The 56,669-nt window shown below is 70.2% G+C and carries 54 protein-coding genes and 1 tRNA gene (2 of these 55 running past the window's edge); 19 read left to right on the top strand and 36 right to left on the bottom strand.

The genetic code is table 11. From position 1 onward, the window contains the following. From VA596_RS06600 to VA596_RS06590, 3 genes are all read right to left on the bottom strand, one after another. Positions 1–146: the start of an SIR2 family NAD-dependent protein deacylase gene (locus VA596_RS06600; RefSeq protein ID WP_323324425.1), read on the bottom strand. It extends 649 nt beyond the left edge of the window; the window shows 146 of its 795 coding nt (coding positions 1–146); it begins with the start codon at positions 144–146; its stop codon lies off the left edge, out of view. Further along, entirely contained in the window at positions 139–450 is a 312-nt protein-coding gene (locus tag VA596_RS06595; protein ID WP_323324424.1) for an antibiotic biosynthesis monooxygenase family protein, read from the bottom strand. The genes VA596_RS06600 and VA596_RS06595 overlap by 8 nt, the downstream gene beginning before the upstream one ends. 62 nt (positions 451–512) lie before the next feature. Next, positions 513–1,943 (bottom strand): M1 family metallopeptidase, encoded by a 1,431-nt coding sequence (locus VA596_RS06590; protein ID WP_323324423.1) that lies wholly within the window; start codon positions 1,941–1,943, stop codon positions 513–515. Positions 1,944–2,018: 75 nt separating this feature from the next. Between VA596_RS06590 and VA596_RS06585 the strand changes: the two genes are divergently transcribed. After that, entirely contained in the window at positions 2,019–2,765 is a 747-nt protein-coding gene (locus tag VA596_RS06585) for an alpha/beta fold hydrolase (RefSeq protein ID WP_323324422.1), read from the top strand. On the opposite strand, the gene VA596_RS06580 is transcribed toward VA596_RS06585, so the two are convergent. The 5 genes from VA596_RS06580 to VA596_RS06560 all read right to left on the bottom strand — a co-directional run bounded on the left by VA596_RS06580 (position 2,762) and on the right by VA596_RS06560 (position 7,400). Continuing rightward, positions 2,762–3,718, bottom strand: coding sequence for a peptidoglycan recognition protein family protein (locus VA596_RS06580; protein WP_323324421.1), 957 nt, complete (start codon positions 3,716–3,718; stop codon positions 2,762–2,764). The two genes, VA596_RS06585 and VA596_RS06580, sit on opposite strands and share 4 nt — an antisense overlap. A 90-nt stretch (positions 3,719–3,808) precedes the next feature. Then, entirely contained in the window at positions 3,809–4,684 is an 876-nt protein-coding gene (locus tag VA596_RS06575) for an A/G-specific adenine glycosylase (RefSeq protein ID WP_323324420.1), read from the bottom strand. A gap of 9 nt (positions 4,685–4,693) precedes the next feature. Next, on the bottom strand, positions 4,694–5,653 hold the full coding sequence (locus VA596_RS06570; RefSeq protein ID WP_323324419.1) for a glycosyltransferase: 960 nt from the start codon (positions 5,651–5,653) through the stop codon (positions 4,694–4,696). A gap of 42 nt (positions 5,654–5,695) precedes the next feature. Continuing rightward, positions 5,696–6,187 carry a beta-class carbonic anhydrase gene (locus VA596_RS06565; RefSeq protein WP_323324418.1) on the bottom strand — a complete coding sequence of 164 codons (492 nt, stop codon included), beginning with the start codon at positions 6,185–6,187 and terminating at the stop codon, positions 5,696–5,698. Between the two features lie 112 nt (positions 6,188–6,299). Further along, positions 6,300–7,400: a LacI family DNA-binding transcriptional regulator gene (locus VA596_RS06560; protein WP_323324417.1), complete on the bottom strand. Its 1,101-nt coding sequence runs from the start codon at positions 7,398–7,400 to the stop codon at positions 6,300–6,302. Between the two features lie 188 nt (positions 7,401–7,588). Here VA596_RS06560 and VA596_RS06555 point away from each other — a divergent pair, with 188 nt between their 5' ends. Genes VA596_RS06555 through VA596_RS06545 form a run of 3 tightly spaced genes read left to right on the top strand, consistent with a single transcriptional unit; the run spans position 7,589 to position 10,227 of the window. Beyond that, positions 7,589–8,494: a metal ABC transporter solute-binding protein, Zn/Mn family gene (locus VA596_RS06555; RefSeq protein ID WP_323324416.1), complete on the top strand. Its 906-nt coding sequence runs from the start codon at positions 7,589–7,591 to the stop codon at positions 8,492–8,494. 2 nt (positions 8,495–8,496) lie between these two features. Further along, the gene (locus tag VA596_RS06550; protein ID WP_323324415.1) at positions 8,497–9,342 is read left to right on the top strand and encodes a metal ABC transporter ATP-binding protein; all 846 of its coding nucleotides are present in this window, start codon (positions 8,497–8,499) and stop codon (positions 9,340–9,342) included. A 3-nt stretch (positions 9,343–9,345) separates the two neighbouring features. Then, positions 9,346–10,227 (top strand): metal ABC transporter permease, encoded by an 882-nt coding sequence (locus VA596_RS06545; RefSeq protein ID WP_323324414.1) that lies wholly within the window; start codon positions 9,346–9,348, stop codon positions 10,225–10,227. 519 nt (positions 10,228–10,746) lie between these two features. Here the strand turns inward: VA596_RS06545 and VA596_RS06540 are convergent. From VA596_RS06540 to VA596_RS06530, 3 genes are read right to left on the bottom strand one after another with little or no spacing between them, the layout of a single operon-like run. Next, a complete protein-coding gene (locus tag VA596_RS06540) occupies positions 10,747–11,952 on the bottom strand; it encodes a DUF445 domain-containing protein (RefSeq protein ID WP_323324413.1) in 1,206 nt (401 codons plus the stop codon). A 36-nt stretch (positions 11,953–11,988) separates the two neighbouring features. Next, positions 11,989–13,164 carry a DUF445 family protein gene (locus VA596_RS06535; protein ID WP_323325679.1) on the bottom strand — a complete coding sequence of 392 codons (1,176 nt, stop codon included), beginning with the start codon at positions 13,162–13,164 and terminating at the stop codon, positions 11,989–11,991. A gap of 59 nt (positions 13,165–13,223) precedes the next feature. Then, positions 13,224–14,453, bottom strand: coding sequence for a DUF445 family protein (locus tag VA596_RS06530; RefSeq protein ID WP_323324412.1), 1,230 nt, complete (start codon positions 14,451–14,453; stop codon positions 13,224–13,226). 129 nt (positions 14,454–14,582) lie between these two features. On the opposite strand from VA596_RS06530, the gene VA596_RS06525 reads away from it, so the two are divergent. Both VA596_RS06525 and VA596_RS06520 read left to right on the top strand, forming a co-directional pair. Continuing rightward, positions 14,583–15,605: a coiled-coil domain-containing protein gene (locus VA596_RS06525; protein WP_323324411.1), complete on the top strand. Its 1,023-nt coding sequence runs from the start codon at positions 14,583–14,585 to the stop codon at positions 15,603–15,605. 279 nt (positions 15,606–15,884) lie between these two features. Continuing rightward, the gene (locus VA596_RS06520; protein ID WP_323324410.1) at positions 15,885–16,535 is read left to right on the top strand and encodes a class II aldolase/adducin family protein; all 651 of its coding nucleotides are present in this window, start codon (positions 15,885–15,887) and stop codon (positions 16,533–16,535) included. Here the strand turns inward: VA596_RS06520 and VA596_RS06515 are convergent. The 15 genes from VA596_RS06515 to VA596_RS06445 all read right to left on the bottom strand — a co-directional run bounded on the left by VA596_RS06515 (position 16,532) and on the right by VA596_RS06445 (position 28,107). After that, positions 16,532–17,194: an HD domain-containing protein gene (locus tag VA596_RS06515; RefSeq protein WP_323324409.1), complete on the bottom strand. Its 663-nt coding sequence runs from the start codon at positions 17,192–17,194 to the stop codon at positions 16,532–16,534. The two genes, VA596_RS06520 and VA596_RS06515, sit on opposite strands and share 4 nt — an antisense overlap. Before the next feature lie 73 nt (positions 17,195–17,267). Beyond that, the gene (locus VA596_RS06510; protein WP_323324408.1) at positions 17,268–17,906 is read right to left on the bottom strand and encodes a hypothetical protein; all 639 of its coding nucleotides are present in this window, start codon (positions 17,904–17,906) and stop codon (positions 17,268–17,270) included. Positions 17,907–17,908: 2 nt separating this feature from the next. Continuing rightward, positions 17,909–18,922, bottom strand: coding sequence for a hypothetical protein (locus VA596_RS06505; protein ID WP_323324407.1), 1,014 nt, complete (start codon positions 18,920–18,922; stop codon positions 17,909–17,911). A gap of 183 nt (positions 18,923–19,105) precedes the next feature. Beyond that, positions 19,106–19,687: a transglutaminase family protein gene (locus tag VA596_RS06500; protein WP_323325677.1), complete on the bottom strand. Its 582-nt coding sequence runs from the start codon at positions 19,685–19,687 to the stop codon at positions 19,106–19,108. Between the two features lie 73 nt (positions 19,688–19,760). Continuing rightward, positions 19,761–20,369 (bottom strand): histidine phosphatase family protein, encoded by a 609-nt coding sequence (locus tag VA596_RS06495; RefSeq protein WP_323324406.1) that lies wholly within the window; start codon positions 20,367–20,369, stop codon positions 19,761–19,763. A 4-nt stretch (positions 20,370–20,373) separates the two neighbouring features. Further along, positions 20,374–20,727 (bottom strand): hypothetical protein, encoded by a 354-nt coding sequence (locus VA596_RS06490; protein ID WP_323324405.1) that lies wholly within the window; start codon positions 20,725–20,727, stop codon positions 20,374–20,376. 113 nt (positions 20,728–20,840) lie between these two features. Beyond that, on the bottom strand, positions 20,841–22,274 hold the full coding sequence (locus tag VA596_RS06485) for an MBOAT family O-acyltransferase (protein WP_323324404.1): 1,434 nt from the start codon (positions 22,272–22,274) through the stop codon (positions 20,841–20,843). Positions 22,275–22,363: 89 nt separating this feature from the next. Then, positions 22,364–23,320 carry a 23S rRNA (guanosine(2251)-2'-O)-methyltransferase RlmB gene (gene rlmB / locus VA596_RS06480; RefSeq protein WP_323324403.1) on the bottom strand — a complete coding sequence of 319 codons (957 nt, stop codon included), beginning with the start codon at positions 23,318–23,320 and terminating at the stop codon, positions 22,364–22,366. A gap of 32 nt (positions 23,321–23,352) precedes the next feature. Then, positions 23,353–24,741, bottom strand: coding sequence for a cysteine--tRNA ligase (gene cysS, locus VA596_RS06475; RefSeq protein WP_323324402.1), 1,389 nt, complete (start codon positions 24,739–24,741; stop codon positions 23,353–23,355). A gap of 42 nt (positions 24,742–24,783) precedes the next feature. Next, positions 24,784–25,470, bottom strand: a complete 687-nt coding sequence (locus VA596_RS06470) for an HAD family hydrolase (protein ID WP_323324401.1) — start codon at positions 25,468–25,470, stop codon at positions 24,784–24,786. Between the two features lie 22 nt (positions 25,471–25,492). Further along, positions 25,493–25,888, bottom strand: a complete 396-nt coding sequence (locus VA596_RS06465) for a PPOX class F420-dependent oxidoreductase (protein ID WP_323324400.1) — start codon at positions 25,886–25,888, stop codon at positions 25,493–25,495. Positions 25,889–25,898: 10 nt separating this feature from the next. Then, entirely contained in the window at positions 25,899–26,294 is a 396-nt protein-coding gene (locus VA596_RS06460; RefSeq protein ID WP_323324399.1) for a PPOX class F420-dependent oxidoreductase, read from the bottom strand. An 86-nt stretch (positions 26,295–26,380) separates the two neighbouring features. Further along, positions 26,381–26,848 carry a 2-C-methyl-D-erythritol 2,4-cyclodiphosphate synthase gene (gene ispF / locus VA596_RS06455; RefSeq protein ID WP_323324398.1) on the bottom strand — a complete coding sequence of 156 codons (468 nt, stop codon included), beginning with the start codon at positions 26,846–26,848 and terminating at the stop codon, positions 26,381–26,383. Next, the gene (locus VA596_RS06450) at positions 26,845–27,471 is read right to left on the bottom strand and encodes an IspD/TarI family cytidylyltransferase (protein ID WP_323324397.1); all 627 of its coding nucleotides are present in this window, start codon (positions 27,469–27,471) and stop codon (positions 26,845–26,847) included. The genes ispF and VA596_RS06450 overlap by 4 nt, the downstream gene beginning before the upstream one ends. A 144-nt stretch (positions 27,472–27,615) precedes the next feature. Further along, a complete protein-coding gene (locus VA596_RS06445) occupies positions 27,616–28,107 on the bottom strand; it encodes a CarD family transcriptional regulator (protein WP_005165253.1) in 492 nt (163 codons plus the stop codon). 275 nt (positions 28,108–28,382) lie between these two features. Here VA596_RS06445 and VA596_RS06440 point away from each other — a divergent pair, with 275 nt between their 5' ends. Both VA596_RS06440 and radA read left to right on the top strand, forming a co-directional pair. Then, entirely contained in the window at positions 28,383–29,063 is a 681-nt protein-coding gene (locus tag VA596_RS06440) for a hypothetical protein (RefSeq protein ID WP_323324396.1), read from the top strand. A 39-nt stretch (positions 29,064–29,102) separates the two neighbouring features. After that, positions 29,103–30,458, top strand: coding sequence for a DNA repair protein RadA (gene radA, locus VA596_RS06435; RefSeq protein WP_323324395.1), 1,356 nt, complete (start codon positions 29,103–29,105; stop codon positions 30,456–30,458). 28 nt (positions 30,459–30,486) lie between these two features. On the opposite strand, the gene VA596_RS06430 is transcribed toward radA, so the two are convergent. The 8 genes from VA596_RS06430 to VA596_RS06395 all read right to left on the bottom strand — a co-directional run bounded on the left by VA596_RS06430 (position 30,487) and on the right by VA596_RS06395 (position 43,819). Continuing rightward, complete coding sequence (locus tag VA596_RS06430; RefSeq protein WP_323324394.1) at positions 30,487–31,572, bottom strand: hypothetical protein; 1,086 nt, start codon at positions 31,570–31,572, stop codon at positions 30,487–30,489. Then, on the bottom strand, positions 31,565–32,158 hold the full coding sequence (locus tag VA596_RS06425) for an RNA polymerase sigma factor (protein WP_323324393.1): 594 nt from the start codon (positions 32,156–32,158) through the stop codon (positions 31,565–31,567). Before VA596_RS06425 ends, VA596_RS06430 begins: the two co-directional genes overlap by 8 nt. 137 nt (positions 32,159–32,295) lie before the next feature. After that, on the bottom strand, positions 32,296–32,823 hold the full coding sequence (locus tag VA596_RS06420; protein ID WP_323324392.1) for a hypothetical protein: 528 nt from the start codon (positions 32,821–32,823) through the stop codon (positions 32,296–32,298). Positions 32,824–32,909: 86 nt separating this feature from the next. Beyond that, positions 32,910–35,441, bottom strand: a complete 2,532-nt coding sequence (otsB, locus tag VA596_RS06415) for a trehalose-phosphatase (protein ID WP_458364002.1) — start codon at positions 35,439–35,441, stop codon at positions 32,910–32,912. 35 nt (positions 35,442–35,476) lie between these two features. Further along, the gene (locus VA596_RS06410; protein ID WP_323324390.1) at positions 35,477–36,925 is read right to left on the bottom strand and encodes an alpha,alpha-trehalose-phosphate synthase (UDP-forming); all 1,449 of its coding nucleotides are present in this window, start codon (positions 36,923–36,925) and stop codon (positions 35,477–35,479) included. A gap of 82 nt (positions 36,926–37,007) precedes the next feature. Continuing rightward, positions 37,008–38,507, bottom strand: coding sequence for a threonine/serine exporter family protein (locus VA596_RS06405; RefSeq protein WP_323324389.1), 1,500 nt, complete (start codon positions 38,505–38,507; stop codon positions 37,008–37,010). 136 nt (positions 38,508–38,643) lie between these two features. Continuing rightward, positions 38,644–43,278, bottom strand: coding sequence for an NACHT and WD40 repeat domain-containing protein (locus VA596_RS06400; RefSeq protein ID WP_410171842.1), 4,635 nt, complete (start codon positions 43,276–43,278; stop codon positions 38,644–38,646). A 7-nt stretch (positions 43,279–43,285) separates the two neighbouring features. Further along, a complete protein-coding gene (locus tag VA596_RS06395; RefSeq protein ID WP_323324387.1) occupies positions 43,286–43,819 on the bottom strand; it encodes a TIR domain-containing protein in 534 nt (177 codons plus the stop codon). A 212-nt stretch (positions 43,820–44,031) separates the two neighbouring features. Between VA596_RS06395 and VA596_RS06390 the strand changes: the two genes are divergently transcribed. The 8 genes from VA596_RS06390 (at position 44,032) to VA596_RS06355 (ending at position 49,629) form a co-directional block, all read left to right on the top strand. Further along, positions 44,032–44,104: transfer RNA gene (locus VA596_RS06390), tRNA-Thr, on the top strand. Between the two features lie 167 nt (positions 44,105–44,271). Further along, positions 44,272–44,823 (top strand): YbaB/EbfC family nucleoid-associated protein, encoded by a 552-nt coding sequence (locus tag VA596_RS06385; protein ID WP_323324386.1) that lies wholly within the window; start codon positions 44,272–44,274, stop codon positions 44,821–44,823. A gap of 15 nt (positions 44,824–44,838) precedes the next feature. After that, positions 44,839–45,174 carry a hypothetical protein gene (locus VA596_RS06380; RefSeq protein WP_323324385.1) on the top strand — a complete coding sequence of 112 codons (336 nt, stop codon included), beginning with the start codon at positions 44,839–44,841 and terminating at the stop codon, positions 45,172–45,174. Further along, positions 45,171–46,571, top strand: a complete 1,401-nt coding sequence (locus tag VA596_RS06375; RefSeq protein ID WP_323324384.1) for a hypothetical protein — start codon at positions 45,171–45,173, stop codon at positions 46,569–46,571. The genes VA596_RS06380 and VA596_RS06375 overlap by 4 nt, the downstream gene beginning before the upstream one ends. 89 nt (positions 46,572–46,660) lie before the next feature. Then, positions 46,661–47,524 (top strand): alpha/beta fold hydrolase, encoded by an 864-nt coding sequence (locus VA596_RS06370; RefSeq protein WP_323324383.1) that lies wholly within the window; start codon positions 46,661–46,663, stop codon positions 47,522–47,524. Positions 47,525–47,587: 63 nt separating this feature from the next. Beyond that, a complete protein-coding gene (locus VA596_RS06365; RefSeq protein ID WP_323324382.1) occupies positions 47,588–48,079 on the top strand; it encodes a hypothetical protein in 492 nt (163 codons plus the stop codon). A 71-nt stretch (positions 48,080–48,150) separates the two neighbouring features. Further along, positions 48,151–48,744: a hypothetical protein gene (locus VA596_RS06360; protein WP_323324381.1), complete on the top strand. Its 594-nt coding sequence runs from the start codon at positions 48,151–48,153 to the stop codon at positions 48,742–48,744. Between the two features lie 36 nt (positions 48,745–48,780). Continuing rightward, positions 48,781–49,629: an ion transporter gene (locus tag VA596_RS06355; RefSeq protein ID WP_323324380.1), complete on the top strand. Its 849-nt coding sequence runs from the start codon at positions 48,781–48,783 to the stop codon at positions 49,627–49,629. A 57-nt stretch (positions 49,630–49,686) separates the two neighbouring features. On the opposite strand, the gene VA596_RS06350 is transcribed toward VA596_RS06355, so the two are convergent. Continuing rightward, positions 49,687–52,017, bottom strand: a complete 2,331-nt coding sequence (locus VA596_RS06350; RefSeq protein WP_323324379.1) for a chitobiase/beta-hexosaminidase C-terminal domain-containing protein — start codon at positions 52,015–52,017, stop codon at positions 49,687–49,689. 268 nt (positions 52,018–52,285) lie between these two features. Between VA596_RS06350 and VA596_RS06345 the strand changes: the two genes are divergently transcribed. The 3 genes from VA596_RS06345 to VA596_RS06335 all read left to right on the top strand — a co-directional run bounded on the left by VA596_RS06345 (position 52,286) and on the right by VA596_RS06335 (position 55,360). Further along, complete coding sequence (locus VA596_RS06345) at positions 52,286–53,521, top strand: S53 family peptidase (protein ID WP_323324378.1); 1,236 nt, start codon at positions 52,286–52,288, stop codon at positions 53,519–53,521. A gap of 263 nt (positions 53,522–53,784) precedes the next feature. After that, entirely contained in the window at positions 53,785–54,423 is a 639-nt protein-coding gene (locus VA596_RS06340; RefSeq protein WP_323324377.1) for a hypothetical protein, read from the top strand. A 64-nt stretch (positions 54,424–54,487) separates the two neighbouring features. Continuing rightward, a complete protein-coding gene (locus VA596_RS06335) occupies positions 54,488–55,360 on the top strand; it encodes a sigma-70 family RNA polymerase sigma factor (RefSeq protein ID WP_323324376.1) in 873 nt (290 codons plus the stop codon). 165 nt (positions 55,361–55,525) lie between these two features. Here VA596_RS06335 and VA596_RS06330 read toward each other — a convergent pair whose 3' ends face one another. Further along, positions 55,526–56,669, bottom strand: the 3' end of a protein-coding gene (locus tag VA596_RS06330; RefSeq protein ID WP_323324375.1) for a SpvB/TcaC N-terminal domain-containing protein. 2,036 nt of this gene lie beyond the right edge of the window; the window shows 1,144 of its 3,180 coding nt (coding positions 2,037–3,180); the start codon falls outside the window, past its right edge; the stop codon is at positions 55,526–55,528.

Here is a 56,669-nt window from a genome sequence, read left to right as displayed (position 1 = left end):
CGGGCGTACGGCGGGTACGCGCGCCAGAACCCCTCGCCGCCCCGGAAGTCCGGCAGCCCGGAGTCGACGCCCATCCCGGCGCCGGCGCAGATCAGCAGCGCGCCGGCGCCGTCCAGCAGTTCCGCGGCGCGGGCGAGGTCACTCACCCGGGTTCGAGCCGAGGACGACCTCGAACTCCAGCAGGCTCGCCCCGCTCGACACGGGCTTCGCGCGCTCGCCGGAGTGCGCGGCCGCGGCGGCGCCACCCTTCGCCCAGGCCTGGTAGGCCTCCTCCGTCTCCCACTTCGTGTAGACGAAGTAGCGCGTCTCGCCGGAAACCGGCCGCAGCAGCTCGAAGCCGAGGAAACCGGGCTGCTGGTCGACGGCGTGCAGCCGCGCACCGAACCGCTTCTCCAGCTCGGGGCCGGCGCCTTCGGGGACCTCGATCGCGTTGATCTTCACGACACTCATGACTCCACCCTACTGACGCCCACGCCGCCGTCCCGATGATCCGCGCCACGGCGGACAGCGGGTCAGCTGCGCAGTGAGCCGGGGTAGAGGTCGGCGTCCGCGGGGAGTGACGTCCCGTGGAACCAGTCCGCGAAGAACGCCTGGAGGTCCTGGCCGGAGATGCTGCGGGCCAGGCTCTCGAACGCCGTCCAGGTCGCGTTCGCGTGGCGATAGCGAGCCGGCCACTCGTGCAGAAGTCGGTCGAACGCCGGGTCGCCGATCTTCCGGCGCAGCGCGTGCAGCGCGAGGATGCCCTTGTCGTAGACGCCTTCGAACTCGTGGCCGGAACCCATGCCGACCAGCTTGCGGCTCCAGAAGTCGGTGCTGCCGCGGGTCAGCTCGATCGCCGCGCGGTAGCGGTCGTCGAGGTTCTGCCCCTCGCGCTCGCCCCACAGCCACTGCGCGTACGACGCGAAGCACTCGTTCAGGCAGGTGTCCGACCAGTCGGCGACCGAGACCGAGTCGCCGAACCACTGGTGGGCGTTCTCGTGCACCAGCGTCAGCAGCTCGGCCCACTTCGCGTACGTCGGCCGGGTCTGCGTCTCCAGGGAGAAGTGGATGTCCTCGTTCAGGTAGATCCCGCCGGCCGCCGACTGCGGGTACGGCCCGAACTTGCTGCTCAGGAAGGCCAGGACCTCGGGCAGCCGGTCGCCGGTCGCGCGGTGGTCCTCGGCGCCGGGCGCGTACGCGGAGACGACCGGGGTGCCGTCCGGCAGGGTCGAGCGGTCGACGCTGAACCGGTCGATCGCGACGGTCGTCAGGTAGCTCGCCACCGGGTTCGTCTCGGTCCACGTCGTCGTGGTCCTGCCGCCGGCGTGCACCGGCGGCAGCTCGCGGCCGTTCGAGATCACCGTCCAGCCGTCCGGGACGTGCGTGGTGAGCGTGAACGTGGCCTTGTCGCGCGGGGTCTCGTTCACCGGGTACCAGTACGCGGCCGAGTGCGGCTCGCCCACCATGTAGGCGCCGCCGTCGGCGGAGTGCTGCCAGCCGTTGTCGCTGCCGCCGTTGTGCGGGGTCTTCGCCGGATCGCCGCCGTAGCGGACGCGCGTGTGGAACGTCGTCCCGCCGCGGATCGGCGCCGACGGCGTCACGACCAGTTCGAACGTCTTCTCCCGGCTGAACTTCACCGGCTGCCCGTCGATCTCGACGGAGGCGACGTCGAGTCCGCGCAGGTCGAGGTCGAACCGGCTGAGGTCCTGGGTGGCCTTCGCGGTGACGGTCGTGTCGCCGTCGAGCCGGCCGCTCGCCGGGTCGTAGCTCGCGTCGACGTGGTAGTCGAGGGCGTCGTAACCGCCGTTGCCGTCCTCCGGGTAATACGGATCACCGGCGCCCGGCGCCCCCGGAACCGGGTGCATCGGCGGTGGTGGGGGCGGCGCCGGGACGGCGTCACCGCTGCAGGCCGCGGCGGAGATCACCACACTGCAGAGGGCGAGGGCGGTGAGTCGGCGGCGCATGCAGCCCAGCCTAGGTCATCGTGCGCGACGGCTCGGTCACGTTCCGCACCTGCGGATTTGTGGTTAGGTGGCCGCGTGCTCTGTTTCGGCGGCAGCGGCGTGCCGATCGTCCTGCTCCACGGCCTGATGGGCCGCGCGCGGACGTGGCGGCGCGTCGCGGAGTGGCTCCGGCCCTACGGCGCGGTGTACGGCCTCGACGCGCGCGGCCACGGCAGCGCGCCGCGCGTCGGCCCCTGGACGACCGAGCGGTTCGCCGAAGACGTCGCCGGCACGCTGCGCACCCTCGACGCCGGCCCGGCCGTGCTCATCGGCCACTCGATGGGCGGCCTGCACGCGTGGGCGACGGCCGCGCGGTACCCGGAGCTGGTGCGCGCGGTGGTGTCCGAGGACTTCGCGCCGGACCAGCGCGGCCGGACGGTGGAGACGTGGCGCGGGTACTTCGAGAGCTGGCCGGTGCCGTTCAAGTCGCTGGACCACGTCCGCGAGTTCTTCGGCGACGCGGGCGAGTACTTCGCCGACTGCGTCGAGGAGCGTTCCGACGGATTTCACCTGGTCGCCGACCTGGAGGACCTGTACGTCATCGCCGCCGAGTGGGGCCGCGTCGACTACTGGTCCACTGTGGACGCGATCCGCTGCCCGCTGCTGCTGGTCGAGGGTGAGCACACGGCCATGCCGCCGGGCCAGCAGGCGGCGGTCGCGGCCCGGGTGCCGGGCGCGAAACACCTGGTCGTCCCCGGCTCGGCCCACCTGCCCCACGACGAGGCCCCGGAGACCTACCGGGGCGCCGTCGAGGCCTTCCTGTCCCAGGTCCTGAACCGCTAGGCCCGGGAGAGGTCCGCTCGCCAGGCCGCCGTCGAGCGGTCCGCCGGGACGATCAGCGGCCAGACGTCCGAGCCGAGGAAGCCCGTCTCGTCGGCCGCCTTCGAGGCCGTGCACGTGTCGCGCGGCAGGCCGGCCCGCGCCGCCAAGGCCGCCACCGCGTCCTTTGTGGACTTACCGAAGACGCCGTCGGCCGGGACGTCGGCGCCGGACGTGCGCAGGAACCGCTGCGCCAGCTGCACCTGCTTGCCCGTGTCGCCCGGCTTGAGCAGCGGCCACTCGGCCTCTGCCCGCGCCACCGGGACGCCGAGGACCCGCCCGACGGCGGTGCGCAGCTCCGGCAGCCGGTTGTAGAGCACCTGGCCGGGGCATTCGGTCGTGTTGAAGTCGCGGTGGCCCTTGATGAACTCCGGCGCGATGCCGTACTGGTGCGCGATGTAGGCGACCAGGTTCACCAGCGAGTCCCACAGCGCCTGCGGCACGTCGACCGTGCTGTACAGGCCCTCGTTCTCGATGCCGATGACCTCGCTGTTGTGGTTGCCGACGTTGGCGCCCTGCACGTGCTGGGTGCCGCCACGCAGGATCTCCAGGCTGCGGTGCCGGCCTTCGGTGACGAACCCGCCGCGGCTGTTCGTGAACTGCTGGCCGCTGTCGATCCAGCCGTTCTTGTCCATGTGCAGGTCCTGGATGTACTTCGCGACGTAGAACGCGCGAGCCAGGGAGAAGTCGTCGTTCATCGGCGGGTCGACCGCGTGGTGCACGACGATGTAGGTCGGTTTGTGGTTCTCCACCACGATCGGGCCGGTGGCGGCCCGAGCGCCCCACTCGGACGTGCTGTGAATGGTCGGCGTGGGTACGGCCGCCGCTGCTGTTCTGACCCCGGTCAGCCCCAGTGTTCCGACCGCGGTCGCCGTGAATCCCGCCTTGAGCAGGGCACGGCGGTCAAAGTCCGCCATTGCGTGACACCTTCCGCCGGAATGCAACCAGGCGAAGGTAACCCCGCATCGCGCCTAAGACAACTATTGACCAACTTTTGCAGTAGCGCGTTAGTGTTCGCCCGGAAGTGCGAAGAGGCCGTCGCGGGTCTGCTCCAGCAGGCCGTCGACGAGCAGGGAGTCCAGGCAACGATCACGCTGGCCGCCGTCGTGCCAGACCAGGTCCAGCTTCGCCTTTTCGACCGGGCCCTCGGTGCCGCGCAGGACGTCGAGCAGCAGCCCGCGCACCTGCCGGTCGGTGCCGGCGAACTTCTGCACCGGCTTGGCCGGGCCGGCGTACTCCGGACGTCCGGCGTGCTGCCACGCGCACTCGTCGTACACCGGGCAGTCCGCGCAGCGCGGGGCGCGCGCGGTGCAGATCAGCGCGCCGAGTTCCATGATCGCGGCCGAAAAGCGCGCGGCCGGCGCGTCGTCGGCCGGCAGCAGCGCCTCGACGTCGGCCATGTCGCGGGTGTTCGACGCGGGCCCGGCGTCACCGGCGCCGTGCACCGCCCGCGCGACGACCCGCCGCACGTTCGTGTCGACGACCGGCGCGCGCCGCCCGTAGGCGAACGCCGCGACGGCCCGCGCGGTGTAGGCGCCGATCCCCGGCAGCGCGAGCAGGGTGTCCACATCGGACGGGACGACGTCGCCGTGCTCGGCCGCGATCACGCCCGCCGCCTGGTGCAGCCGCAGCGCGCGGCGCGGGTAGCCGAGCTTGCCCCAGGCCCGCACGACCTCACCCTGCGACGACGCGGCCAGCGCCGAGGGCACCGGCCAGCGCGCCATCCACTCGTGCCAGATCGGCTCGACCCGGGCGACCGGCGTCTGCTGCAGCATGATTTCGCTGACCAGCACGCCCCAGGCCGAGCACCCGGGCTCGCGCCAGGGCAGGTCCCGGCCGTGCGCGGAGAACCAGTCGAGCAGTACGTCAGCGTCCACAGCCACGCCGGGAGGCTACTTCGCGTGCTTCGGCAGCTCGCGGGCGACCTCGTCCGGCGACGGCATCGCGGCGATCTCCGCGGCGAGCGCGCCGGCCGCGTCGCGGCAGGACGGCAGCTTCCGCGCCTGTTCGGTGACGGCGTCCGCGCTCAGCTCGCCGGGCAGCAGGTGCAGTCCGGCACCCGCGGCGACGAGCGCTTCCGCGTTGGCGAACTGGTCGGCGCCCTGGGGCAGGACCAGCTGCGGGACGCCCTCGGCGAGCGCGCCGAGCGTGGTGCCGCTGCCGCCGTGGTGGACGACCGCGTCGGCGTGCGCCACCACGTCGGCCTGCGGCACCCAGGCCCGGACCGTGACGTTGTCCGGAACGGCGCCGAGGTCCTCGGGACGCACGCTCCCGGTGGCCACCATGATGTCCGCGTCGAGAGCTGCCAACCCGCGGATCGCCGTGGTGAGCACCTCGGCGGTGCCGAACGCGGTGCCGAGCGTCAGGTAGATCAGCGGCCGCGTCGGCCGCTCGAAGCGGCCAGGTTCGGAATAGGGCACCGGACGCAGGGCGATCCGCTCGGCCGTTGCGAGGAAGTCCTTGTCCTGCAACGACGGCGGGCAGATGTCCAGGTGCACCCCGCCGCCGGGGCGGTCGAAGCCGATCCCCTCGGGGAGCATCCGGCCGAACCCGTGCCACAGGGCGGGGATCCCGGCCCGCCGTGCGGCGGCGGCCGCCTCGGGCACACCCCAGCCGTGCACCACGAGGTCCGGCCGCAGCCGCGCCAGCTCCGGCTCGAGGTCTTCGGCGTAGATCTCGTAGAACGAATCCGCCGGCCGGAAGGGCCGGAGCCCGCTGCGGAGCAGGGCCGCGTGGACGTGCTCACCGGCCGCGAAGTGCACTTCGTGCCCGGCCTCCCGTGCCGCGATCGCGAGCGGGATCAGCGGGTAGGTGTGGCCGGGCGACGCGAGGCCGGCGAAGAGGACGCGCACGCTGCTCCCCGTTCAGATGGTGACGGCATCTGAACGTGAAGGCTACTCGACCTCGGTGAGCTTCCCGGTCTTGACGTCGTAGACGAAGCCGCGGACGTTGTCGGTGTGCGGCAGGAAGTCGCTGCGGCGCACGCGCTCCACCGACGTCCGGACGCTGTTCTCGACGTTGCGGAACGCCTCGACCGCCCAGGTCGGGCGCAGTCCGGTGTCGCTCTCGAGCTCGTCCTTGAAGTCGTCCTCGGTGACCATCGAGAGGCCGCACTCGGTGTGCTGGACGATCAGGACCTCGCGGGTGCCGAGCTTGCGCTGCGACAGGGCCAGCGAGCGGATCATGTCGTCGGTGACCACGCCACCGGCGTTGCGCAGGACGTGCGACTCGCCCTGGAGCAGCCCGAACAGCTCGAACACCCGGATGCGGGCGTCCATGCAGGTCAGGATGGCCACCTGGAGCGACGGCTTCGGCGACGAACGGTCGCCGGGCGTGACTTCGCCGAGTTCCTGGTTGCGCTTGAGCAGTACGTCGATCGAGGTCATCGGTCACCTTCCGGCCAGTGGCCCCGCGCTGCGGGCGTACTCCACCATTGGACCTGGACCCGACCACTTCGGGCAATGCAAAAAGAGCTAGATCACCGCACGTAAGGGGTGGTCAGCCGCCGAACCAGGGTTCCTCGACCGTGCGCGGGGGTGCCGACGTCCGGCCGATGCGCAGCTCGGTCGGCAGCGTGATCACCTTCGGCGCGCTCCGCTCGCCCGAGCTGAGCAGCAGCCGCCCGGCCGTCTTGCCCTTCTCGAGCACCGGCTGGTGGACGGTGGTGAGGCCGATCCGCTCGGCTTCGGCGATGCCGTCGAAGCCGGTGACGGTGAGGTCCTGCGGCACGCGCAGCCCGCGCCGTTCGGCCTCCGCCATGGCGCCGAGGGCGAGGATGTCCGAGGTGCAGATCACGGCCGTGATCTGCGGATACGCGTCCAGGAGCTGCCGGGCGGCCGACGCGCCGTCGTCCACCGTGTGGTCGAAGCGCTCGACCACCGGGACGCCCGCCCAGTCGACGCCGGCCGCGGAGAACGCCACGGCGAGCGCCTCGAGCCGGGTGCGCTGGACGTGGAAGTGCGCGCCGCTCTGGCGCGCCGGGGAGACGAAGTCGTCGTTGCGCTCGCGGGCCAGCCGCATGCAGATCACGCCGACCTGCCGGTGGCCGAGGCCGACCAGGTGCTCGGCGATCTTGCCGACGGCCGCCGCGTCGTCCGGGCCGACGCGGTCGATGCCTTCGAGGCTCGGCTGGTCGATGATCACCGTGGGCACCGGCCGCTCCAGCACGGCGGCCAGGTGCGGGTCGTCGTCCGGCACGGAGTAGACGACGAAGCCGTCGACGCCCGCGCGGTGCACCGCGGCGACGTCCTCCCGGCCCGGGCTGGCCGGCACCAGGTGGAGGCCGACGCTGGCGTCTTCGCAGGCCAGGGCCAGTCCTTCGAGGACACCGACGGCCGCGGGGTCGCGGAAGGCGTAGGAGAGGTTCTCGGTGAGCAGCAGCCCGACCGCGCCGGCCCGGCGGGTGCGCAGCGAGCGGGCGACGGGGTCGGGTCCGGGGTAGCCGAGGCGCCGCGCGGTCTCGAGGACCCGGCGGCGCAGTTCCGGGGACAGCTGGTCCGGCCGGTTGTAGGCGTTGGACACCGTGGTCCTGGACACACCGAGCTCCGCCGCGAGCGACGCCAGTGTCGCCTGCCTCCGGGTGCGAATAGGACGTCCCATCAGCAAACCGTAACGGTTCAGATCGTTTTCCTGAAGAGACACCCCGCGTGGTCGATGTCTCGATCCGCATGCATGAACTCGCATACACCAAACCGGGATCGGATGGCCAGGAAGTCATCCGGATGGGGTAAGGTGAATCTGACAACGGTTTCCATTAGCGTCTCAGTGTCGTTCAGGAGAGTTCTTCGATGAGATCCCGCCGCGTGCTCGCCGCCGCTTCGGCCCTGTCCCTCCTCGCGCTGGCCGCGTGCTCCGGTGGCGGGTCGTCCGCGTCCGACGGCGGCGCGCAGTCCGGCGGCGACGGCAAGATCAAGGTCGTCGCCTCGACGGACGTCTGGGGCAGCGTCGTGACCGCCGTCGGCGGGGACAAAGTCCAGGTCAAGTCGGTCATCCACGACCCGTCGGCCGACCCGCACTCCTACGAGACCACCGCCGACGACGCGCTCGCGGCGAAGGACGCGCAGCTCCTGCTGTCCAACGGCGGCGGCTACGACGAGTTCTTCGGCAAGCTCACCGACCAGGCGGGCGACGCGAAGAAGATCGTCGCCTACGACGTCGCCGCGACCGGCGACGAGAACGAGCACGTCTGGTACGACCTGCCGGGTGTCGACAAGGTGGCCGACCAGGTCGCGGCGCAGCTCGGCGAGTTGCAGCCGGCGTCGAAGCAGGCCTTCACCGACAACGCGACCGCGTTCAAGGCGAAGGTCGACGCGCTGGAGAAGCGGCTCGGCGAGCTGGGCGCGGCGCACCCGGGCACGAAGGTCGTCGTCACCGAGCCGGTCGCGCACTACCTGCTCCAGAGCGCGAAGCTGACGGACGCGACCCCCAAGGCGTTCTCGGACGCGGTGGAGAACGACACCGACGTCCCGGCGGGCGCGGTGAACGAGTACAAGCAGCTCATCGCCACCAAGCAGGTCAAGGCGCTGATCAACAACGCCCAGACGGTGACGCCGCTGACCCAGGACGTCGTCGGCCAGGCGAAGGCCGCCGGAATCGGGGTCGTGGACGTGACCGAAACGCTGCCCCAGGGTGTGACGGACTACATTGGTTGGATGACCGGGGAAGTCGATGCGCTCGCGAAAGCGTTGAGCTGAGCATGTCTTCCGTCTCCGACGACGTACGCCCCGCGGTCCGGGTCCGCGGTGCGGGCCTCGCGTTCGGTCCCCGGACCCTCTGGTCGGGCCTCGACCTCGTCGTCGAGCCGGGCGAGTTCCTCGCCGTGCTCGGCCCGAACGGCTCCGGCAAGAGCAGCCTGCTCAAGGCGCTGCTCGGCATGCAGGGCCTGTCCGCGGGCACGGTCGAGATCGCCGGCGGCCGTCCGGGCGGCGCGAACCGCAAGGTCGGGTACATCCCGCAGCAGCGCGCGATCGACGAGTCGCTGACGCTGCGCGGCGTCGACCTGGTCGGCCTGGGCCTCGACGGCCACCGCTGGGGCACGGGCCTGTTCGGCATGGCCGCGCGCCGCCGCCGGGTGTCGGAAGCGATCGAGGCGGTCGGGGCGACGCGGTACGCGAAGCAGCCCGTCGGCCGGCTGTCCGGCGGCGAGCAGCAGCGGCTGCGGGTGGCGCAGGCCCTGGTCGGCGACCCCGAGGTGCTGCTGTGTGACGAGCCGCTGCTGTCGCTGGACCTCGCGCACCAGCGCGCGATCAGCGAGCTGATCGACGAGCGGCGGAGTACGGCGGGCACCGCGGTGCTGTTCGTGACGCACGAGATCAACCCGGTGCTGCCGTTCGTCGACCGGGTGTTGTACCTGGTCAACGGCTCCTTCCGGATCGGCAAGCCGGACGAGGTGATGAACACCGGGACGCTGTCGGAGCTGTACGGCACGCGGGTCGAGGTGCTCAAGGTCGGCGGGCAGATCCACATCGCGGGCGCGCAGAGCTCGCTGTGCGAGGAGGAGCCGCACCACCACGAACACGACGTCGAAGAGCAAGTGGGCTGAGTCTTGGATCTGTTCGACTTCGGCAAGACCTGGGAGCTGATCACCGAGCTGCCCGGCGTCCAGACGGCCCTGCTGGCCGCTTTGATTCTCGGCCTGGTGGCCGGCGTGCTGGGCCCGCTGATCGTGATGCGCCGCATGTCGTTCGCCGTGCACGGCACGTCGGAGCTGGCCTTCACCGGCGGCGCGGCAGCGTTGCTGCTCGGGATCGGCGTCGAGTACGGCGCGCTGATCGGCGCCGTGGTGGCGGCGCTGCTGCTGGGCATCCTGGGAGCCCGCGACGCCGACCGCGACTCGGTGATCGGCGTGATCCTCTCGTTCGGCCTCGGCATGGGCGTGCTGTTCCTGTCCTTCTACAAAGGACGGTCCGGCAACAAGTTCGGCATTCTGACGGGGCAGATCATCACCATCGACTCGACGAACCTGACGTTGTTCGTAGTGTCGTCGGTGGTGGTGCTGGCGGTGCTGGCGCTCGTGTACCGGCCGCTGCTGTTCGCGTCGGTAGACCGCAACGTGGCGGTGGCCCGCGGCGTCCCGGTGAAGACGCTGACGGTGGTGTTCGCCCTGCTGGTGGGCATTTCGACGGCGCTGAGCGTCAAGGTGGTCGGCTCACTGCTGGTGGTGGCCCTGATGGTGACCCCGGCCGCCGCGGCGGCTCGCGTGACGGCGTCCCCCTGGAAGGCAACGGTGCTGTCGATCGTCTTCGCCGAGGTGTCGGCCCTGGGCGGGATCGTACTGTCGCTGGCTCCGGGTCTGCCGGTGAGCGCGTTCGTGACGGCGATTTCGTTCTTGATCTACGTGGTGTGCCGGGTGATCGCTTGGCAGCGGGACCGCCGGACCCGGGTCCGGGCGGTGGCCTCGGCCGCCGAACTGACCCCGGTGGCTTGAACAACTGGCTCGGTTGCCATCGCTGACGACGGAGGATCCGGGACGTTCAACGTCCCAATCCTCCATCGACCCGAGGCGGCTTGGCCGATCTGACTGGGCCCGCCGATCTGATTGCGCGCACCGACCGGGCTGGGCCCGCCGGCCTGACTGGGCCCGGCGACCTGACTGGGCCCGCCGATCTGGCTGGGCTGCCGACTTGGCTGGGCCCGCCATCTGATTGCGCGCACCGACCTGGGTGAGCCCGCCGACCTGGCTGAGCCCGCCGAACTGACCGCGCGCGCCGATCTGTTCGCCCCCCACCTGACTGGCTGTCCACAGGGTCGCGTGAATGTGGACAACTCGGCCCCTCCCGCGCCGATCCGGGGGCTTTGTCGCACCCCGCCGATAGACTGGACAAGGGGACGCCCCCCAAGGGAAGGGCGGGGGGCCTTCGCGGCGGTGAGCGCGACGGGCGCAGCAGGCTCGGACGCCCGGCGAGGTGGCGGGTTCGGAACCCGTCGCTCACCTCTCCGCCGTGGCCTAACCCAGCATCAGCAGGACCTGCAGCTCCCCGACCAGGAAGCCGATCACCCCGCCCACCGCGATCAGCTTCCACTCGTCCTGGCGGAACGCCGGCCGCAGCAGGCCCTCGAACTCCAGCGGCGTCAGCGCCAGCATCCGCTGCTCGATCACCTTCGCCACGTCCATCGCCTCGGTCAGGTAGCCCTCGGCGTAGCGCGCCGTGTCCGGCAGCTGCTCCAGCGCCTTCGCCGCGGCCGCGTCCTTCATCTCCTTCAAGCGCGTGCCGCCCGCGAAGGCCAGCGGGACCTGCGCGTCCACCGCTGACGAGACCATCTGCTCGACCATCGCCGCCAGGCGGTCCGCCCGTGGGCCGCGGAGCACCGCGTCCAGCAGGTTCTGGACCGTCAGGACCTCGTTCGCGATCAGCTCGCCGTACTGCCTGGCGACCTCCGCGCGCCGGCGCTGGAACTTGCCCTGGAGGATCACGCGGCCGACGCGGACCGGCTCGCGGGGGACGAAGATCAGCTTGATCGCCAGCCAGTCCGTGCACAGCCCGATCACGCCGCCGAAGACCGGCAGCACCCACGGCTCGCGCGTGAACGCCCAGACGATCGTCTGCACCAGCCCCAGCCCGAAGCCGAAGAAGATGCCCATCCGCGCGATGAACGCCATCTCCGGCCGGGACGTCTCGCGGATCAGCCGCACCAGCAGCGCGCGGTCGCGGGTCAGCCGCTGCACCGTCATGTGCTGGACGTCGAGCACCTCGTCGAGGTTCTCGCGGACGTCGTCGAGGAACTCCCGCACCAGCCGCGGCGCCGACGCCTGGACCTGCTTGATCAGCATCTCCTGCGCCAGCGTCGGCATGACCTCCCACAGCCGCGGGTGGTGCTCGGCGAGCACCTCGCGCGCGATGTGGTCGACCGCGCGCAGCAGCGGCTGCTCCAGCTCGGCCGTGATGATCACCGGGTCGATCCGCCCGAAGACTTCGCGAAGGTCGAGGAGGTTCGCCGTCAGCAGCTCGGTGGCGACCGCCGCCATCCGGCCGCCGTGCTTCGGGACGACACCCTGCCAGCCGAAGACCGGCTTGATCCCGACGAAGTCGAGCGGTCGGAACATCATCTCGATCGCCACGCGCTTGGTGACGTACCCGATCAGCGCCGCGATGAACGGCATCGCCGCGTACAGCGGCCAGTGCTGCGCGAGGTCGTTCAGGACAGCGTCCACCCCGACCTCCTCATCCCGAGAGCGAAACCGTACCGGCTAACCGAGCAGCGCGAGCACCTGCAACTCGCCGACGAGCCCGCCGATCACCGCGCCGACGGCGATCAGCTTCCACTCGTCCTGCCGGAACGCCGGCCGCAGCAGCTGCTCGAACTCGAGCGCGCTCAGCTTCCGCATCCGGTCCACGATCGTGTTGCGCACGTCGAGCGCGTTGACCGCGTAGTTCTCGGCGTACCGGATCGTCTCCGGGACGCGCTCCGCGGCTTTCGCCGCCGCCGTCTGCTTCAGCTCCTGGAACTTCCTCGTCCCGACGGCGATGGCGACGAACGGCTTGACGACGCTCGCCTGCGCGTCGATCGTCTTCTGCACCTCACGCGTGATCATCGTGAACAGCCGGTCGGACTTCGGCCCGCTCAGCACGGCTTCGAGCAGGTTCGGGATGGTGATGATCTCGCGCGCGATCATGTCGCCGTAGTCCGCGGCGACGACGTCGCGGCGCTTCTGGAACACGCCCTGCCAGGTGTAGAAGCCGAAGAACCGGCGCGGCTCGCGCGGCAGGAAGATCATCTTGAGGGCCAGCCAGTCGGTGAGCCAGCCGATGCCGAGGCCGAACAGCGGCAGCACGATCGGCGACTTCGTCAGCGCCCAGACGACGAGCTGCACGCAGCCGAGGGTGAACCCGAACCAGATGCCGGAGCGCGCGATGAACCGCATCTCGGGCCGGGAGATGTCGCGGATCAGCCGGTTCAGCAACGCCTTGTCGCGCACCAGGTTCGTCACGACCATGTGCTTGAGGTCGAGGACGTCCTCGATGTTGTCGGCGATCTCCCGCATGATCTTGGTGATCGCCCTCGGCGCTTCGGCCTGCACGCGCTTGAGCAGCAGCTGCTGCGCGCCGTTCGGCAGCACCTCCCACAGCCGCGGCTGGTAGGTCTCCATCACCTCACGGGTGACGTCCTCGACGACCCGCAGCAGCGGCTGCTCGATCTCCTTCGCCACCTGCGCCGGGTCGAGCCGGGCGAAGATCTCCTTCGGGTCGACGAGGTTCGTCGTCAGCATCTCGGTGGCCGTCGCCGCCATGCGCTCGGCGTTCGCCGGCAGCACGCCCTGCCAGCCGAGGAACGGCTTGACGCCAACGAACTCCACGGGCCGGAACATCATTTCGATGGCCACGCGCTTGGTGACGTACCCGATCAGCGCCGCGATGAACGGCATGGTGACGTACACCTGCCAGTGCGTGCCGAAGTCCACGTCCGCACGCTATCGGCCCGGGTTCAGTGCAGCAGGAGCAGTACCTGCAGTTCACCCACCAGCCCGCCGATCACCGCCCCGACCGCGATGAGCTTCCATTCGTCCTGCTTGAAGGCCGGACGCAGAATGCCTTCGAACTCGATCGGCGTCAGCTGCTGCATCTTCTCGACGATCGTGTTGCGGACGTCGAGGGCACCGGTGGCGTAGCTCTCGACGTGTTTCACCGTTTCGGGGAGGTAGGCGATGGCCTTCTCGGCGGCCGCGCGCTTCATCTCCTGGTACTGCCGGCCGCCCATGGTCAGCGCGACCAGCGGCTTGGCGATGCTGGTCTGCGCGTCGATCGTGCGCTGCACCTCGCGGGTGATCAGCGCGAACAGCCGGTCGGCGCGCGGGCCGGTGAGCACGGCCTCCATCACGTTCCGCACGGTCAGGACCTCGTCGGCGATCAGCGCGCCGTAGTCGGCGGCGACCTCCTGGCGTCGTTTCTGGAACATGCCCTGCCAGCGGAAGAAGCCGAACCCGCGCGGCTCACGCGGGTAGAAGATCATCTTGAGGGCCAGCCAGTCCGTGACGAAGCCCGTGACGAAACCGAAGATCGGCATGATCAGCGGTTCCTTCGTCAGCGCCCAGGCGACGAACTGGACGAGCCCGATCACGAACCCGAACCAGACGCCCGACCGTGCGATGAACTTGAACTCGGGCGCGGCGACCTCGCGGATCAGCCGGCAGGTCAGCGACTTGTCGCGGACCATGGCGTTGATCAGCATGTCGTTGACGTCGAGGACGTCGTCGATGTTGGTCGAGACCTCGCGCAGCAGCCGCTTGACGACGTCCGGCGCCTGCCCGCGGACCTGGTCGAGGAGCAGCCGCTGCGCTCGCGACGGCAGCATCTCCCACAGCCGCGGCTGGTAGGTCTCCATGACTTCACGCGTGACGTCTTCGACGGCCTTGAGCAGCGGGGTTTCGAGCTCTTTGACCATTTCCTCCGGATCGAGCCGGGCGAAGATCTCCTGCGGGTCGACGAGGTTGCGGGTCAGCAGGTCGACGGCGGTGGTGGCCATCCGCCGCGAGTTCGCCGGTATGACGCCCTGCCAGCCGAGGAACGGCCTGATCCCGGTGAACTCCAGGGGCCGGAACATCATTTCGATGGCCACGCGCTTGGTGACGTACCCGATCAACGCGGCGATGAACGGCATGGTGAGGTACACGTGCCAGTGCGCGCCGATGTCGGCGAGGACGGCCTGAATGTCCACAGTGGCCTCCTCGCCGTTAACGGCTGGTCAACAAGCTCAGAATGCCATGGGTGACCGGGGGTTCCCAAATTCGTGATGCATCCGTTTGGCGGTACAGACGAACGGTCCCCGGATCATTAAGGTGGCCCGATGGTCGCGCCTGAGAAGCCCCAACCCTCCCCGAAGACCGCCCAGTTCGCCGTGGGTCTCCGCGGCTACAACCAGCGTCAGGTCGACGAACGCATCGCCGAGCTGACCAAGGAGTTCCGCGAGACCGCCCGCAACCGCGACGACGCCGTCGCGACGTCGTCGGATCTGACGAAGGCCCTCGCGTACGCGCAGAAGGAGCTGGCCGAGACGAAGGCCGCCCTCGCGCGGATGAGCTCGAGCCCGTCCGGCGCCGGCGCGATGGCCGAGCGCGTCCGCACGATGATGCAGCTCGCCGAAGAGGAGATCGCCGACCTGCGCGCCGCCGCGGAAGCCGACGCGGCGTCGACGCGTGACCAGGCGGACAAGTACGCGCACGAGTCCCGCCGCACGGCCGACAAGCTGGCGAAGGACGCGGAAGAGGAGCGCGCGCGCCTGCTGAAGGACGCGAAGGGCGAGATCGAGAAGCTGACGGCGGCCGCGGGCGCCAAGCGGGTGGAGCTGGCGGCGGCGGCCGAGCGGACCCGCAAGGAGGCGGACGCGAAGGCGGAGGCCGCGGCGGCCGAGAAGCGCGCCGAAGCGGACCGGCTCGCGTCGGAGGAGCTGGCGAAGAAGAAGCAGACCTTCGAGCAGGAGATCGCGCGCAAGAAGCAGGAGACGGAGGCGGCGCTGGCCGCGGCCCGCTCGCAGCAGGCGGAGGCCGACCAGAACCGCAAGCTGGCCCTGGACCTGCGAACGAAGATCGCCGAGCGCATCGCGGCGACGGATGTGGCGGTCAAGGAAGCGATGAAGCTGCTGGCACCGGCGGAGGAGACCCCGGCTCCGGCGAAGGCAGCGGCGCCCGCTTCGGCTCCCGCTTCCGCGGCTGCTCCGACTTCGGGTTCCGCGGCGGCTTCGGGTCAGGCTTCGGCGTCGGGCCGGGCTTCCGCGGCGGCTCCGGGCCAGGCTCCGGCAAACGGCGACCGCAAGCCGGCCCCGGCACCCGCTGCGAAGGCTCCGGCTCCCGCGCAGACCACGAAGGCCTAGTTATCCACATCGCCTTCGGTTGTCCACAGATTTCCGAAGCCCCCGTTTTTGCAGGTCAGAGCCGATAGACTGGACAGGGGACGCCCCCCAGGGAGTGGCGGGGGCTGCGTGTGGGCGGGATGGCCCGAAAGGCGCCGGCGGGCTCAGGCGCGCCCGCGGGCGCTTCGATCCGGGCGTGACCAGGTCCGGATATCCCCCGGACGGGTAGGTGGCCGATCCTCGTGGGTGGCTGGCAGTGTGCACAACGGCTGCTGATCACTCACGAGACGGGACCTGCGCATGATCCTCGAGTCCGAGCGGGCCGCCGTCTGCGCCTACGCGCGGCGGATGGTCGGTGACGGCCTGGTCGTCGGGACCTCCGGGAACGTCTCCGTGCGCGCCGGGAACCTCGTGGCCGTCACGCCCACCGGGGTGGCCTACTCCGCGATGACCCCGGCCGACATCGCCGTCGTCGACCTGGGTGGGGAGGTCATCGACGGCGAGCTGCGGCCGACCAGTGAGCTGCCGATGCACCTGTCGGTCTACTGGGACGTCCGCGACCCGGACCAGGAGCCCGTCACCGCCGTCGTGCACACGCACGCGCCGCACGCCACCGCCGTGTCGACGCTCGTGCGGGAGCTGCCGCCGATCCACTACATGATCGCCGCCGTCGGCCCCTCGGTGCGCGTCGCCCGCTACGCCACCTACGGCACGCCCGAGCTCGCTTCCGCCGTCCTGGAAGCACTCGACGGGCGCCGTGGCTGCCTGATGGCCAACCACGGCACCCTCACCTACGGCGACGGCCTCGAAGCCGCCTACCACCGCGCCCAGCAGCTCGAGTGGGCCTGCCGCGTGTGGCTGCTCGCGCAGGGCGCCGGCCGGCCGAGCCTGCTGCCGCCGCCCGAAATCGCCAACGTCGTCGACCGCCTGCGCGGCTACGGGCAGGGCTAGGACGCCACCGCGTCGACCGCGTCCAGCAGCTCCACGACCGTCGGGTCGTCGACCGCCTCCTGGATGCACTGCCACAGCTGGAGGTTCGCCATCGCCCAGCGCGAATACGTCGCCGCCGCCTCGGGGTTGTAGAAGTAGTACCCCTCGTCGTGGACGTCGCACTGCTCGCCGACGATCTTGTCCGCCAGCTCCCGCAGGCTCAGGCCGTTCTCGCGCAGGTAGCGGTGCGCGAGCACCACCGGCGTCACCGGCAGCGCCTTGAACAGCGTGTCCGCGTCGCTCAAGGCCTGCGCCTCCAGCGAGATGTCGCGGCCGCGGGTGGCCATCTCGGCTTCGTCGACGATCTCGTCGATCCAGCGCGCCACACCGTCGGCGACGCCGCACTCCGCGAGGATCTCCCCGCGGAGGCCGCTGCCGGCGGCGGCCGGCGAATTGCGGAGCACCAGGTAGTTGACGTCGTGCACCAGCGCGGCCACTTCGACCACGCCGCGGTCGGCTCCGTTGTGCTGGGCGAAGCCGGCCGCCTTGGCGCGGACGAAGCTGACGTGGTGCCAGCCGTGGAACTGCAGCCGCTCGGCGTACTCCCGGCAAAGCCGGTGCACCCGGTTTTCGACGGCGTCGAGGGTCACGTGGTCGATCGTGCTTTCCTGCGTGCGCATACACCTCTCCGATCCCGGCCGTGGTATTCAGACGGGTGGAGCAATGGTAAGCGCCGTTGACGCCGGTGTGTAGCTAGATTCGGTCGGCCAATTCCCCCAATCGGACCTCGACCGGAACGTGACGATGGCCGATTCCACTGGTCGGATCGTAGGAAAGGCTGAACGTGCTCACCGGCCGTGATTTCACCAGGAACGTCATCGTGCCCGTCGCCGCTTCGGGGATGCGGTGGTATTCGTCGGCCAGCATGGTGGCGCACGCCCCGGCCTGGCACAACGTCCGGCGGCGCAGCTGTGCCGAAGAAATCAGGCCGGTACGGGGATCGTGGGTCGTCTCGTACCTTTCGTGGAGGTAGTTGCCACGGAGAATGGTGGTGCAGAAGTGGTACCTGTGGTTGTGCACGGAATCCGCGTACCCCTCCCGCCAGTCCTGCTGCGCCTTGTATTCGTGCAGCCAGAAGGAAAACGGGTCGGTCGGCGAATCGAGCAGGCACCAGGCGAAATGGGTCGTGGTTTCCCGGGACGAACGCAGCAGTTTCGCGGCCTGCGCGGCGGACAGCGAGCGAAGCTGCGTGCGCAGCTCGTCGCGTAGGTCCGGGTGGTCGGCCCACGACCGGAACCAGGTGTCGACCACGCGCCAGTCGGCGGCGAGCGGGAATCCGGCCGTGCGCAGGCGCGTGGCCAGTTCGGTGAGCGGGGACAGGCGGGTGAGCAAGGTCAGCTCCCTAGCTCGGCGACTTCGGAGAACTCCGTGCGGAAGGCGTGGAACTTCCCTTCCAGCTCACGGAACTGCTCCTCGGACAGCGGGGATCCGGTGATCTTTTCGAACAGCGCCAGGAAATCCGTCCGCGTCGTCGCGGACGTGATGCGGAAGTGGCGGCCGGTCCGGGACTGCGAGACGCGCACGAACTCGGCGCGCTCCATGTTGTAGAGGAAGGAACCCTCGGTGAACCGCAGGGACCGCGGGTACAGCTTGGTGGCGCCGCGAACGTCGCTGTAGAGCGACATCCACACGCTGTCGTCGAACATCTCGAGCCGGTCCAGCGGCGGGTCGGCGACCACGGTGATGTCGACCTGCGCGCAGCGACTGCGCGCCAGGAAGAGGCCGACCAGCCCGATCCGGATCTCTTCGTCGAGCCGGGTCTGGATTTGTTCGTAGTCGACGTCGCCCGCCTCGCGGCGGAGCAGATAGCGGGCACGCCCGCTGATCGAGCTCGCGTCACGCGGATCGGCGATCACGGCACGCAGTTCGCGTTCCGTGCGGGAAAGCAACAGGCGGGCGGCGGCGTGCCGCCCGGAGAAGCCGCGGAAGAAGTACTGCCGGGTCGCGTCGAGGTCGGCCATCAGCGCGCGGTTGAACGCGGGGTCGGGATCGGTCGTCGCCTCGAACACGTCGGTGGGGAAGAACTCCTTGTTCAGCGCGCGGTATTCGGCGCTGAGGTCCTCCAGCGCGCGCCTGCTTTCTTCGATCACGGGGGTCACCAGCGCCCGCTGCGAGGCGCTGGCGGTGATCAGGGTGGTGCCGAACCCGACGATCGCGGAGATCAGGGTGCCGGTGCCCAGCGACGTCACCAGGTTCTTCCCGGTGCCGGGTTCCATCAAGCCGGCCAGCCACAGGCTGAGACCGGCGACCACGACGAGTACCGTGAGCAGCAGGCTCGTCCTGGTCCAGAAGATCTCCTGCAGTGGGGTACGGCGGAGGTGTCCGCCATTCGCGGCCACGTGCTTCACCTCCCTCGAATCACCCGAACAGACGAATGCGTAAAGTGTCGGTTCGAGTGCGGGGAGTCACTTTACGCGCCTCGCGGGGAGCGCGAAATAAGAAGTTCGGGGGACAGCTGGGGAGCTCGGACGTCACTCTCGGCAATAATTCACCGGATTGCCAGGTTTTCCGAAAATAGGGGAAAACCCGGGTCAAATCCTCGCCGGGAGGCCGTTTTCGTACCAGCCCGGACCCGGTTCGGCGGTCATCAGGAAATCCAGGACCGCCGGCGCGGGCGCCGGGTGGATCTCCGGAAGATCGCGTTCGCCACCCGTGTGGTCCACCGGCCAGGCGAGTTTCTCTTCCGCGAGCGAAAACTCTCCGCGAGCACCGGTGCGGTTCCCGCGGGCGTCGAGGCGCGACCACTTACCGTGCAGGTACACGGCATTCAGCCCGTGCAGCGCGGAGAGCTCCTGGTAGCAGAACCCGGCCGGGATCCCTTGCGTCCTAAGCAAAGCGGCCAGCAGGTGTGCCTTGGCGTGGCAGATCCCGACCCGCTCGCGCAGCACGTCCGACGCCCGCCAGGTGACCCGCGGATCGGCGGCGTCGATGACGTGTTCGACTTCGTCGCGGACGAACAGGAACGCGGCTTCGGCGTACCCGGCGGGCTCGTCCGTCAGGGTCCTGAGGGCTTCGGCCCGCTCGCGGATCGACGGGTGCGCGTGATCGACAGCGGCATCGGCGGCGAGGTAGTCGCTCCACCGATTGGACGTGGGCGACAGCACGGGGCTCATCCGGCCATCCTGGCAGGCTCGGCCATTCGGGCGAGACCTGTTTTCGGTGACGGACACGCTCCGCGTTCCCCGGTTACGGAAGGTAAAACTCGGGTGGGAAGCCCGTCCAGCGCAGGGCGGCCGGGAGATGACCTTGGTCGTTGTACGTCAGCAGCGCCGCGGGGCGCCCCGGCACGTAGCGGATGACGGTGAGCGCCGTGTTGCCGTGGTTGAGCGCGAGCCACCGCCACGGCGGCGCGTCCTGCGACGCGCGCACGAGCCAGGAGATGAGGTAGTTGTGCGTGACGACGAGGTCGAACCGCGCCTCGGTCCCGGGAATGGGCCCGGTGAACCGCCGTTCGGCCTCGGCGGCGAGCTCCTCGTCGGCGGGCGGCAGCTGCCGGGTGAAGGCGAGCAGCCGGTCGGCCGACGTCTCGGGCAGCTCCTCGCGCTTCGGCAGGTAGGGCACGAAGTCGCCGGCCGCTTCTTCGACGTGGAGCGGAACGCCGGGCAGCTGGTCCCCGATGATCGCGGCGGTGAGCGCGGCCCGCCGGAGCGGCCCGTGGTGGATGGCGGCGACGGGCAGCTCGCGCAACCGCCGTCCGAGCAGGACGGCCTGCTGCTGCCCGGCCTCGGTGAGCCCGCTCTCGTCGGGCGTCGCTTCGCCGTGCCGGGTGAGGAGGAGGTAGCGCGCCGCGAGCACGGGGTCAGCCGACTGGGACGAGCGCACCCTGGGGCCCCTGGGTCGGGACGAACTGGGCGAGCAGCCGCAGCGGTGCGGGGTGGGGTGACAGGACGGTCGAGGCGAACGGCGTGATCGTGTAGTCGCGCCCGCTGTTGGTGTGCAGGTGCACGCTGACGTGCACGTTCCGGTCCGCGGGGATCTCGAAGGAGAGGGAGCCCCAGGAGACGACGTACTGCCGGCCGTCGATGCTGGCGATCGGGGCGTAGGAGCGGACGGTGTGGCCGAGGTGCGGGATTTCCAGGGTGAGCAGGCGGCGGGGGCCGGTGTGGTGGTCCACGTACGGGATCACGTTGGGCACCCTGGACAGCTCGGTCATCGCTTCTCCCTCCTGCGCTCTCGGGATCATGCTGCCACGGTTCTTTGCAGGTCTGCCGTAACCCACCGACCCGGACGCCGGATCGTGCAACGGCCGCCACACCGGCTTTGCCGCTAGAACTGGTAGTACAGGAAGGGGCTGAATGTTCCTGTTGCTATCAGGATTGCCGCGTAGATCAGGCCTACCGTCATCACGCCGATGCGCAGGGCCGTTGCCGGCTTGCTTCGGGAAGACTCCAGTAGGGGGCCCGTTACCGGGTGGGCCGGTAGGAGGAATACCGCCAGTCCTGCTAGCAGGATGACCAGGCGTTGGTTGGTGAACGCCTCCTCGACGCTCGTGCCCAGGCCGTCGAAGTCCGGGATCAGCATGTGGCCAATCATCGAGAGGGCGTGGGGGATGTCCGCCGAGCGGAAGAACACCCAGCCGAACACCACCAGGAGCATCGTCAGGGCGCGTCTCATGAGCCTGCGGCGAGGATCTGCCGGGTCCAGGTCCAGGGCGAAACGGCGCTCGATCACCAGGAGGGCTCCGTGGTAGCAGCCCCACACCAGGAACGTCCACTGCGCGCCGTGCCAGAAGCCCGTCAGGACGAACACGATGCACAGGTTGCGGTACGTCTTGCCCGCTCCGTGGCGGTTGCCGCCCAGGGGGATGTAGACGTAGTCGCGGAACCAGCGGGACAGGCTCATGTGCCAGCGGCGCCAGAACTCCGTGATCGTCACCGAGGAGTACGGCCTCGCGAAGTTCTCCGGCAGGCGGAAGCCCAGCATGCGGCCCAGGCCGATCGCCATGTCCGAATAGCCCGAGAAGTCGAAGAACAACTGGAGGGTGTAGCCGATCGCGCCGAGCCATGCCGTCGCGAACGTCATCTGGTCCGGGGGGACCTTGAAACACGCGTCGACCAGCGGGCTCAGGGAGTCCGCGATGATCGTCTTCTTGCACAGGCCGAGCGCGAAGCGCGGGAAGCCGGCCGCGATGTCGTCGAGGCGGTGGGACCGCTGCTGCGGCAGCTGGTCGGCGATCTCGCGGTAACGCACGATCGGGCCGGCCACCAGCTGCGGGAACATCGCGATGTACGCGGCGAACGACACCGGGTTCCGCAGTGCTTTCCGTTCGCCGCGGTAGATGTCGACCACGTACGAAATGTGGTGGAACGTGTAGAACGAGATGCCGATCGGCACGACCAGGCTCGCGACGGGCAGGTTCCCGCCGAACCAGTGCGAGACGGCGGCGATCTGCTGCGTCGCGAACCCGGCGTACTTCCAGATCACCAGGACGGTGACGTCGAGGGCGACGACGCCGATGAGGATCCGGCGCCGCCGGACGCCCTGGACGTCCCACGGGCTCGGCTCCAGCAGCGGGCCCGTGAAGAAGTTGACCACCATGCAGCCGAGCAGCAGGAACACGAACGGGCCGGCGCCGATCGTGTAGAACAGCAGGCTGCCCACGGCGATGATGCCGTTTCGCCAGGTCCGCGGGCACACCAGCACGGCGATGAGCACCGCCGGCATGAAATACCACAGGAACAGTGGCGAAACGAATGACATCGGTGGTCAGGTCCCCTCGGTTTATCCGATGGTGACCTTAACCCGAGTGGGTGGTTCCGTGTCGTGAAGGTGGGTCGTGGCGGTGGGGCTCAGACCCGCCCGGCGAGACGACGGCGCCGCGCCACCTCGGCCAGCAGCACACCGGCCGCCACCGAAGCGTTCAACGACTCCACACCCGCCGCCATCGGGATCGACACGGTCGCGTCGCACGTCTCGCGGACGAGACGGGACAGGCCGCGGCCCTCCGAGCCCAGGACGATGACCAGCGGGTCCGCCGCCAGCGCCAGCTCGTCGATGTCGACCGAGCCGTCCGCGTCCAGGCCGACCAGCATCATCCCGTCGTTCGCCCACGACTTCAGCTGGCGGGTCAGGTTGGTCGCCACCGCGATCGGCAGCTTCGCCGCCGTGCCCGCGCTCGTGCGCCACGCGACGGCCGTCATGCCCGCGCTGCGCCGCTCCGGCAGCAGCACGCCGTGGGCGCCGAACGCGGCCGCCGAGCGGATCACCGCGCCGAGGTTGCGCGGGTCGGTGACACCGTCGAGCGCGACGAACAGGGGCACCTCGCCCGAGTTGCGGGCCGCGTTCATCAGGTCGTCCGGGTGGGCGTACTCGAACGGCGGGACCTGCAGGCCGAGGCCCTGGTGCACGGCCCGGTTGGTCTTGCGGTCCAGCTCCTCGCGCGGGATCTCCAGGATCGAGATGCCCTTGTCGCCGGCCAGCCGGACGGCGTCGTTCACGCGGTCGTCGATCTCGATGTTCAGCGCGACGTACAGCGCGGTCGCCGGGACGCCGGCGCGCAGCGCCTCGACCACCGGGTTGCGCCCGGCGATCAGCTCCGGCTTGTCGGCCTTCTTCTGCCGCGCCTGGTCGCGCTTGGTCTGGGCGTTGTTCTGGCGGTACGCCTTGTGCCCGGGACGGTCCTCCGCCTTCGGGGTCGGGCCCTTGCCTTCGAGGGCCTTGCGGCGCTGACCGCCCGAGCCGACGACGGCACCCTTCTTGGTGCCCGTCTTGCGGATGGCGCCTTGACGCCGGGAGTTGCCTGCCATGCTGAAAAGTCCTTGCGGTTATGGAGAACGGCTCAGTCGGACTTGACTGTCCACTGTGGACCGTTAGGGGTGTCCTCCACCACGATCCCGGCCTGCTGGAGGCGGTCACGGGCGGCGTCCGCGCGGGCGAAGTCCTTCTCGGCCCGGGCTTGCTGGCGCTCGGCCAGCAGGCCCTTGACGAGGAAGTCCAGCGCATCCTTGGTGGGGGTGTCGGAACCGCCCGCCTCGGACCAGCGCGCGGACAGCGGGTCGAGGCCGAGCACGTCGGTCATCGCGCGGACGGCCGCGGCGAGTTCGAGTGCCTTGGAGGTGTCGCCCGCGTCGAGGGCGGTGTTACCGTCCCGCACCGTGGCGTGGACCACGGCGAACGCCTGCGGGGTGGCCAGGTCGTCGTCGAGCGCGGCGGCGAACTCCGCCGGGATCGTGCCCAGTGCGACCTCGCCCGACTGCGCGGCGCGGCGCAGGAACGTCTCGATCCGCCGGTAGCCCTGCGCGGCCTCGGAGACCGCGGCGTCGGAGTACTCGATGTTGGACCGGTAGTGCGGCTGCATCAGGTAGTAGCGCAGCTCGGCCGCCCGGTAGCGCTCCAGCATCGCGGGGATCGTCACGGTGTTGCCCAGCGACTTCGACATCTTGTCGCCGGACATGGTCACCCAGGCGTTGTGCAGCCAGTAGCGGGCGAACGGGTCGCCGGCGGCGTTCGACTGCGCGCGCTCGTTCTCGTGGTGCGGGAAGGCGAGGTCCCGCCCGCCGCCGTGGATGTCGAACTCCGCGCCGAGGTAGGCCGTGGCCATCGCCGAGCACTCGAGGTGCCAGCCCGGCCGGCCGTCGCCCCACGGCGTCGGCCACGACGGCTCGCCCGGCTTGGCGCTCTTCCAGAGCGTGAAGTCGCGCGGGTCCTGCTTGCCGCGGGTCGGCGCCTCGCCGTCCTGGACGTCGTCGAGGATCTGGCCGGACAGCTTGCCGTAGTCGTCGAACGACTTCACCGAGAAGTAGACGTCGCCGTCCGCGGCGTAGGCGTGGCCCCCGTCGATCAGCCGCTGCATCAGCTCGACCATCTGGGTGACGTGCCCGGTCGCGCGCGGGTTGACCGACGGCGGCAGGCAGCCGAGCTGGTCGTACGCCTGCTCGAAGGCGCGCTCGTGCGTCGCCGCCCACTCCCACCAGGGCCGTCCGGCTTCGGCGGCCTTGGTGAGGATCTTGTCGTCGATGTCCGTGACGTTGCGGACCAGCAGCACGTCCAGTCCACTGTGGACGAGCCAGCGGCGCAGGACGTCGTAGTTCACGGCCCCGCGGATGTGCCCGATGTGCGGCACGCCCTGCACGGTGGCCCCGCACACGTAGATCGACGCCGTTCCGCTACGGACGGGGTGGAACTCCCGCACGCTCCGGGTCGCTGTGTCGAAAAGGTGTAGGGCCACCCTGAAAGGGTACGGGGTGGGTGTGGGGGAGGTCGCAGCCCCTCAGCCGACCCCGTGCGTGCGCAGTGCCGTGAGCAGGGCGTCCGGCCGGTCCGCCGTGGGAAGCGGGTCGACCAGCGCGAACTCGCAGCCGAGCGCGCGGGCCCCGCCGTCGGCCTCTTCGCTGTCGCCGACCATCAGGGTCTCGGTGGCCGGCACGCCGAGGGCCTGCACGGCCCGGCGGAAGATCTCCAGCTCCGGCTTGATGGCCCCGACCTCGAAGGACAGGACGAACTCGTCGACGTAGGCGTCCCACCCTCGGGCGGTGAACGCCGGCCGGATGTCGAAGGCGATGTTGCTGAGCACGCCGACTTTCAGCCCCCGCTCGGAGGCGGCCTTCAGGGCGGCCTCGGTGTCCGGGTAGGGCGTCCACTGGCTGGGATCGATGAGCCGGTCGTAGAGCGCGACGGCCTGCTCGGGCCGCGGGACGCCGGACTTCTTGAGGACCTCCAGGTACACCTTCCGGTGCAGCTGCGGGTCGCGGTCCCGGTGGTTCCAGGCGTGCACGTGCTCGGCGTCCAGCTCGACGACCTGGCCGACCGGCGCCGTCATCCGCCGCATCAGCTCGGCCTGCGCCTCGATGTCGAGCGGCGTGCCGTCGTGGTCGGTCAGTTCGGTGAGCCAGGACTCGTCCTGCTCGAGCCGGAAGAGCGTGCCGGAGTAGTCGAACAACACCGCCCTGATCGTCATGTCGGTCAGCCTAACGGGATCTTCAGGCCGAATGCCCTGTGATGTGTTCGGGAACAACGCGGACGAGCACGCGCACGACGTCGGCAGGCTCGGCCGGGAAGTCCGCGCCGGTGTACTCGCGGGCCAGCTCGTCGTTCAGCTCGGGGCCGCCTTCGGCGGTGACCTCGGCCCGCCCGCGGATCTCGACGTAGTTCTCCGGATCGGCCAGGTCGAAGACCGACAGCGAGACGCGGGGGTCGCGGCGGATGTTGCGTTCCTTGCGACGGCCCTGGACGGTCACGAAGACCACGGTGTCGCCGTCGCGGCGCGCCCAGACGACCGAACTCTGCGGCGACCCGTCGGCGTTGGTGGTGGCGACGACGGGGTAGTTCTTGCCGTCGAGGAGCGCCTTGGTCGCGTCGTTGAATGTCACACCCATGGTCTGGACCCTATTTGACGTTGCCCGCGATCTTCTCGACGTGCAGCCGGACGATCACCCGCTCGACGTCGCCGCCCTCCGCGGGCGGGTCTTCGCCGAGGTACTTGTGGCTGAGCGCCTTCGGCAGGGTTTTGCCGGGGTCGGGGGTGAGCGTCACCGTGCCGCGCAGCTGCGTGTGGCGGTACGGGTTCGCCGCGTCGGTGATCGACACGCTGATCCGGGGGTCGCGCCGCAGGTTGCGGACCTTCCGGCGGTCTTCGGTCGCGCTGAACACGAGGTCGCCGTCGTCGAGGCCGATCCAGATCACGGACGTCTGCGGGCTGCCGTCGGGCTCGAGCGTGGCGGCGGTGGCGAAGTTCTTGCCGTCGACGAGAGCGCGGACCGCGTCCGGGAGAGTGAGGGCCATGTCACGCCGAACGTGCGCCGGCGTCGAAGCTATTCCGCTGTGTTGGCCGTTCCCGTCGCCGCGTTGGCCACCCGCTCGGGATCGGGCTAGTCCGCCGTCAGTAGCAACGCCGTGGCGAACGCCGCGATGCCCTCGCCGCGGCCGGTGAGGCCCAAGCCGTCGGATGTCGTGCCCGAGACGCTCACCGGGCCGCCCACGGCCTCCGACAGCACCTTCTGCGCCTCCTCGCGCCGCTTCCCGACGCGGGGGGCGTTGCCGACGATCTGGACCGTCGCGTTCGCGACCCGCCAGCCCTCGGCCTCGATCAGGCCGCGGACCTCCGCGAGCATGTCGGCGCCGTGCGCGCCGTCCATCCGGGGGTCGCCGGTGCCGAACACCGCGCCGAGGTCGCCCAGGCCGGCCGCGGACAGCAGGGCGTCGCAGAGGGCGTGCGCGGCGACGTCGCCGTCCGAGTGGCCGGCGCAGCCGTCGACGCCCGGCCAGCTCAGCCCGGCGATCCAGCACTCGCGGCCCGCCTCGATCGGGTGGACGTCCACCCCGTTGCCGATCCTCACAGCGTCTCCTCGTTCTTCGGTGCCGCCGCGATCGCCTCGGCGAGGGAAAGTTCGAAGCCGGTCGTGACGCGCATCGCGTCCGGGTGCCCCGGCACGGTCGCCGCGCCCGCGTGCAGCGGCGCCGAGGGGTCCGCCGCGCGGAACGCCTCGAGCGTGAAGCCGATCGGGGTCTGGGCGGTGCGCAGCCGGTTCCGGTCCTCGGTGCCGACGATCAGCGCGTCCGCGTCGGTCACCTTCACGGTGTCGGCCATCGGGAGCACCGGGACGACGATCGGGCTGGTGTCACCGACCGCGTCGATCACGTCACGCACCGTTTGCGCAGGAATGAAGGCACGCAACGCGTCGTGGAGGAGTAGAACAGAACCACGGGGAAGTTCGGGCTCGACGGCGGCGAAGGCCTGCCGGAGCGAGCCGGGCACGACCCGGCACGAGAGATCCTCGAGGACTTGCGAATACGCTTGCGCACACCGCTGGGGGGCCGCCACGAGAACCAGATCGATTTCCGGCACTGCGAGCAGCCCCCGCACGGTGTGCGTGAGTAGCGGTTCACCACGGACCGGCGTGAGAGCGAGCTCTCCGTCGGAGGCATGGTGTGCGACGGTCACGATCACGACGACGTTCATCGGTTCGCGATCGTAGAGGCACCCACCCGCCCGTCGGGCAGGATGCCCGGGGTTGGAGAACCTTATTCAGCCGTCGGCCGACGCGAAGTCACCGTAGGCAGGCCACCTGCGGTCCGTAGCGTCGTCCTGACCAGAATAAGATTCTCAGACCGCCGCGGTTTCCAGAACTTCGTCGAGGAGGACTTCAGCCTTGTCCTCGTCGGTGCCCTCCGCGAGCGCGAGCTCGCTGACCAGAATTTGCCGAGCCTTCGCCAGCATGCGCTTTTCGCCGGCTGAAAGTCCTCGGTCCTTCTCTCGCCGCCAGAGGTCGCGCACCACTTCGGCCACCTTGTTCACATCGCCGGAGGCGAGTTTCTCGAGGTTGGCCTTGTACCGACGAGACCAGTTCGTGGGCTCTTCGGTGTGCGGAGCACGCAGTACGTCGAAAACCTTGTCCAGTCCTTCTTGCCCGACGACGTCTCGCACGCCTACGATCTCGGCGTTGTCAGCGGGCACGCGAACCGTGAGATCCCCTTGCGCGACTTTGAGGACGAGGTACTTCTTTTCCTCGCCCTTGATCACGCGGGTCTCGATGGCTTCGATGAGTGCGGCACCGTGGTGCGGGTAGACGACGGTCTCTCCGACCTTGAAAACCATGTGTCCTCTGCCCCTTTCGCTGACCCCATCCTATCACGTGCCGCCAGTGCCCACCTAGCGGGCCGGACTCGTCCTCGCAGGTCAGCGGCCTGAGCGGGGGTTGACAAACGTCGGACCCCCGTGCTCACGCAGGTGGCCGGGACGGGGGTCGGCGGGCTCGGCGAATTCCTTTGTGGACGGTTGATCTTGAGCGCAACGCGGACCGGTTCCGCGCGGGAGATCGCTCCCGGCTAGTCTTCGCGGGGACGAGGCCGTGAAAAGGGAAGGACTGCGACGTGAGGCTGCAGAATCGTCGCGTGCTCGGCGCGGGCGTGCTGGCGCTCGGTGCCGCGCTCGCGCTCGCCGGGTGCGGGGCAGGCCAGATCACCCAGACCGACACGCAGCAGCCCGCCGTCAACGGCACGCACGCCCAGGTCAAGACCATCGCCCTGCGCGACGTCGCGGTGCAGTACCCGACGTCCGGCGCGGGCTACGCCTCCGGCGCGACCCCGGCGCTGACCCTGACGATCGTCAACCAGGGCCAGCAGGACGACACGCTCGTCTCCGTGACGGCCGAGGACGGCACCGCGGCCACCGTCGGCGGCTCCAAGGACATCGTCGCCGGGCACTCCCTGGTGATCGGCCCGGACGACGCGGTCGAGTCCACCAACGAGGCGCAGCCCACGTCTTCGGGCGCGCCGACCTCCTCCTCGGAAGCCCCGGCCACCAGCTCCACCGGCACCAGCTCCACGGGCACCAGCTCGACCGGCACGGCGACCTCCTCTTCGGAGACCCCGTCGGCCACCGTGACGCCGACCGCGGCCCCCGCGACCGTCGGCAAGGGCACGGTGACGCTCCCCGCGCTCAAGCAGCCCCTCTGGCCCGGTCAGGTCGTGAAGGTCACGTTCGTCTTCAAGAACGCCGGACCGGTCGTCGTCGAGCTGCCGGTGGCGGCGCCGGCGCACGTCAAGGAGTAGGTCCCCGATTTTGTCGGTGGGCGCCGATAGCCTCGAGGGGTGAAGAAAGGCGTCACCTACCGCTGCGCGAGCTGCGGGTACGAAGCGGCCAAGTGGCTGGGCCGGTGTCCGGAGTGCCAGGAATGGGGCTCCTTCGCCGAGCGCGGAGCCCTCAAACCGGCGATCCAGCGCGTCGCGGCCGGCGCGCCGAGCGCGCCTGCCCGCCCGATCGGCGAAGTCGACGTCGAGACGGCCCGCGCCCGCCAGACCGGCGTCTCGGAGCTGGACCGCGTGCTGGGCGGCGGCCTGGTGCCGGGCGCGGTCGTCCTGCTGGCGGGTGAACCCGGCGTCGGCAAGTCGACCCTGCTGCTGGAGGTCGCCTACCAGTGGGCGAAGACCGTCGACCGGTCCCTGTACGTCACGGGCGAGGAGTCCGCGGGCCAGGTCCGGTTGCGCGCGGAGCGAACGGGCAACATCCACGACCGGATGTACCTCGCCGCCGAAAGCGACCTCGCGGCCATCCTCGGGCACGTCGACGACGTGAAGCCGGGGGTGCTGATCGTCGACTCGGTCCAGACCATGGCGTCCCCGAACGTCGAGGGCTCACCCGGCGGCGTGACGCAGGTCCGCGCGGTGACGTCCGGGCTCGTCGCGCTGGCCAAGGAACGCGGGCTGCCGGTGGTGCTCGTGGGGCACGTCACGAAGGACGGCTCGGTGGCCGGCCCGCGCGTGCTGGAGCACCTGGTGGACGTGGTGCTGCAGTTCGAGGGCGACAAGCACTCGACGCTGCGCATGGTCCGCGGCATCAAGAACCGGTTCGGCGCGGCCGACGAGATCGGCTGCTTCGAGCTGGTGGAAGAGGGCATCGTCGGGGTGCCCGACCCGTCGGGGCTGTTCATCAGCCAGACGGCGGAGCCGGTCCCCGGCACGGCGATCACGGTCGCGATGGAGGGCAAGAGGCCGCTGCTGGGCGAGGTCCAGGCGCTGGTGTCGTCGACGTCGGCGCCCCAGCCGCGGCGTGCGGTCAGCGGCCTCGACTCGGCGCGGGTGGCGATGGTGCTGGCGGTGCTGGAGAAGCGTGGCGGCCTGAAGCTCGGCGACAAGGACGTCTACGTCGCCACGGTCGGCGGCATGAAGATCACCGAACCGGGCATCGACCTGGCCCTGGTGCTGGCCTTGACGTCGTCGTTCGGTGACGTCGCGCTGTCACCCCGGCTGGTGTCGGTGGGTGAGGTCGGGCTGGCGGGCGAGATCCGCCGGGTGCCGAGCGTCGGCCGCCGGCTCGCGGAGGCGGCCCGGCTGGGGTTCACGCACGCGCTCGTGCCGCCCGACTCGGGCAAACCACCGGCGGGGATCCGGGTGCTGGAGGTGGCGAACGTCGCGGACGCGTTGAACGCGGCCAGCCACGCCCGCTGAGGGGACGGCCGAGACCGCCCCCTCGGCGCTACGACGAGCCGTGGGTGATGGCGAAGTAGAACATCGTCGGCGGCTGCTGATCCGACGACGACGGCGGGCTCAACGGCGTCGTGGTCTTCGGGAACGACTCCGGCGTCGTCACCGAGACCGGCGTCGACAGGGGGGTGGGCGGCTTCACCGTTTCGGTCGTGGGACCACCCACCGGGTACTGGTGCAGCAGCGGCGCGTACGGCGTGATCGCGATGGCCACGAACGTCGCCGGATCGACGTACAGCGTGTCCTGCGTCGAGGGCGCCAGGAACGCGAGCGACTGCCGGCCGTCCGGGGCCTGGACCGGGTCCGGGTACGCCTGGATGCCGCCGAGGCTCGCGAGCGCCTTGCACAGAGCGACCCGGACGTCCTTCGCGGGGAAGCCGGGAGTCAGCGCGCTCGCCGCCTGCCGGAGCTGCTCGGCCGGATAGAGCGAGGTGCCGGCGAGGCGGGCGCTCAGGGCGGTTTCGTCGGGGGTCAACGACTCCAGGAACCGCGCATCCGGGGTCTGCCACAGGACGGGACGCCCGCCGGGGCTGGGGAACACCCCGCCGAGGCCGTACTCGTCCGCCTCGCTCATCGGCACGATCTTCGCGCGGTCGTCGTCGGTGAGGTGCCCGACGACCCGGCCCGTCAGGCCCCTCCGCCGGTGCCACGTTCCGGCCGGATCGGCCGGGACCCAGAGCTCGACCTTCTGCTGGACGTACGCGACGTGCGACGAGTTGCCGACCGGGTACCAGTACTCCTGCCGCGAGTAGTGGTACTCGCCGGGCGCGAGCGGGCGGTCGAGGTCGGGTGCCGTCGCGGCCGGGTGGACGGGGGCCGGAGCACCGGGGCTCAGCACCTCCGCGGCGACCGCGAACCCGCCTGCCAGCGTGACGACCGCGGCGGCCACGGCGATCCACCGCCAGGAACCGGACCGGCGCGGCTTCGGCGGCTCCTCGGGTTCGGCGCCGGCCGCCGCCAGCAGCGAGGCGCGGGCGAACACCAGGCCGTCGTCGTCGCCGACGTCGCTGTGCAGGTCGGTGAGTGCGGCGTCCAGCTCGGCGTCGGACCAGATCTTCCGGACGTTGTCTTCAGTCAAGGCCGTTCGCCTCCTCTTGGGCTGGTGCGTTCGTCCGCAGCGAACGCCGGATCCGGTGCAACCGTGAGCGGACGGTGCCCGGTGGGATGCCGAGAGCCTCGGCGACCTCGGCCGGTTCGAGCCCGGCCCACGACACCAGCAGCAATGTGTCGCGGTCGGCCGGGCTGAGCCGGGCCAGCGCCCCCGCCAGCTGCGCCGCGCGGACCTGCGCGTCGACCTGCTCGGCGACACGGCCGTCGTGGCCCGCGTAGCTGAGTTCGCCGGTGTGCGCGAGCCGCGCCGTGGCCTGCAGCCCGCGCAGCTCGGAGCGCACGTGGTGGCGCAGGAGGTTCGTCGCGATGCCGTAGAGCCAGGACCGGGCGGTGCCCAGCTCCCGCCGGTAGCTTTCGCGGCGGCGCAACGCCACCAGGAACGTCTCCGCGACGAGGTCGTTGGCCGCTTCGGCGCCGACGCGGCGGGCGACGTAGCGCCTCAACGGCCCGGCATGGGTGTCGAAGAGCCGCCCGAACGCCGGCCCGGGCTCGGGTCCGCCCAGGTCGGGGCGGTCGTGCCCCCAGATCTCCGATCCCTCTTGGATCACCTGCATGCCCCCTGTTGCCCGCAGGCCCCATCCGCGTTCACGACGAACCTGCCTTCGTCGTGAACCCGGCTGATCGGGTCGCGAAGACCGGGGCGCGAGGCCTTGCCGTGCAAGGGTTTCCGCTGCGGAACGGCGGTTGCGGCTCACCAGATCGGGTGGTCGCTGAACTTCCGCAACGTCTGCATCGACGGCCGCACGTAGAACATGCCGGCCAGGAAACCCGTGGTGGCGAAGGCGAGCGTCACGACCGTTGTGAGCAGGTCGGGGGCGCGTGCGTCCGGGGCGTCGTGCCACACGCGGAACACGATCGGCACCGCGCACGCGCCGGCGATCAGGATCAGGGTCAGCACGTACGTGAAGACGAACGCGTTGCGCGCCGACTGGGCGCTCGCGATCACCAGGTAGTCGCCGCGCAGGCAGCGGCGGCACGTCAGCACCAGGACGGCCAGCGCCAGCACGGCCAGCGGGGGCAGCACCGTCGCGGCCTTGCCCAGCAGCGCGTCCGGGAAGGCGTGGCCGTGGACGACGCCCTGGAGGAACGTCGTCAGCCCGAACAGCAGGACCACGCCGGCGATCATCGAGCAGCCGACGACCACCGAACCCCAGCGCACCCGCTCGGCGAAGCGGGGTGGCAGCGGCACGAACTCGACCTGTCCGAACGTCCCCTGCACCGCTTCACCTCCGAACGCCGTCAAGGCCACCTTACGGGCGTGAAGCGCCGGTAAGGTGGCCTCGACGGCAGTTCGGACCGAAAGGGCTAACTGGCCGCCAGCAAGTTGGCGCACCGGATGAGCCCGATGTGCGAATACGCCTGCGGATGATTACCGAGCGACCGCTCGGCGATCGGGTCGTACTGCTCCGGCAACAGGCCCGTCGGGCCGGCCGCCGCGACGATCTGGTCGAACAGCTCCTGCGCCTCGGTGCGCCGCCCGGTGAGCAGGTACGCCTCGATCAGCCACGCCGCGCAGATGTGGAACCCGCCCTCGCCGCCGGGGAGGCCGTCGTCGCGGCGGTAACGGTACACAGTGGACCCACTGCGCAGCTCCGCTTCGATCGCGGTCACCGTCTGCTGGAAGCGCTCGTCGGCCGGGTCGATCAGGCCGGTGAGCCCGACGAACAGGGACGCCGCGTCCAGGTCCGTGCCGTCGTAGGCCGTGGTGAACGCCTGGACCTCGTCGTTCCAGCCGTGCTCCAGGACGTCCGCGGCGATCGCGTCGCGCAGGGACGGCCACTGGCTCGGCACGTCCCGGCCGTACTGGGCACCGAGCTTGACCGCGCGGTCGATCGTCACCCAGCACATGACCCGCGAGTAGACCCGGTGGCGCGGCACGTGCCGCTCCTCCCAGATCCCGTGGTCCGGCTCGTTCCAGCGCCGCGTGACGGCTTCCGCCATCGCGCGCACCATCTGCCAGTCCTCGTCGCGCAGGTCACCGCGCGCCGCGGCGAGCGTGCCGACCAGCTCGACGACCGGGCCGAAGACGTCCAGCTGCACCTGGTGGTTCGCCAGGTTGCCGACCCGCACCGGCCGCGAACCGGCGTACCCGGGCAGCGATTCGATGACGGCTTCGGCGCCGATGACGCTGCCCGAAAGCGTGTACAGCGGGTGGAGCCGCTCCGGGCCGGCCAGCGTCGCGAGCACGCCGTGCAGCCATTTGAGGTAGCCCTCGGCCTCCTCGATCGACCCGAGGTGCACGAGCTCCCGCACGGTCATCGCGGCGTCGCGGATCCAGCAGTAGCGGTAGTCCCAGTTGCGGACGCCGCCGATCTCCTCCGGCAGCGACGACGTCGCCGCGGCCAGCACCCCGCCGGTGTCGGTGTTGACCAGCCCGCGCAGCGTCAGCGCCGAGCGCAGGACCAGGTCGGTCTGCACCTTCGGGAGCTGCAGCTTCGACGTCCACTCGCTCCAGTAGCGGCCCGCGCGGTCACGTCGTTCCACTTCGGACAGTTCGTGCGCGCCGAGGTCCGTCGTGCCGCAGCGCAGCTCCAGCACCACCGGCTGGTCGGGCTTCGGCTGCACCAGCGCGGTGGCCGTGTCGTTCAGGCCGTCCGAGGTGACGTCCCACTCGACGCCCGGCGAGTAGAGCACGAACGGCTCCGACGTGCCGAGCACCTTCAGGCCGCCCTCGGTGACCTCCAGCTTCACCGGCACACCGCCGAACTCGGGGCGCGGCGCGAACTTGACGGCCGCGGCCGCCTCGCCCGAGATGACGCGGACCAGGTCCGTGCGGTGCGGTGCGCTTTCCGGCTCGAGGTAGTCGGTGACGAGCAGGCGCGACCAGCGCGTCTCGACCGTCATCGTGTTCGGCAGGTAGCGCTGGCCCAGCGGGAGGCCGTTGCGGTGCGGCTTGATGGAGAAGTGGCCGGCACCCTCGCCGCCGAGCAGGTCGGCGAACACCGCGGGCGCGTCCGGGCCCGGGTGGCACAGCCAGGTCAGCTTCGCGTCCGGCGTGAGGAGCGCGACCGAGCGCTCGTTGGCCAGCATCGACAGCCGCTCGATCGGGGGCGCGGACTCGCCGTAGAGCCAGTTGCGCCGCTCCTCCAGCAGGAAGCCGAGCACGAGCGCGACGTCCACGGTGTCCGGCACGCGGAACCCGGCGAGCGTCTCGCCGTCGCCGACCTTGATGCCCAGGTCGGGACCGGAGAGCCGGGCGAAGGCCTTCTCGTCGGTGACGTCGTCGCCGAGGAAGATCGCCGCGGTGGCGCCCACCTGGTGGCGGAGGATGTCGAGCGCACGGCCCTTGTCCGTCTGGACGACCGCGAGCTCCACCACCTCCTTGCCGTCGGTGGTCGAGACGCCGTCCCACTTCGACGGTCCGTTGTGGACGGCCGAGAGCACGCGGCGGCCGGCCTCGTGCTCGGCGCGGCGCACGTGCACCGCGATGCTGGCCGGCTTGACCTCGAGCGACACACCCGGGACGTCCAGCACGAGCTGTTCGAGCTCGGCCTCGAGCCGCCGGTGCAGCTCACGGGCCTTCTCGTCCAGCGCGTGGATGAAGCCGATGTCGAACTCCGACCCGTGGCTGCCGACGAGGTTCACCTCGGACGGCAGCCGGGACAGCGTGGCCAGGTCGCGCAGGGCCCGGCCCGAGATGACCGCGGTGGTCGTCTCGTGCAGACCGGCGAGCGATCTGAGGGCGCCCACGGACTCCGGCAGCGGCCGGGCCTCGTCGGGGTTGAGGGTGATGGGAGCCAGCGTGCCGTCGTAGTCGCAGGCGACCAGCAGTCGCGGAGTACGGGCGATCTGCACGATCGCGCGCCGTAGCTCGGCGGGCAGGGCCTCGGCAGTCAACACTCCTCCTCAGGAGCTCGTGCGTGGTCGTGTGGTCAGTCGACCGCCTCGGCACCCAACGCCTGCAAGAACGAGCGCGCCCAACGGTCGACATCGTGAGTGAGAACCTGGCGACGCATGGCGCGCATCCGGCGACGGCCCTCAGCCGGGTCGAGCGTAATGGCAGCCACCAGAGCGTCCTTCACCCCGTCCAAGTCGTGGGGGTTCACGAGGAATGCGCTAGAGAGCTCGGCGGCCGCGCCGGCGAACTCGCTGAGCACCAGCGCGCCGCCCAGGTCGTGCCGCGTGGCGACGTACTCCTTGCAGACGAGGTTCATCCCGTCACGCAGCGGCGTCACGACCATGACGTCCGCGGCGGTGAAGAAGGCGGCCAGCTCGGTGCGGTCGACCGATTGGTGCAGGTAGTGCACGACCGGGTGACCGACGCGGGAGAACTCGCCGTTGATCCGCCCGACCATCTGCTCGATCTCGCCGCGCATCCGCTGGTAGTGCTCGACGCGCTCGCGGCTCGGGGTGGCCAGCTGCACGAACGTGACGTCGTCCGGCTGGAGCCGTCCCTCGTGCAGCAGCTCGTGCAGCGCCTGCAGCCGCAGGTCGATGCCCTTGGTGTAGTCGAGCCGGTCGACGCCGAGCAGCACGGTCTTCGGGTTGCCGAGGTCGCGCCGCAGTTGCGCCGCCCGCTCCTGGACGCCCTTCGTGCGGGACAGCTGGTCGAGCCCGGCGGCGTCGATGGAGATCGGGAAGGCGCCGACCCGGACGGTCCGGTCGCCGACCTGCATGGTGCCCGGCCGCGACCGGACGCCGACCGCGCCGCGCGTCGACTCGAGGCCGATCAGCTGGCGGCACAGCCAGAGGAAGTTCTGCGCCCCGCCGGGGCGGTGGAAGCCGACGAGGTCCGCGCCGGTGAGGCCGCGGATGATCGCGGCGCGCCACGGCATCTGCATGAACAGCTCGACCGGCGGGAACGGGATGTGGAGGAAGAAGCCGATGCGCAGGTCCGGTCTCAGCTCGCGCAGCATCGCCGGCACCAGCTGCAGCTGGTAGTCCTGGATCCACACGGTCGCGCCCGGGGCGGCGACCTCGGCGCTGGCCTGCGCGAACCGCTGGTTGACCTTCACGTAGCTGTTCCACCAGGCCCGGTCGAACACCGGGCGCTCGACGACGTCGTGGTAGAGCGGCCAGAGCGTCGCGTTGGAGAAGCCCTCGTAGTAGTCGCGGACCTCGTCGGCGCTGAGCGAGACGGGGTGCAGCACGAGGCCGTCGTCGTCGAACTCGTCGACGTCGACGTCCGGCACACCCGGCCAGCCGACCCAGGCGCCCTTCCGGGACCGGAGGAACGGCTCGAGCGCCGACACCAGCCCGCCGGGGCTGGCCGTCCAGCGGCGCTGGCCGTCGGTCGTGCGCTCGAGGTCCACCGGTAGCCGGTTCGCCACCACGACGAAATCGGCCTGGTTCGAGTTCTCCTTCGTCGGCGTCTCAGTCACGTGCTCGCTCCTCGTAATCCCGGGTCGCGGCCCCAGAGTGAAACCCTATCGCGTGAGCGATGAACAGCCGGTGACCGTCGGGTTACTCCAAGCGCCGATCGGCCGGTTCGAGCGGACCGGCCATGCGTGGCCCGGCGAACCGGCGTTCGAGCCTGCCCAGCCCGGTGCGGACCGGTTGAGCGAGCCATTCCCCGAGTACCACGCCCGCTGCCAGCGCAAGCCCGATTGCGACGGCCGTCATCAGCGTGGAGATGTTGCCGCTCGGCTCGACCCCAATTTGGTATAGACCACGATAGGTGGACAGGCCCGGGAGCAGGGGAGTGATCCCGGACACTGCGACGACGAGTGGAGTAACGCCCAGTCGCCGCGCGAGCACGCCGCCGCAGAAGCCGACCAGCGTCGCGGCGATCGCGGACGAGCTGACGCCGTCGAGCTTGGCCAGCGTGAGGCCGCCGTAGACCAGGGCGCCGATCGCGCCGGCGGCCATCGCGACCAGCATGGCGCGCATCTTGGAGTAGGACGCGAGCGCGAAGCAGGCCGAGGCGCCCGCGCCGCCGATGACGACCAGCGGCAGACCCTGCGGCGTCGAGCCGGTGACCTCCGGCAGCGGGGTGAGCGGCAGTTTCATCAGCACGGCGATCCGCAGGGCGAGCACGACCCCGGAGATCAGGCCGGCCGACATCAGCACCGTCTCCATGGTGCGCCCGGCCGCGGTGACGTTGTAGCCGGTGATGGCGTCCTGCACCGCCGAGACGGTGGACAGCCCGGACAGCAGCACCGTGACGGCGGCCGCGACGACGAGCGTCGGCCGGTCGGTGGTGAGCAGGCCGCTGCTCACGATGGCCATCGCCGACAGCGTCGCGACCAGGCCGCCGATCACCTGCTGGAAGAAGAACGGCAGCGAGTACCGGTTGACGAACCGGCCGATCCGGTCGATCACGCCGCTGATGACGAACGCGACGAGCGCGATGTCGAGGCCGCCGCCGAGCAGGATGGTGATGAACGCGGCGACCCCGCCCCAGGCGAGCGTCGCGACCCAGCGCGGGTACGGGTGCGGCGCCGACGTGATCCGCTCCAGCTCGGTCTGCGCCTGCTCGGCGCCGAGGTGCCCGCGGACGATCCGGCGGATCAGCTTCTCGGTCTCGGTCAGGCGCGTGTAGTCGAGGCTGCGGCTGCGCACGACGCGCAGCGCGGTCACCGGCGCGAGGTCGGTGCCGCGGTGGCAGGTCACGGTGATCGACGTGAAGATGACGTCGACCTCGCAGTGCGGCAGCCCGAGCGCGGCGGTGATGGCGATGATCGTCGCGCTGACGTCCGAGGCGCCGGCGCCGCTGGCCATCTGGACCTCGCCGATGCGCAGGCTCAGGTCGAGGACGAAGTTGACGGTGGCGTCGTCGGGCAGCTGCGGCCCCATCGCCTCGTCGGCGTCGACCGCCGGGAACTCACCGGTGGGCGCCTCGAGCACGTGCCACGGACGGCGGCGCAGCACGTTCGGGCGGTGGGTGCGTGGCCGTTGCGCGGGAGGTTCGAGCAGGGGCCATCTGGTCGCCATGCCCCCGTTGGTGCGCTCGTTGATCTTCATGATCTATCCACCTCCTCGCTCGTTCCCGAGGACCATCGACGCCCGCGCCCCGACCGTTGCACGGATCATGGAGTGGCGTCCACCACGTTCTGATCATCTTGACCTGACCAGCCGATTCGTGCAGTTCGGCGGATCTTTAAGACGGGTCTTCCGCCGGGTAGTAGCGCTCGTACGGCTGGAGGCCGAGGAAACGGTCTTGGTCGTCGAAGCAGGCGGCGCGGACGTACCGCCAGGCGTCACCGGTGATGGAGAGCACCCGGTTGTCGGCGGGAGACCAGGACACTGTCGCGGTGTTTGTCATGAATGTGATGAGCCAATCCTGCTGGCCGGTGGTGGTGTTCCAGGTGCGTGCGGTGTTGTCGTCGCTGGCGGTGGCGATGTGGGTGCCGTCGGGGCTGTAGGCCACGGCGTTTACTTCGTTGGTGTGTCCGGTGAGGGTGAGTTGGTGTTCGCCGGTGGTGGTGTCCCAGATTCGTGCGGTGTTGTCGCCGCTGGCGGTGGCGATGTGGGTGCCGTCTGGGCTGTACGCCACCTCCCATAGGCGGCCGGTGTGTCCGGTGAGGGTGAGTTGGTGTTCGCCGGTGGTGGTGTTCCAGGTGCGTGCGGTGTTGTCGTCGCTGGCGGTGGCGATGTGGGTGCCGTCGGGGCTATAGGCCACGGCGTTTACTTCGTTGGTGTGTCCGGTGAGGGTGAGTTGGTGTTCGCCGGTGGTGGTGTCCCAGATTCGTGCGGTGTAGTCATTACCGGCGGTGGCGATGTGGGTGCCGTCGGGGCTGTACGCCACCCCCCACAGGGTGTTGGTTTGCCCGGTGAGGGTGAGTTGGTGTTCGCCGGTGGTGGTGTTCCAGGTGCGTGCGGTGCCATCGTCGCTGGCGGTGGCGATGTGGGTGCCGTCGGGGCTGTACGCCACCCCCCACAGGGTGTTGGTGTGTCCGGTGAGGGTGAGTTGGTGTTCGCCGGTGGTGGTGTTCCAGGTGCGTGCGGTCGTATCGTCGCTGGCGGTGGCGATGTGGGTGCCGTCGGGGCTATACACCACGGTGTTCAACTCGTTGGTGTGTCCGGTGAGGGTGAGTTGGTGTTCGCCGGTGGTGGTGTCCCAGATTCGTGCGGTGTTGTCGCCGCTGGCGGTGGCGATGTGGGTGCCGTCTGGGCTAAAGACGACCTTCCTCACGTCCCTGAACGGTCCGGTGTGTCCGGTGAGGGTGAGTTGGTGTTCGCCGGTGGTGGTGTCCCAGGTGCGTGCGGTCGCATCGTCGCTGGCGGTGGCGATGTGGGTGCCGTCTGGGCTGTACGCCACCCCTCGCAGGGTGTTGGTGTGTCCGGTGAGGGTGAGTTGGTGTTCGCCGGTGGTGGTGTTCCAGATTCGTGCGGTGCCATCGGCGCTCGCGGAGGCGATCTGGGTGCCGTCTGGGCTGTACGCCACTGTCCACAGGGTGTTGGTGTGTCCGGTGAGGGTGAGTTGGTGTTCGCCGGTGGTGGTGTTCCAGGTGCGTGCGGTCGCATCGTCGCTGGCGGTGGCGATGTGGGTGCCGTCGGGGCTGTAGGTCACGACGTTGACGTCGTTGGTGTGTCCGGTGAGGGTGAGTTGGTGTTCGCCGGTGGTGGTGTTCCAGGTGCGTGCGGTCGCATCTGCGCTGGCGGTGGCGATGTGGGTGCCGTCGGGGCTGTACGCCACTCCCCAGATCGGTCTGGTGTGTCCGGTGAGGGTGAGTTGGTGTTCGCCGGTGGTGGTGTTCCAGGTGCGTGCGGTGCCATCTGCGCTGGCGGTGGCGATGTGGGTGCCGTCGGGGCTGTACGCCACTCCCCAGATCGGTCCGGTGTGTCCGGTGAGGGTGAGTTGGTGTTCGCCGGTGGTGGTGTTCCAGGTGCGTGCGGAGTCATCTGCGCTGGCGGTGGCGATGTGGGTGCCGTCGGGGCTGTAGGCCACGGCGTTTACTTCGTTGGTGTGTCCGGTGAGGGTGAGTTGGTGTTCGCCGGTGGTGGTGTCCCAGATTCGTGCGGTGTTGTCGCCGCTGGCGGTGGCGATGTGGGTGCCGTCTGGGCTGTACGCCACCCCACGCAATGCGCTGGATTGCTCAGTGAGGAGGTGAATGCTGGTTCGGGCCGGAACCGGCGGGCTGGGCAAGTCGGTGCCGGAGCCGACGTGGCGGAGCTGATTGGTGTTGGCTCCGGCCAGATCGGTGCCGTCGAGGCGGCAGTAATGCAGGAAGGCCCCGCTGAGGTTGGCGTCAGGGAGGGTGCTGTCGGTGAGGTTCGTGCGGTGCAGCACGGCGCGGTCCAGCTGGGCGCCGTCGAGGGTTGATCGGGTGAGGTTGACGTCGTCCCAGCGGGTGTCGCGCAGGTCCGCGCCGGTCAGATTCGCCGCGGTGAAGGCGAGTGGCTCGGCCTCGGTGCCAGTGAACTGCCAGCTCCGCAGCTTCGCGCCGCTGAGGTCGCTGCCGGTGAGCGTCGGGTGCGGCAGATCGTGCTCGCGGGCGTGCAGTGCGTATCGCAGCCACAGCTCGCTTGCCCCGGCCAGGTACGGCGCGCGCCAGCGGGCGAGCTGGGCCATGAGCGTTTCGGGGTGCTCGTCGTCGGTGATCAGCTGGCCGAGGAAGTCCAGCGTTTCCACCGAGGGCTCGCGAAGGCACCAGTCCGCACGGCGGTCGTCGCGTAGGGCGTCGCACAGGTGCTGGGCCAGGAAGTACTCGTGGATGGAGCTGTGCGCGAACTGGAAGTCGGGCCGGTCGGGGCCGTTGCGGTCGCTGCGGACCACGAACGTGGCGGTGCGCAGGTCCTCCTCGAGCTGGTCGCGGGAAGTCAGCTGGTACCGCCTGCTGAGCGCCAGGTCGGTGGCGAGCTGCTCGTCGAGCCAGTCGTCCAGGTCGGCGCTGTCCAGCCGGCGGTCACCGCGTTCCCAGGACCAGGCGGCGAGCCGGGCCATCAGGGTGAGCTTGTGGTCGGGCCGCATCCGGTGCTTGCCGTGGTCCCGTGCCAGCCAGTCGTGCAGGACCTGCCGGTAGATCGTGGCCGCGTGGACCGGGCGTTGCTGGGCGAACCGCTTCTCGATGAACGGGATCTGGGCCACGACCTTGGACAACGTGTACGGGCGGGTCGCCAGGTCGGACAGGTCGTGGACCGCGCGCAGCATGTCCATCACCTGGGTGGCGTCCCGCTCGGGCAGCGCCTTCTCCAGGTAGCTGCGGATCTGCTCGTCCGTCAACGGCAGCAGCAACAGCGTGACGTAGTCCTCGACCCCGGCCAGGTCGCGGTCGTGCTCCAGGAAGTGCCGGGACTGCTCGCGAAGCGAGCGGAAGTAGTGGGTCCGGCAGGACAGCAGGACCTTCGTGTGTACGCCGGCGAACGAGGCGCGGGTCCCGTCGGCGGTCCGGATTGGCCGTAGCTTGAGGAGCTCGTGGGTGAAGGCGATGCCCTGTGCGGCGTCCAGCCGGACCAGGACCTCGTCGAGCCCGTCGATGACGAACAACGTCGGCCACTTCCTGGCCCACGCCAGCACTTCCTCGCCGGACGGCGGCGCCGAATCACCGGACGACCAGCCGTGCTTGATGCACTCGGTGAGGATGTCCGGCAGGGTCGGCACCCCCTGCTCCACGTTACCGAGCCGGCGCAGGTCGAAGTACAGCGGCTCCGGCTGCCTGTCGGTACGCTCGGTCCGCAGCACCTCGGTCAGCCCCTGGCAGGTGATCGTCTTCCCGGTGCCGTATTCACCCAGCAACGCCGCCAGCGGCGCGCTGTCCGGATTGCGGGCCCATTTCGACAGGAAAGCGACGACGTCGACCCGCCGGTCGCCGTCCGGCGTGTCGAGTGCCAGGTCCGGATCCATGGTGCTCGGACGGACCTGCAGCTTGATGACGCCCTCCCGGCTGCCGGACTTGAGCGCCCTCAGGTCGTGGTCGCCCATGTTGTCCACTTTCGAGGTCACGGCCGCGGGCACCCGGCTGCTGGCCGCGGCGAGCTTCCGGTGGATCTGCTCCGCCAGGCCGTTCACCCACTTGTCCCGCGTCGAGACAGCGCGCTGAGCGGCGAAGGGCGTGTCAGAACGGGGATAGGTCGGCAGGCCGTCGAGCCAGGCCGCCTGCGTGCTCGTCGCTCGCAACAGCACCGGGATGACCGCCGATTCCGCGAGCCGCGCGCGGACGACCGTGCTCATTGCGGACCGGTCCCCCCAGGAGTTGCTCAGCGCCACGATCACCAGTTCGCTGGCGGCCACCTCCCGGCGGAACCGCTGGTCGGCGTAGTCACCGGCCAGCGCGTCCCGGTCGGTCCGCCACACCTCGATCCGCGAGTGGCCGATGTTCAGCGCGTCGGTCAGCAGGTCCCACAGGAGTCCCGCCTTCTCGTCGTCCTTCGGCGCGTTGCAGAGCACGATCCGGCGGGGCCCGAGCATTGCGGCCTGCCGGTCTTCGATGAGTACGTCGCGGACCGCCTCGTGCTCACGCAGGGGATCGGCGGCCGGCTCGACGCGCTCGGCCGAGAAACCCAGCGTGCGCCCCGCCGCCCCCAGCTTCTTCGCGCCGCGGACTTCCAGCCGCAGATCCACACCGTCGATCTCGGCGGTGACGTTCACCAGCTTGACCAGACGCTCCAACGCCTTCGTCGCCGCGGCCGGGGAGCGGCCGGCGAACAGCAGGTCCTGCGCCTCCTGCACGGACAACTCATTGTGCTGGGGGTTCAGCGCATCGAGCAGGACGCCCAGGGCGTCGCGGTCCGCTTCGCTGAGCGGTACCCCGAGAAGCCGGTTCCGGGCTGTGGTCGGCGGAATCCTTCGCATCCTCGGATCACCAGGTCCCGTCGGCGGGCGTGCCGTACTCGGCGAGCACCCGGTGCAGCTGGGCGACCAGGCCGTTCACCCACGCGTCCTGGGCCGAGCTCCCACGCACTCGGCCGAATGGGAGCCGGTGGCCGTAGATCTGCTTGTTTTTCAAGGTGTGCCAGTCCGCCTTGCCGCCGACCTGCCGGAGGGACAGCGGGAGCGCGCGCTTCCCGGGCACGTCGACCAGCGCCGGCACTTCGACGTCGGTGATGTACTTGCTGCCCAGGAAAGCGTTGCTCAGCGCCAAGATCCCCAGCTCGCTCTTCGTCAACGCGTCCTTGATGCGGACGTCCCACTCCTCGCCCGTCAGGATCGCCTCGTCGGCCCGCCAGAGCCGGAACTCGTAGACCCGGTCGATCGCCGTCGCCTCGTCTAGCAGATCCCACAGCCGCCGCGCGACGGCCTCGTCCCGCTTCGCGAAGCTGAGGAACATCCGCACCAGCGGCTTGCCCGACTCGCCGGTCGTCAGACGTACCCGCGGCTCCGTCTCGGTCGCCATGCCCGCTCTCCTAACGTCGGCTGTCGTTTTACGTCGTAAAAACGTCCAGTTGGCTCGCAGAGTACCGCATGAGGTCCGGCGACTCGTGTGGTCTGACTCAAAAGTCATAGACAACTACTATGGGTGACCGTTTGGTGTCCGCCTGGCGCGGTCGAGTCGCGCTCGGGTGGCGGAAGCGCTCCGATACACTGTGGTCGGCGCTGCGGCGCCAGGCCGCTATAGCTCAGCTGGTAGAGCATCTGTCTTGTAAACAGAAGGTCAGGGGTTCGAGCCCCCTTGGCGGCTCCTCGAAAGTTCGCTTCGACCTGCGGTTCGGCCGCCGGTCGCCGGTCGTCTTGGTGTGTGGGTGCGCCGCTTCACGTTCAGCTGGCGGCTCTGTTCGTGTCATCTGGAGTTTGAAGACCACTGATTGACTTCAACGGCTCCCCACCTTTTCTCCCGACGAGGACAAATTGACACAGTCAGTGCCTCCCGACGGCGATCCGTTGGCCGCGTTCAACGCCGAGCTCGAGGGAATCAAGGCCCAGGCCGCGGCCGCCCAGGAACGGCTCCGGGCCGCCACCGCCACCGTGCAGTCGCCGGATGGGGCCGTCACGGTGACCGTCGGCCCGAGCGGAGTGCTGCAGGAGCTGCGGTTCGGCCCCCGCGCGTACGACCGTCCCCCGCAAGCGCTTTCCGGCACGGTGATGCAGCTGATCGGCCGCGCGCAGCAGAAGGTCTCGGCCGAGGTCGCCGACGCGTTCAGCGGCATGGTCGGCGAGAGCTCGGCCGCCCGTGAGCTGCTGGACGAGTTCCTGCCCGCGCCGCCCGAACCGGACGAGGGAACGCCCCCGGGCCCCGGCGGCAAGTTCATGCCGGAGGCGGACGACCGGCCGCCCGTCCCGCCGCCGCCCCCGCACCGGCCGCCGCCGCACCAGCCGCCGCCACCGCAGCAAGGTCCGCCGCCGCGTCGACGTCCCCGGCTCGCGCCGGAAGAGGACGACGGCGAAAGCAACCCCTGGTAGTACGGAGGAGATCCAGTGGTTTCCGGAGCAGGTTTCTCGGTCGACCCGGCCGAGCTGCAGAAGTTCAGCCGGTTCCTGTCGGGCACCACGCAGCCCGCGGTGCAGGACGCCGCGAACCGGATGCAGGCCGCCAACGGGTTCGACAACGCCGCGTTCGGCATCCTGCTCGCGCAGGTGCTGGCCGTGCCCTCGCGGATCACGATGGGGGTGATCACCGGGGAGATCAACAAGCTCGTCGGTGACATCGGCAAGTCCGCCGACGACGTGAAGAAGGCCGCCGACGTGTATTCGACGCACGACGCGAACACGGCGCAGGGCTTGAGCACCTTCGAAACGGAGCTGGGCAAGTGACCGTTCCCATCACGGCGTCGAACTCCACGACCGGGGCCGGCGTCTTCGACAGCTGGAAGCAGGTCGGCGACTCGATCGGCAAGGTCCAGACCGAGCACGGTGGTGACCTCGCGGCCGTCAGCGTCGAGCTGGGCATCAACGTGATCAGCGCCGCGCTCGACACGGTCGCGTTCGTCATGGACCCGCTGGCGAAGCTGATCGCGGCGGGCCTGGGCTGGCTGATCGAGCACGTCTCGTTCCTGAAGTGGCCGCTGGACCAGGTCGCGGGCAACCCCGCGGAGGTCACGAAGGTCGCCAACGAGCTGCACAAGATCGGCGAGTCGCTGCGCAACACCGGCACCTCGCTGGACGACACGCTCAAGGCGACGATCACGCAGTGGGAGGGCAAGGGCTACGACAGCTTCCTGAAGTCGATCAACGACCGTAAGGGCTGGATCGACGCCAACGCCAAGGCGGCCGACGTCGCCGGCTACATGGTCGAGACCACCGGCGCGCTGATCGGCGCGGTCCGCTCGCTGCTGCGCGACATCATCACGACGATCCTCGGCGACATCATCTCCACGATGCTGATCGCGCTGGCGCTCGCCATCCCCACCTTCGGCGCGTCGATCGCCGTCGGGGTGACCAAGTGCGTCGCGACCGTCTCGGTGCAGGTCGCGGCGATGATGGCGAAGCTCGCCAAGGTCGTCTCCTACGCCGGGCGCACGCTGGCGCGGCTCACCGGCCTGTCGAAGCTGGTCAAGGGCAAGCCGGGCTCCTCGGGCGCGGGTCACGAGCTGAGCAACCTGCCGCCGCACGGTGGCGGGGTGCCGAACTTCTCGCGGCCGCTGCCGAAGCCGCCGGGCACGGCCGTCACCCACGACGGCCCGCCGGTGCCCGGGGGCGCCACGCCGAGCACCCGGCCGCCGGGCGACGGCACTACGCCGAACTTCTCGCGCCCGCTGCCCCCGCCGGGCACCGCCGTCACCCACGACGGCCCGCCCGGAGGCGGCGCCACGCCCAGCACCCGGCCCCCGGGTGACGGCACCACGCCGAACTTCTCGCGCCCGCTGCCGAAGCCCGCGGACCCGCCGCCCGCGCCCAAGCCGCCGTCGCCGAAGTCGAAGCTGAGCGACCAGGACATCTCGACGATCAAGAAGCACGAGGACTGGCTGAAGACGAAGTTCGGCGACAGCTACAAGAAGATGAAGTTCGTCGACGACTGGCTGAAGGCCAAGGCACCGGACTACTACCCGATGATGAAGGCCCTCTCGGACGCCAAGAGCTCCAAGAACTTCGTCGGCTGGGCGGGCAAGGACATCGTCCAGGTCGACCGCGGCCTCACCGACATCCAGATGCAGGCGGAGGCCGCCTGGGCCGAGGAAGACAAGAAGCAGCAACAGCAGCAGCCGCAGTAGAACCGCGAAGAGGCCGGGGTGTTCCGCACCCCGGCCTCTTCCGTGGAACGCCTGCCCCCGGCGAGCGGTTCGGTGGCTTAAGCTCCGGTATGGCCACGACCCACATCCTCGAGACGCCCGAGGCGGACATCGCCTACGACGTGCACGGGCCCGCTCCCGCCGACAGCGGCCGCGCGCCGCTGCTCATGGTCGGGCAGCCCATGGAAGCCGGCGGCTTCACCACCCTCGCCTCGTACTTCCCCGAGCGGACCGTCGTCACCTACGACCCGCGGGGGCTCGGGCGCAGCGTCCGGAAGGACGGCGACGTCACCAACGTGCCCGCCGTCCAGGCCCGGGACCTGCACGCGATCGTCCAGGCGCTCGGCGCCGGGCCGGTCGACGTCTTCGGCAGCAGCGGGGGCGCCGTCGCCGGGCTGGCGTTCGTCACGGCGTACCCGGAGGACGTGACCACGCTCGTCGCGCACGAGCCGCCGCTGATCCCGGTGCTGCCCGACGCCGCGGCGGCCGAACGGGCCCGCAACGCGGTGACCGAGGCCTACCAGGCCAAGGGTTTCGGTGCCGGAATGGCGGCGTTCATGCTGCTGTCGTCGTGGCAGGGCGAGTACACCGACGACTACTTCGCGCAGCCCGCGCCCGACCCCGCCCAGTTCGGCATGCCGTCCGAGGACGACGGCAAGCGCGACGACCCGCTGCTGTCCGACCGGTCCTGGGCGGTTTCCAGCTACGAACTCGACGTGGAGGCCCTGAAAAAGGCGCCGACGCGCGTCGTGATCGCGGTCGCCGAGGAGTCGGGCCAGTCCTTCACCGGCCGCACGACCCTGGCGGCGGCCGCGGTGCTCGGCCAGGAGGCGATCGTGTTCCCGAGCCACCACGGCGGCTTCCTGAGCGGTGAGTTCGGGTATGCGGGCAAGCCCGAAGCCTTCGCCGCGCGGCTGCACGAGGTGCTCGGCTAGTTCCCCCGCGGCTCATCCTCGAGAGGGAGGCCGGGCGCGGGGCGAGCGCCGAAGATCGGGTGCATGACAACCGCTACGCGGACGCCGCCCCGCTGGGCCGTGATCGCCGCGCACCTGGTGCCGCTCGTGACGCTGCCGTCCGGCCTCTGGCGGATCGCGCTGGTCGCCGGGGTCCCGCTCGGCCTGCGGGTCGCGGACGCCGAAGTCGGCGGTGAGGGCTGGTACATCGTCGGGCTCAGCGTGATTTCGGAGGCTTTGGCCCTGCTAACGCTCGGGCTGGTGCGGCCGTGGGGCGAGCGGGTGCTGTCCTGGGTTCCGCTGCTGGGCGGCCGCCGCGTGGCACCGTGGGCGGCGATCGGGCCGGCGTCGCTCGGCGCCGTCGCGCTGGCGGTGATCTGGGGTTACGCGTTCCGCGACTTCCCCGACTTCGGACAGGTGGCCTTCTCCCACCCGGCGGGGCACGTCCTGCTGATCGTTTGTTACCTGCCGGTCTTGCTGTGGGCGCCGCTGCTGGGCGCGGTCACGTGGAGCTATTGGCGACGGCGGTGCCGCTGACGTGTAGCGCCGGACCCGCGCGCGGCGACCCACCGGGAGACCGGGGTTGCCGAGACGACGGGCGGGCGCACGTGCAGACGTTCCTCCAGCAACTGCCGACGTTGATCGGAGTGCTCGTCGGTGCCCTCGCGTCGTTCGCGGCCACGTCGGCTGCTGAGCGGGCGCGCTGGCGCAGGGCTCAGTCGGTCCGCTGGGACGAGCGACGGCTCGCCGCCTACGCCGAGTACGCCTTCGCGGTCAAGAAGGTCAGCACCCTGGCCGTCAGGATCGCGGCGCACCGAGGGATCCACCCGGACATCGACGGCCTTTCGCCGGAGGAGGGCATGCCCCTGCTGGCCGCGGCCGAAGAGGAACGGACCGTGAAGTGGGAGACCGTCTTGCTGCTGGGTACCGGCGGCACCGTGGTCGCCGCGCGGGCCTGGCACGAAAGCGCGTTCCGGTTGCAGCGGATCGCTGCCGGTGCCGAGGTCGAACTGTCCTGGGCGGACGCGATCGCCGCGGCGAGCAAGGCTCGTCGGCGCTTCTACGAAGCCGCGAAGGCGGATATCGGCATTGCGATCGGTGACCTGCCGGAGAGCTACGAGTGGCAGATCGGCCGCCTGGTCGCGGACGAGGCACGAGCGGGCCGGCCGCCGGCGGAGGGATCCACCGCGCCGGGCCGTTGAGCGGCTGCGGGGCGTCAGGCGTGCCATCATTCGGGCATGGCCACCCTTCGCGAAGCGCGCGAGCCGGAGCTCAACAGCGGGATTCTGCCCGGGAACGTGCGTGCCGACGACTGGGTCATGCTCGTGCTGGCCGCCGGGTCGGTCGGGTTGCTGGGGTTCATGATCCTGAGCCCGCCCGCGCGGGATGCCGGGCTGGTGATCTTCTACGTCGACTGCGGGATCTGCGCCGTGTTCCTCGGCGAGTTCCTGTGGCGGTGGCGGAAACGCAAGTGGGACAAGAAGTTCCTCGTGCGCAACTGGTACGAGCTGTTCGCCATGGTGCCGTTCGCGCACCCGGTCGCGGCCTCGCACAAGTTCGTCGCCGTCGTGCTGTTGCTGATCCGGGTCGGGCGGGCCGCGGACCGGGCCGTCGGGGAGCAGTTCACTTATCGGCTTGTCGACAAACTGTCGGAGCCGATCGTGAAGGCCATCAAGAAGCCGGTGACCATCGCCGTGCTCGACGAGGTCGTCAAGGTGCTCGAGACCGGCAACTACCCCGAGAACCTCGCCAAGTCGCTCGGGGCCAACAAGGACGAACTGCGCACGATCATCGCCGAGAAGATTGCCGCCGACCCGCAGCTCGGCAAGCTCAAGCGGCTGCCGTTCCACGACGAGATCGTGCGGACGGTCGTCGACACGTCCTTCCGCGTCCTGCTCGAGGTGCTGCTCGACCCGCGGATCGACGACTTCTTCTCCACCGTCGTCCGCGACAACCGCGAGCAGATCCGCCAGGCCGTCCAACTGGGACTCAACGACCTCGACGCCGAGGACGAGCAGCACAAGCTGCCCACCCGGACCCAGCGCGAAGCGGCCCACGAATACGACACGCTGCACCGCAAACGCTGAACATGACGAAGGCCGCCTCACCGGGGTCGGGTCCGATGAGGCGGCCTTCTGGCTCGGTTACGGGTAGCTCACCACGTTGACCGGCACGGTGCCCGTCGGCGTGACCGCACCCGTGTCGTTGATGACGTGGGTGATCGTGCCGCGGTAGTTGAGCGACACCGTCAGCAGGCTGTGGAACTTCACGCCGCTGTTGTTCGGCACTTCGAACGCGTGGTAACTGGACACCGCCGGGTTCGTGTCGAAGAAGCAGTAGCTCCCGAGACCCCAGGCCTCATGGGACGTCACGTTCGCCCCGACCTTGTAGGCCGCGTACCCCGCGACCCCCGATGGTGCGTTCCACGACGCCTGGTTCGGCACGTCGTAGGGCATCTCGTTCTGGAAGAAGATCGTCTTCCCGCCCTGGCCGTTCCAGATCACCTGGTACTTCTGGTAGTGCTCGACGAACAGGCCGGTCGCCAGCACGTTCGCGCCGTTCACCACCAGGCCCGTCTCGGCCGTGTTCGTGTTCCAGCCGACCGTGCCGCCGTTGCCGTGGTCGGCCCGCCACGCCCAGATGTGGTCGATGATCGTGTTGGCGCTGTTGACGATCAGGCTGTTGGTCGCCTTGCCGGCGATCGCGCCGCCGATCCGGAAGAACACGTCCTGGACCGTTGTCGGGTTCGACGCGTGGGACGCCGTCGAGCCGGACTGGCCGACCGTCAGCAGCGCCTGCGAGTTCGTCGTGCCGGCGTCGAACAGCAGGCCCTTGAGCCGCACGCCGTCCACATCGGACACCTGCATCGCGTTGACGCCGTTGTCCGGCACCAGCGTCGGGTAGCCGATGCCGAGGATGGTCGTGTTCGCCTTGGTCACGTTGAGCGTCTGGTTGAGGTGGTAGACGCCCGGCGTGAAGAACAGGTTGCAGCCCGCGGCGAGCGCGTTGTTGATCGACGAGGCCGTGTCACCGGCCTTGACGACGTAGAACTGGCTCATCGGCGCCGACGTGCCCGGGGTGCTGCCGTTCGCCCAGCTCGGGCCGGACGCGTTGGTGCGCAGCGAAGGCAGGAACACGCGGTACTTGCCGGTGCCGTCGACGTACAGGTACGGCACGTCGCGGGAGACCGGGGTGGTCGCCAGCGTCGTCTCCGGCGGGTTCGGGAACGTCGTCGCCGGCGCGCCGCTGGTGCCGGAGAAGACCATGTTCCAGACGCCGCCGTTCCAGCTGCCGAGCTGCGAGTCGCGGGTGTACCACTGCTGCTGCGAGACCGACGCGGCCTGGCCGGCCACCTTCGTGTCGGCGATGTAGCCGCCGCTCGCGTAGCCGTAGCTGGCCGGGTACAGCTGCAGCCCGCCGCGGACGTCCATCCGGCGGAACGGCGCGGCCTGGGCGACGGCCCAGCGCTCCTGGCCACCGGAGGGGCTGACCGCCATGTTCTCCGCCGAGCGCCAGAAGTTCTGCAGCGCGACGCCGTTGTCGGAGGCGTTGAAGGCGTCGACCGTGACGTCACCGTTGATCAGGACGTCGCCGGGGTTCTGGCCGAGGCCGGCCACCGAGGTGTAGAAGCCCACGTTGTCGTGCACGTTGTTGTACGTGCCGGGCTTGAACAGGTGGGCGACGCGCCGGTCCGCGAACTGCGCGGTGAGCGTGTCCTTCTGGTTGTTGAAGTCGGTGTCCAGCTGCGCCTGGATCGTCGCCGCCGACATGCTCGGGTCGAAGATCCGCACGTTCGACCCGAAGTTCGGGGTGTCCGACTGCGTCGGGCAGCCGGCCTGGGTGCCGATCGTGTAGGTCGCGCTCGACACCGCGGACGTCGTCGAGCCGGACTTCAGCGCGATCGCGTTGACCGTGCGCGAGTTCGGGACGCTGATCGGCGCGGTGTACTGCGTCGACGACGCGGTCGGCGTCGAACCGTCCACTGTGTACCGGATGGTCGCGCCCGAGGTGGCGCTGCTGATCGTCACCGTCTGCGCGCTCGAGTAGGTCCCGCCGGGCGGGCTGAACGTCGGCGCCGCGACGGTCGTCGTGCCGCCGCCACCCACGGTGTAGGTGAAGTGCGGGGTGTCGTACTGCGGCCCGCTCTTCTCGTAGGTGAACCAGTAGTCGAGCGTGTTCCCGGTGCTCAGGCCGTTGACGGTGGAGTGCCAGGTGCCGGAGGCGTTGGTCATCCGGACGTTCTGCTGCCCGACACCCGGCACGCCGGTGTAGTGGACGTCCACGTACACGGCCGGGGTGGTCGGGGTGAAGTTGAGCTGCAGCTGCGTGGTGCTCAGCTGCGTGACGCTCTGTGTGTAGTCGTCCGCGGCCAGCGCGGCCGGGGCGTTGAGCCCGGCGCCTAGCAAGAGGGCTGCCGCGGTGAGGGCGACGGCGCCGCGCCGGCGTCGTCGAAGCTTTTCAAAGGTCCGGGCCACGCCGTGACACCTCCGCCGTTGGGGATCCACGAGCATTTGTTGCGAGTCACAACAAAGTAGACTCTGCAACCGGCGGCTATGGTCACGAATCGATAACAGTTGTCTGGACCAATCAGCCGTGAGGGTGAGGTGTTCTGTGAACGATGACCCGATTTGCCCGGCGGTGGGCGAATGACTGAACCGAGAAACCCACTTCGGTCGGGTGGCCTCGATCGTGTGACATGGGATCATCTCGTGCCACACCGTGGTCCCCTACCGAGGAGTAGGAATGACTGTTTCGCGTGGCAGAACCCTCGTCCGGGCCCTTGTGGCCTTCGCTCTCGTCGCGGCCCCGGTGGCCGCCGCCGTCCCCGCTGAGGCCGCGCCGCTGCAGAGCGGCGGCGTGATCAACTTCGGCTGCGCCACGTCGGGGAAGATGCACTGCCTCGGCAAGGCCATCCGCTCGCCGAAGGGCGCCGGCCCGCTGGTGACGTCGACTCCGGTCGGTTACGGCCCGGCCGAAATCCAGGCCGCGTACAACCTCGGCGGCCTGCACTCCGGCGGCCGCACCGTCGCCATCGTGGACGCCATGGACGCGCCGACCGCGGAGGCCGATCTCGCGAAGTTCCGTGCCGCACGCGGACTTTCGGCCTGCACGACGGCGAACGGCTGCTTCAAGAAGGTCAACCAGAACGGCGCCGCGAGCCCGTTGCCCGCGGGCGACTACGGCTGGGCCGAGGAGATCAGCCTCGACCTCGACGCCGTGTCCGCGACCTGCCCCGACTGCCACATCCTGTTGGTGGAGGCCAGTTCCGCGGACACGGACCCGCTGATGACGGCGGTCGACACGGCCGCGGCGACGCCGGGCGTGGTCGCCATCTCCAACAGCTACGGCGGTACCGAGGACTCGACGATCCTCGCCGCGGACGCGCACCTGAACCACCCGGGCATCGCGGTGACGGCGTCTTCGGGCGACTCCGGCTACGGCGTGAGCTGGCCGGCGTCCTCGCCGTACGTCACGGCGGTCGGCGGCACGACGCTGAAGAAGTCCACGAGCACTCCGCGCGGCTGGGCGGAAACGACGTGGAACGGCAGCGGCAGCGGGTGTTCGGCGCTGGAGGCCAAGCCGGCGTGGCAGCACGACACGGGCTGCGCCAAGCGGACCGTCGCCGACGTCTCCGCGGTCGCCGACCCGGCCACCGGGCTGGGCGTCTACGACACGTACAACAGTTGCGGCAGCTCGGCTTTCTGCGACTTCCTGCTGTCGCTGGGCCTGGCCCAGGGGGCCGACGGCTGGGTCCAGGTCGGCGGCACGAGCCTGTCGTCGCCGGTGATCGCGAGCGTGTACGCGCTGGCGGGCAACGCGGTGACGTCCGGGTCGTACCCGTACGCCCACACCGGCAGCCTGAACGACGTGACGTCCGGCTCGAACGGCAGCTGCGGCGGGACCTACCTCTGCACGGCGGGCACCGGGTACGACGGCCCGACGGGGCTGGGCACCCCGAACGGCACCGGCGGGTTCTGACTCGGTGTCCGCAGCGGTTCGTCGAAGACGCAGAGAGGTCGAAGCGGTAGCCGGTGCTGCCAGTCCAGGGCGTACAGCTGCTCGCCTGGCCGCGTAATCGTGCGGAGTCCGGTGTGGACGATCTCGTTGGGACCGTCCACATCGGAGCCTTCGGTGCGGTCCTCCAGTGACCAGGTCTCCGGTTCGCTGCCCGATCCTCCACGAACGGGTGACGTTCGCGCAGCGCGTTTTCGCCTTGCCCCGGGTGGGGTGAAGATGACTGCATGCTGGACACCGACGTGCTGTCGACGACCCGGCCGCGGGCGCTCGGCGTCGACACACCGCTGGGCACCGTGCGGTTCGCCGTGCGCGTCGGTGGGTGGGACGTGCCGGCGCGGCCGGAGCTGACCTGGGGCCTGGACTCCGGGGCGTGGCTGTGCCGGTGGCGGCACCGGTCCGTGCGGCTCGACGTGCTGTCCGGGCCGAGCGCGCCGCAGCTGCCCGACGGCTATCCCGCGGTCACCCGGCAGGTCACCGTCTTCCGCGTGCTGGCTCGCGAACCGCTGAGCGAGTTCGTCGTCCAGGTCGAGCTGAGTGGCCCCGAAGACATGACCGCGAGCGGTGCCAGCGTCACGGCCGAGACCGCCGACGCCGTGGTGACCGTCGGCGGCCCGGACGTCGAGGCGCTGCGCGCGTGCGCGCGGGCCGGGCAGCACGTGCCGCCGTACTGGTCCGGTGCCCTCGCCGGCGACGCCGTCGGCCTGGACGACGGGCGGCTCACCTGGCAGCTGCCCGCGATCGAGCGGGGCGACTACGCCGACCTGTGGGTGGCGGCCGCGTGGAGCGAGCCGAGCGAGCACCCGGGTACGCGGCGCGCGGTCGATGTCGACCCGGCGCGGGTGCTGCGGGAACTCACGCACTGAGCTGTCACATCCGGCTCGCTGGATCCGTCAAGGTGGGGACAGCACCTGGACGGAGGACGAGACCGTGACCGACGCCGACTGGCTGGCGCACCGCTTCGAGACGCACCGCGACCACCTGCGGGCCGTCGCCTACCGGATGCTCGGTTCGCTGAGCGAGGCCGACGACGCCGTGCAGGAGTCGTGGCTGCGGCTCAGCCGGAGCGACACCTCCGGCGTCGAGAACCTGGCCGGCTGGCTCACCACGGTCGTCGGGCGCGTCTGCCTCGACATGCTGCGCTCGCGCAAGGCCCGGCGGGAGGAGTTCGTGCCGGACCCGATCATCAGCCGGGAGGACGGCGGCCCCGAGGAGTCGGCGTTGCTGGCCGATTCCGTCGGCCTCGCGCTGCTGGTCGTGCTCGACACGCTCACCCCGGGCGAGCGGCTGGCGTTCGTGCTGCGGGACATGTTCGCGATGCCGTTCGACGAGATCGCGCCGATCGTCGGCCGCTCCGAGGCCGCGACCCGCCAGCTCGCGAGCCGCGCGCGACGGCGCGTCCAGGGCGCGCCGGTCGCCCCGGACCCGGACGTCGCCCGGCAGCGTGAAGTCGTCGACGCGTTCCTGGCCGCCGCGCGCGGTGGCGACTTCGAGGCGCTGGTCACCGTCCTCGACCCGGACGTCGTCCTGCGCGCGGACCGCGGCGCGGCCCAGGGCGGCTCGATCGAGGTCACCGGCGCGGCGGCGGTGGCCAACCAGGCCCTGACGTTCTCCCGCCTCGGCGCGGGCGGCGGCACGGTCCGCCGCGCCCTGGTCAACGGCGCGGCCGGCGTGGTCGCGACCCGGGACGGGCGCCCGTTCTCGGTGCTCGGCTTCACGGTGTCGGGCGGCCGGATCGTGGAGATCGACATCCTGGCCGACCCGGTCCGCCTCGACCGGCTGGATCTGGCCGTGCTGGATTGATGTCCGCGACCACATGGAGTTGACTCACTACTCAGTGCAACCGTTGTTAGAATGGGTGAAAGGGGAGGAGTCGACATGGGGAAGCACGAGAAGAAGGACAGCGGGGACTCGGACGTCCAGAGCGGCACCGAGAGCTCCGACGGCGGCCGGCACCGGAAGTAGGGCTCACGGCTCGACGATCGAGCCGTGCTCGTCGGTGACCAGCGCGATCCGGTCGAGGGCGTCGATGTGCAGGTAGCGCCGCGTTCCGTCCGCGTACTGGCGGACCGCGTCGGCCACCACGATCACGCGCTCGCCGTCCTCGAGCGAGTACAGGTCGTCCGGTGACAGCACTTCGTGGACGCCGGTGCCGCTGCTCACCAGGGTGCGGACCCGGCGTCCCGAGTGGTCGTAGCCGTACAGCTCGTTGACGCCGTCGTCGCCGTGGATGCCGCGCAGCCGGCCGAACACGTCCCGGATCTCGATGCCCGGCAGCGGTTTCGGCAGCTGGGCGACCGGCGGCGGCTCGATCTCGCGCAGCCAGCCGCCCGGGCCGGTCACCACGTGCCGCCGTCCCGAGAAGGCCTCGGTGACGCCGTTCGCGTAGTGGACCGCCGTGCGGCGGCCGCGCACGTCGTACTGCACAGAGTCGACGAAGTCCGGCACGCTCACCAGCCTGCTCACCTCGTCGTACTGGTACCGCACGGTCAGCCGGCCGTCTCCGGCGTCGGGGTAGGTCACCTCCGAGAGCCGCCCGTCGGCGCGGCGGACGATGTCGAGCCGGTACTCGACGGCCACGTGCGCGGGGCGCCACCGCTTCGAGATCGGGTGGCCGAGCGCGTCGTACCCGAGCAGCGTGACGCCCGATTCGTCGGTGACGCGCACCAGCCGCCCGCAGCTGTGCGGGCCCGCTTCGAGCGGCACGGGAAGCCCGCCGTCGTGGTAGGTGAACGTGGTGACCGGCGCGCTGTCCGGGTCGTCCACCAGCACCGCGGCCACCCGGCCGGCGACGTCGTGGATCCGGTACACCGCGCGCCCGCCCTCGCTGCGCGACTCCACCGCGTTCCCGGCCGCGTCCCGGACGTGCGCCACGCCGTCCGCGCCGCGCAGCACGCGCCCGAGCAGGTCGCACGTCACCTCGCCGATTTCCGTCTCCGCGGAGCCGGCGTCGAACGTCCGGACCGTGCCGTCCGGCGCGGTCACCCGCAGCGGGCGGCCCAGCGCGTCGTACCGGTACTCGGCCGCCGGGGTGCGCCGGCCGCCGATCCGGAACGCCCGCGACGTCCGGCAGACCAGGCCCCGCGCGCAGTACTCGTGGTGCTCGTCGACG

Source organism: Amycolatopsis heterodermiae (assembly GCF_034929455.1).
GTDB lineage: Bacteria > Actinomycetota > Actinomycetes > Mycobacteriales > Pseudonocardiaceae > Amycolatopsis > Amycolatopsis heterodermiae.
This window is presented reverse-complemented; position numbering and strand designations above follow the sequence as displayed.

Coding starts and splice junctions, on each gene's coding strand:
- VA596_RS06595 (WP_323324424.1), bottom strand. CDS start 450: ATGAGTGTCGTGAAGATCAACGCGATCGAGGTCCCCGAAGGCGCCGGC.
- VA596_RS06590 (WP_323324423.1), bottom strand. CDS start 1,943: ATGCGCCGCCGACTCACCGCCCTCGCCCTCTGCAGTGTGGTGATCTCC.
- VA596_RS06580 (WP_323324421.1), bottom strand. CDS start 3,718: ATGGCGGACTTTGACCGCCGTGCCCTGCTCAAGGCGGGATTCACGGCG.
- VA596_RS06565 (WP_323324418.1), bottom strand. CDS start 6,187: ATGACCTCGATCGACGTACTGCTCAAGCGCAACCAGGAACTCGGCGAA.
- VA596_RS06560 (WP_323324417.1), bottom strand. CDS start 7,400: ATGGGACGTCCTATTCGCACCCGGAGGCAGGCGACACTGGCGTCGCTC.
- VA596_RS06555 (WP_323324416.1), top strand. CDS start 7,589: ATGAGATCCCGCCGCGTGCTCGCCGCCGCTTCGGCCCTGTCCCTCCTC.
- VA596_RS06550 (WP_323324415.1), top strand. CDS start 8,497: ATGTCTTCCGTCTCCGACGACGTACGCCCCGCGGTCCGGGTCCGCGGT.
- VA596_RS06535 (WP_323325679.1), bottom strand. CDS start 13,164: ATGCCGTTCATCGCGGCGCTGATCGGGTACGTCACCAAGCGCGTGGCC.
- VA596_RS06525 (WP_323324411.1), top strand. CDS start 14,583: ATGGTCGCGCCTGAGAAGCCCCAACCCTCCCCGAAGACCGCCCAGTTC.
- VA596_RS06520 (WP_323324410.1), top strand. CDS start 15,885: ATGATCCTCGAGTCCGAGCGGGCCGCCGTCTGCGCCTACGCGCGGCGG.
- VA596_RS06515 (WP_323324409.1), bottom strand. CDS start 17,194: ATGCGCACGCAGGAAAGCACGATCGACCACGTGACCCTCGACGCCGTC.
- VA596_RS06500 (WP_323325677.1), bottom strand. CDS start 19,687: ATGAGCCCCGTGCTGTCGCCCACGTCCAATCGGTGGAGCGACTACCTC.
- VA596_RS06490 (WP_323324405.1), bottom strand. CDS start 20,727: ATGACCGAGCTGTCCAGGGTGCCCAACGTGATCCCGTACGTGGACCAC.
- VA596_RS06485 (WP_323324404.1), bottom strand. CDS start 22,274: ATGTCATTCGTTTCGCCACTGTTCCTGTGGTATTTCATGCCGGCGGTG.
- rlmB (WP_323324403.1), bottom strand. CDS start 23,320: ATGGCAGGCAACTCCCGGCGTCAAGGCGCCATCCGCAAGACGGGCACC.
- VA596_RS06470 (WP_323324401.1), bottom strand. CDS start 25,470: ATGACGATCAGGGCGGTGTTGTTCGACTACTCCGGCACGCTCTTCCGG.
- VA596_RS06465 (WP_323324400.1), bottom strand. CDS start 25,888: ATGGGTGTGACATTCAACGACGCGACCAAGGCGCTCCTCGACGGCAAG.
- VA596_RS06460 (WP_323324399.1), bottom strand. CDS start 26,294: ATGGCCCTCACTCTCCCGGACGCGGTCCGCGCTCTCGTCGACGGCAAG.
- VA596_RS06450 (WP_323324397.1), bottom strand. CDS start 27,471: ATGAACGTCGTCGTGATCGTGACCGTCGCACACCATGCCTCCGACGGA.
- VA596_RS06445 (WP_005165253.1), bottom strand. CDS start 28,107: ATGGTTTTCAAGGTCGGAGAGACCGTCGTCTACCCGCACCACGGTGCC.
- VA596_RS06425 (WP_323324393.1), bottom strand. CDS start 32,158: ATGCAGGTGATCCAAGAGGGATCGGAGATCTGGGGGCACGACCGCCCC.
- VA596_RS06405 (WP_323324389.1), bottom strand. CDS start 38,507: ATGAAGATCAACGAGCGCACCAACGGGGGCATGGCGACCAGATGGCCC.
- VA596_RS06400 (WP_410171842.1), bottom strand. CDS start 43,278: ATGCGAAGGATTCCGCCGACCACAGCCCGGAACCGGCTTCTCGGGGTA.
- VA596_RS06395 (WP_323324387.1), bottom strand. CDS start 43,819: ATGGCGACCGAGACGGAGCCGCGGGTACGTCTGACGACCGGCGAGTCG.
- VA596_RS06370 (WP_323324383.1), top strand. CDS start 46,661: ATGGCCACGACCCACATCCTCGAGACGCCCGAGGCGGACATCGCCTAC.
- VA596_RS06365 (WP_323324382.1), top strand. CDS start 47,588: ATGACAACCGCTACGCGGACGCCGCCCCGCTGGGCCGTGATCGCCGCG.
- VA596_RS06355 (WP_323324380.1), top strand. CDS start 48,781: ATGGCCACCCTTCGCGAAGCGCGCGAGCCGGAGCTCAACAGCGGGATT.
- VA596_RS06345 (WP_323324378.1), top strand. CDS start 52,286: ATGACTGTTTCGCGTGGCAGAACCCTCGTCCGGGCCCTTGTGGCCTTC.
- VA596_RS06340 (WP_323324377.1), top strand. CDS start 53,785: ATGCTGGACACCGACGTGCTGTCGACGACCCGGCCGCGGGCGCTCGGC.